Source organism: Antricoccus suffuscus, assembly GCF_003003235.1.
Taxonomy (GTDB): Bacteria; Actinomycetota; Actinomycetes; order Mycobacteriales; family Antricoccaceae; genus Antricoccus; species Antricoccus suffuscus.
The window spans coordinates 114600-171430 of record NZ_PVUE01000005.1 but is presented as its reverse complement, the minus strand read 5'-3'; the positions used below and the strand labels follow the sequence as shown (position 1 = coordinate 171430).

56 protein-coding genes (2 of these 56 cut by a window edge) are annotated in these 56831 nt (G+C 61.8%); 36 read left to right on the top strand and 20 right to left on the bottom strand.

The genetic code is table 11. The features are described 5' to 3' along the window. From CLV47_RS08375 to CLV47_RS08365, 3 genes are all read left to right on the top strand, one after another. Positions 1-1253: the 3' portion of an acetoacetate--CoA ligase gene (locus tag CLV47_RS08375; protein ID WP_106348570.1), read on the top strand. 730 nt of this gene lie to the left of the window's left edge; 1253 of the gene's 1983 nt are visible here — the last part of the coding sequence; its start codon lies off the left edge, out of view; the stop codon is at positions 1251-1253. Between the two features lie 139 nt (positions 1254-1392). Further along, positions 1393-1638, top strand: coding sequence for an AbrB/MazE/SpoVT family DNA-binding domain-containing protein (locus tag CLV47_RS08370; protein ID WP_106348637.1), 246 nt, complete (start codon positions 1393-1395; stop codon positions 1636-1638). After that, positions 1635-2000, top strand: coding sequence for a type II toxin-antitoxin system VapC family toxin (locus CLV47_RS08365; RefSeq protein WP_106348569.1), 366 nt, complete (start codon positions 1635-1637; stop codon positions 1998-2000). Before CLV47_RS08370 ends, CLV47_RS08365 begins: the two co-directional genes overlap by 4 nt. A 4-nt stretch (positions 2001-2004) precedes the next feature. Here CLV47_RS08365 and CLV47_RS08360 read toward each other — a convergent pair whose 3' ends face one another. Next, complete coding sequence (locus tag CLV47_RS08360; RefSeq protein WP_106348568.1) at positions 2005-2688, bottom strand: HAD family hydrolase; 684 nt, start codon at positions 2686-2688, stop codon at positions 2005-2007. Positions 2689-2807: 119 nt separating this feature from the next. On the opposite strand from CLV47_RS08360, the gene CLV47_RS08355 reads away from it, so the two are divergent. After that, a complete protein-coding gene (locus CLV47_RS08355; protein ID WP_106348567.1) occupies positions 2808-3731 on the top strand; it encodes a slipin family protein in 924 nt (307 codons plus the stop codon). 72 nt (positions 3732-3803) lie between these two features. Here the strand turns inward: CLV47_RS08355 and ku are convergent, their stop codons facing one another. Continuing rightward, positions 3804-4721, bottom strand: a complete 918-nt coding sequence (ku, locus tag CLV47_RS08350) for a non-homologous end joining protein Ku (RefSeq protein WP_106348566.1) — start codon at positions 4719-4721, stop codon at positions 3804-3806. 79 nt (positions 4722-4800) lie between these two features. Here ku and CLV47_RS08345 point away from each other — a divergent pair, with 79 nt between their 5' ends. Beyond that, positions 4801-7200: an ATP-dependent DNA ligase gene (locus CLV47_RS08345; protein ID WP_106348636.1), complete on the top strand. Its 2400-nt coding sequence runs from the start codon at positions 4801-4803 to the stop codon at positions 7198-7200. A 69-nt stretch (positions 7201-7269) separates the two neighbouring features. Here CLV47_RS08345 and CLV47_RS08340 read toward each other — a convergent pair whose 3' ends face one another. Then, complete coding sequence (locus tag CLV47_RS08340) at positions 7270-7947, bottom strand: TetR/AcrR family transcriptional regulator (RefSeq protein ID WP_106348565.1); 678 nt, start codon at positions 7945-7947, stop codon at positions 7270-7272. A gap of 229 nt (positions 7948-8176) precedes the next feature. On the opposite strand from CLV47_RS08340, the gene CLV47_RS08335 reads away from it, so the two are divergent. From CLV47_RS08335 to CLV47_RS08280, 12 genes are all read left to right on the top strand, one after another. Further along, positions 8177-9412: a CaiB/BaiF CoA transferase family protein gene (locus CLV47_RS08335; protein ID WP_106348564.1), complete on the top strand. Its 1236-nt coding sequence runs from the start codon at positions 8177-8179 to the stop codon at positions 9410-9412. Continuing rightward, on the top strand, positions 9409-10317 hold the full coding sequence (locus tag CLV47_RS08330) for a MaoC/PaaZ C-terminal domain-containing protein (protein WP_106348563.1): 909 nt from the start codon (positions 9409-9411) through the stop codon (positions 10315-10317). Before CLV47_RS08335 ends, CLV47_RS08330 begins: the two co-directional genes overlap by 4 nt. A 17-nt stretch (positions 10318-10334) precedes the next feature. Then, positions 10335-11444, top strand: coding sequence for a class II histone deacetylase (locus tag CLV47_RS08325; protein WP_106348635.1), 1110 nt, complete (start codon positions 10335-10337; stop codon positions 11442-11444). A gap of 50 nt (positions 11445-11494) precedes the next feature. Beyond that, positions 11495-12673: an ABC transporter substrate-binding protein gene (locus tag CLV47_RS08320; RefSeq protein ID WP_146135327.1), complete on the top strand. Its 1179-nt coding sequence runs from the start codon at positions 11495-11497 to the stop codon at positions 12671-12673. Between the two features lie 37 nt (positions 12674-12710). Continuing rightward, complete coding sequence (locus CLV47_RS08315; RefSeq protein WP_106348561.1) at positions 12711-13580, top strand: branched-chain amino acid ABC transporter permease; 870 nt, start codon at positions 12711-12713, stop codon at positions 13578-13580. Then, positions 13571-14653: a branched-chain amino acid ABC transporter permease gene (locus CLV47_RS08310; protein ID WP_106348560.1), complete on the top strand. Its 1083-nt coding sequence runs from the start codon at positions 13571-13573 to the stop codon at positions 14651-14653. The genes CLV47_RS08315 and CLV47_RS08310 overlap by 10 nt, the downstream gene beginning before the upstream one ends. Beyond that, complete coding sequence (locus tag CLV47_RS08305; RefSeq protein WP_106348634.1) at positions 14650-15381, top strand: ABC transporter ATP-binding protein; 732 nt, start codon at positions 14650-14652, stop codon at positions 15379-15381. The genes CLV47_RS08310 and CLV47_RS08305 overlap by 4 nt, the downstream gene beginning before the upstream one ends. Beyond that, entirely contained in the window at positions 15378-16112 is a 735-nt protein-coding gene (locus tag CLV47_RS08300) for an ABC transporter ATP-binding protein (RefSeq protein ID WP_106348559.1), read from the top strand. Before CLV47_RS08305 ends, CLV47_RS08300 begins: the two co-directional genes overlap by 4 nt. Before the next feature lie 32 nt (positions 16113-16144). Continuing rightward, positions 16145-16612, top strand: coding sequence for a hotdog family protein (locus tag CLV47_RS08295; protein ID WP_170111005.1), 468 nt, complete (start codon positions 16145-16147; stop codon positions 16610-16612). A gap of 1 nt (position 16613) precedes the next feature. Further along, positions 16614-18167, top strand: a complete 1554-nt coding sequence (locus CLV47_RS08290; protein ID WP_106348557.1) for a class I adenylate-forming enzyme family protein — start codon at positions 16614-16616, stop codon at positions 18165-18167. 139 nt (positions 18168-18306) lie between these two features. Beyond that, on the top strand, positions 18307-18918 hold the full coding sequence (locus tag CLV47_RS08285) for a hypothetical protein (protein WP_146135326.1): 612 nt from the start codon (positions 18307-18309) through the stop codon (positions 18916-18918). After that, the gene (locus tag CLV47_RS08280) at positions 18919-19557 is read left to right on the top strand and encodes an RES family NAD+ phosphorylase (RefSeq protein ID WP_106348555.1); all 639 of its coding nucleotides are present in this window, start codon (positions 18919-18921) and stop codon (positions 19555-19557) included. Between the two features lie 23 nt (positions 19558-19580). Here the strand turns inward: CLV47_RS08280 and CLV47_RS08275 are convergent, their stop codons facing one another. Then, the gene (locus tag CLV47_RS08275) at positions 19581-20021 is read right to left on the bottom strand and encodes a PaaI family thioesterase (protein WP_106348554.1); all 441 of its coding nucleotides are present in this window, start codon (positions 20019-20021) and stop codon (positions 19581-19583) included. 38 nt (positions 20022-20059) lie between these two features. Continuing rightward, on the bottom strand, positions 20060-20458 hold the full coding sequence (locus tag CLV47_RS08270; protein WP_106348553.1) for a nuclear transport factor 2 family protein: 399 nt from the start codon (positions 20456-20458) through the stop codon (positions 20060-20062). An 84-nt stretch (positions 20459-20542) separates the two neighbouring features. On the opposite strand from CLV47_RS08270, the gene CLV47_RS08265 reads away from it, so the two are divergent. The 4 genes from CLV47_RS08265 (at position 20543) to CLV47_RS08250 (ending at position 23705) form a co-directional block, all read left to right on the top strand. Further along, a complete protein-coding gene (locus CLV47_RS08265) occupies positions 20543-21370 on the top strand; it encodes an SDR family NAD(P)-dependent oxidoreductase (protein WP_106348552.1) in 828 nt (275 codons plus the stop codon). A gap of 19 nt (positions 21371-21389) precedes the next feature. Next, a complete protein-coding gene (locus CLV47_RS08260; RefSeq protein WP_170111004.1) occupies positions 21390-21929 on the top strand; it encodes a carboxymuconolactone decarboxylase family protein in 540 nt (179 codons plus the stop codon). Between the two features lie 71 nt (positions 21930-22000). Continuing rightward, complete coding sequence (locus CLV47_RS08255) at positions 22001-22456, top strand: SPW repeat protein (protein WP_106348550.1); 456 nt, start codon at positions 22001-22003, stop codon at positions 22454-22456. A 115-nt stretch (positions 22457-22571) separates the two neighbouring features. After that, positions 22572-23705 (top strand): serine hydrolase domain-containing protein, encoded by a 1134-nt coding sequence (locus CLV47_RS08250; protein ID WP_106348549.1) that lies wholly within the window; start codon positions 22572-22574, stop codon positions 23703-23705. A gap of 8 nt (positions 23706-23713) precedes the next feature. Here CLV47_RS08250 and wecB read toward each other — a convergent pair whose 3' ends face one another. Next, complete coding sequence (gene wecB, locus CLV47_RS08245) at positions 23714-24859, bottom strand: non-hydrolyzing UDP-N-acetylglucosamine 2-epimerase (RefSeq protein WP_146135325.1); 1146 nt, start codon at positions 24857-24859, stop codon at positions 23714-23716. Between the two features lie 263 nt (positions 24860-25122). Between wecB and CLV47_RS08240 the strand changes: the two genes are divergently transcribed. Next, positions 25123-26508 carry a UDP-glucose dehydrogenase family protein gene (locus tag CLV47_RS08240; RefSeq protein WP_337589562.1) on the top strand — a complete coding sequence of 462 codons (1386 nt, stop codon included), beginning with the start codon at positions 25123-25125 and terminating at the stop codon, positions 26506-26508. Positions 26509-26680: 172 nt separating this feature from the next. Here the strand turns inward: CLV47_RS08240 and CLV47_RS08235 are convergent, their stop codons facing one another. From CLV47_RS08235 to CLV47_RS22765, 7 genes are all read right to left on the bottom strand, one after another. Beyond that, positions 26681-27082, bottom strand: a complete 402-nt coding sequence (locus tag CLV47_RS08235) for a hypothetical protein (protein ID WP_106348547.1) — start codon at positions 27080-27082, stop codon at positions 26681-26683. A 52-nt stretch (positions 27083-27134) separates the two neighbouring features. After that, positions 27135-29525: a glycosyl hydrolase 2 galactose-binding domain-containing protein gene (locus tag CLV47_RS08230; RefSeq protein ID WP_106348546.1), complete on the bottom strand. Its 2391-nt coding sequence runs from the start codon at positions 29523-29525 to the stop codon at positions 27135-27137. A 101-nt stretch (positions 29526-29626) separates the two neighbouring features. Continuing rightward, the gene (locus CLV47_RS08225) at positions 29627-30610 is read right to left on the bottom strand and encodes a DUF1839 family protein (RefSeq protein ID WP_170111003.1); all 984 of its coding nucleotides are present in this window, start codon (positions 30608-30610) and stop codon (positions 29627-29629) included. Then, complete coding sequence (locus CLV47_RS08220) at positions 30607-31533, bottom strand: amino acid--[acyl-carrier-protein] ligase (protein WP_106348544.1); 927 nt, start codon at positions 31531-31533, stop codon at positions 30607-30609. The genes CLV47_RS08225 and CLV47_RS08220 overlap by 4 nt, the downstream gene beginning before the upstream one ends. A 2-nt stretch (positions 31534-31535) precedes the next feature. Beyond that, positions 31536-32714 (bottom strand): acyl-CoA dehydrogenase family protein, encoded by a 1179-nt coding sequence (locus CLV47_RS08215; RefSeq protein WP_106348543.1) that lies wholly within the window; start codon positions 32712-32714, stop codon positions 31536-31538. A 9-nt stretch (positions 32715-32723) separates the two neighbouring features. Beyond that, positions 32724-32978: an acyl carrier protein gene (locus tag CLV47_RS08210; RefSeq protein WP_238145287.1), complete on the bottom strand. Its 255-nt coding sequence runs from the start codon at positions 32976-32978 to the stop codon at positions 32724-32726. Positions 32979-33071: 93 nt separating this feature from the next. Continuing rightward, positions 33072-33506 (bottom strand): holo-ACP synthase, encoded by a 435-nt coding sequence (locus CLV47_RS22765; protein WP_170111002.1) that lies wholly within the window; start codon positions 33504-33506, stop codon positions 33072-33074. 176 nt (positions 33507-33682) lie between these two features. On the opposite strand from CLV47_RS22765, the gene CLV47_RS08200 reads away from it, so the two are divergent. From CLV47_RS08200 to CLV47_RS08145, 12 genes are all read left to right on the top strand, one after another. Further along, complete coding sequence (locus tag CLV47_RS08200) at positions 33683-34543, top strand: class I SAM-dependent methyltransferase (protein WP_106348541.1); 861 nt, start codon at positions 33683-33685, stop codon at positions 34541-34543. A 60-nt stretch (positions 34544-34603) separates the two neighbouring features. Continuing rightward, positions 34604-36265 (top strand): alpha/beta hydrolase family protein, encoded by a 1662-nt coding sequence (locus tag CLV47_RS08195; RefSeq protein ID WP_106348540.1) that lies wholly within the window; start codon positions 34604-34606, stop codon positions 36263-36265. A 117-nt stretch (positions 36266-36382) separates the two neighbouring features. Further along, positions 36383-36808, top strand: coding sequence for a hypothetical protein (locus CLV47_RS22475; protein ID WP_238145278.1), 426 nt, complete (start codon positions 36383-36385; stop codon positions 36806-36808). A gap of 275 nt (positions 36809-37083) precedes the next feature. Next, entirely contained in the window at positions 37084-38178 is a 1095-nt protein-coding gene (locus CLV47_RS08185) for a Gfo/Idh/MocA family protein (protein ID WP_106348539.1), read from the top strand. Positions 38179-38219: 41 nt separating this feature from the next. Further along, a complete protein-coding gene (locus tag CLV47_RS08180) occupies positions 38220-39215 on the top strand; it encodes an NAD-dependent epimerase/dehydratase family protein (protein WP_106348538.1) in 996 nt (331 codons plus the stop codon). Next, complete coding sequence (locus CLV47_RS08175; RefSeq protein WP_106348537.1) at positions 39212-40342, top strand: DegT/DnrJ/EryC1/StrS family aminotransferase; 1131 nt, start codon at positions 39212-39214, stop codon at positions 40340-40342. The genes CLV47_RS08180 and CLV47_RS08175 overlap by 4 nt, the downstream gene beginning before the upstream one ends. 10 nt (positions 40343-40352) lie before the next feature. Further along, a complete protein-coding gene (locus CLV47_RS08170; RefSeq protein ID WP_202862461.1) occupies positions 40353-41042 on the top strand; it encodes an acetyltransferase in 690 nt (229 codons plus the stop codon). 2 nt (positions 41043-41044) lie between these two features. Continuing rightward, positions 41045-42106 carry a glycosyltransferase family 2 protein gene (locus CLV47_RS22760; RefSeq protein WP_106348536.1) on the top strand — a complete coding sequence of 354 codons (1062 nt, stop codon included), beginning with the start codon at positions 41045-41047 and terminating at the stop codon, positions 42104-42106. Continuing rightward, entirely contained in the window at positions 42106-43719 is a 1614-nt protein-coding gene (locus tag CLV47_RS08160) for a lipopolysaccharide biosynthesis protein (RefSeq protein ID WP_170111001.1), read from the top strand. The genes CLV47_RS22760 and CLV47_RS08160 overlap by 1 nt, the downstream gene beginning before the upstream one ends. Before the next feature lie 16 nt (positions 43720-43735). Continuing rightward, positions 43736-44860 (top strand): glycosyltransferase family 2 protein, encoded by a 1125-nt coding sequence (locus CLV47_RS08155; RefSeq protein WP_106348534.1) that lies wholly within the window; start codon positions 43736-43738, stop codon positions 44858-44860. A 121-nt stretch (positions 44861-44981) separates the two neighbouring features. Next, the gene (locus CLV47_RS08150) at positions 44982-46133 is read left to right on the top strand and encodes a DegT/DnrJ/EryC1/StrS family aminotransferase (protein WP_106348533.1); all 1152 of its coding nucleotides are present in this window, start codon (positions 44982-44984) and stop codon (positions 46131-46133) included. 287 nt (positions 46134-46420) lie between these two features. Next, positions 46421-47407 carry a rhamnosyltransferase WsaF family glycosyltransferase gene (locus CLV47_RS08145; RefSeq protein ID WP_202862459.1) on the top strand — a complete coding sequence of 329 codons (987 nt, stop codon included), beginning with the start codon at positions 46421-46423 and terminating at the stop codon, positions 47405-47407. A 186-nt stretch (positions 47408-47593) separates the two neighbouring features. Here the strand turns inward: CLV47_RS08145 and CLV47_RS08140 are convergent, their stop codons facing one another. The 6 genes from CLV47_RS08140 to CLV47_RS08115 all read right to left on the bottom strand — a co-directional run bounded on the left by CLV47_RS08140 (position 47594) and on the right by CLV47_RS08115 (position 54599). Next, complete coding sequence (locus tag CLV47_RS08140; protein ID WP_170111000.1) at positions 47594-49024, bottom strand: DUF4082 domain-containing protein; 1431 nt, start codon at positions 49022-49024, stop codon at positions 47594-47596. 650 nt (positions 49025-49674) lie between these two features. Continuing rightward, positions 49675-50595 (bottom strand): hypothetical protein, encoded by a 921-nt coding sequence (locus CLV47_RS08135; RefSeq protein ID WP_106348530.1) that lies wholly within the window; start codon positions 50593-50595, stop codon positions 49675-49677. A 10-nt stretch (positions 50596-50605) separates the two neighbouring features. Then, the gene (locus CLV47_RS08130) at positions 50606-50869 is read right to left on the bottom strand and encodes an acyl carrier protein (RefSeq protein ID WP_106348529.1); all 264 of its coding nucleotides are present in this window, start codon (positions 50867-50869) and stop codon (positions 50606-50608) included. 29 nt (positions 50870-50898) lie between these two features. Beyond that, on the bottom strand, positions 50899-52125 hold the full coding sequence (locus tag CLV47_RS08125) for a pyridoxal-dependent decarboxylase, exosortase A system-associated (RefSeq protein ID WP_106348528.1): 1227 nt from the start codon (positions 52123-52125) through the stop codon (positions 50899-50901). Further along, positions 52122-53702, bottom strand: coding sequence for an acyl-CoA ligase (AMP-forming), exosortase A system-associated (locus tag CLV47_RS08120; protein WP_106348527.1), 1581 nt, complete (start codon positions 53700-53702; stop codon positions 52122-52124). The genes CLV47_RS08125 and CLV47_RS08120 overlap by 4 nt, the downstream gene beginning before the upstream one ends. Before the next feature lie 27 nt (positions 53703-53729). Continuing rightward, positions 53730-54599: a hypothetical protein gene (locus CLV47_RS08115; RefSeq protein ID WP_202862458.1), complete on the bottom strand. Its 870-nt coding sequence runs from the start codon at positions 54597-54599 to the stop codon at positions 53730-53732. A gap of 162 nt (positions 54600-54761) precedes the next feature. Between CLV47_RS08115 and CLV47_RS08110 the strand changes: the two genes are divergently transcribed. Together CLV47_RS08110 and CLV47_RS08105 are read left to right on the top strand one after the other, a co-directional pair. Next, positions 54762-55664: a glycosyltransferase gene (locus CLV47_RS08110; RefSeq protein ID WP_106348628.1), complete on the top strand. Its 903-nt coding sequence runs from the start codon at positions 54762-54764 to the stop codon at positions 55662-55664. Continuing rightward, a complete protein-coding gene (locus CLV47_RS08105; RefSeq protein ID WP_202862457.1) occupies positions 55657-56325 on the top strand; it encodes a polysaccharide deacetylase family protein in 669 nt (222 codons plus the stop codon). The genes CLV47_RS08110 and CLV47_RS08105 overlap by 8 nt, the downstream gene beginning before the upstream one ends. A gap of 24 nt (positions 56326-56349) precedes the next feature. Here CLV47_RS08105 and CLV47_RS08100 read toward each other — a convergent pair whose 3' ends face one another. Next, positions 56350-56831 carry the 3' portion of a glycosyltransferase gene (locus CLV47_RS08100; protein ID WP_106348526.1) on the bottom strand. It continues 451 nt past the right edge of the window, so only the last 482 of its 933 coding nucleotides appear in the window; its start codon lies off the right edge, out of view — the gene reads right to left on this strand; it ends in the stop codon at positions 56350-56352.

Sequence of the window (56831 nt, the reverse complement as noted above, 5' to 3'; positions counted from 1 at the left end):
CGTACGCCGAAGCGGTAGCGGCCGACGTTCCGTTCGAGCCGGCGGACCTGCCGTTCGACCACCCGCTGTGGATCCTGTTTTCGTCCGGTACGACGGGCCTGCCGAAGGGGATGGTGCACCCGCATGGCGGCGTCGTCGTCGAGCAGGCCAAGCTGCTCGGGCTCAACTGGGACCTCAAACGCACCGACCGTTTCATGTGGTACACCTCGCCGAGCTGGGTGATGTGGAACTGCCTGATCGGCGGCCTCTCCGCGGGCGGTTCGGTCGTCTGTTACGACGGTTCGCCGATGGCACCGGACGCTGCGTCGCTGTGGAAGGTCGTCGCCGATAACAAGGTGACGATTTTCGGCACCAGCCCGGGATTCCTCGCCGCCTCGCAGGACCAGGGAGTGCATCCGTCGGCGGACTTCGATCTCTCTGCATTGCGCATCGTCGGCAGCACCGGATCGCCGCTGCCGGACCGCGCTTATCGGTACGTCGCAAGCGAAGTCGGCGACATCCCGCTGTTCTCGATGAGCGGCGGCACCGACGTAGCGGGCTCGTTTACCAACGGCGCGCCCAACGTGCCGGTCTGGGCGGGCGAACTGTCGGTGCGTGGGCTCGGGATCGCGATGGAGTCGTGGAGTGACGACGGCCAGCCGCAGCTGAACAAAGTCGGCGAACTGGTGATCACCAAGCCGATGCCGAGCATGCCGCTGAAGTTTTGGAACGACCCCGACGGCAAGAAGTACCACGCGGCGTACTTCGACAACTTCCCCGGCGTGTGGCGGCATGGCGACTGGATCACGGTGACCGACCGGGGCAGCGTGGTCGTGCACGGACGATCGGACTCGACGCTCAACCGCAACGGCGTACGGATGGGTTCGGCCGATATCTACGCCGCGATCGAGTCCATGGACGAGGTCGCCGAGTCGCTGGTGATCGGCGCCGAAGAGGCCGACGGCGGGTATTGGATGCCGCTGTTCGTCGTACTGCAGGACGGCTACGAGCTGACCGACGAGTTGGTCGCGACGATGAAGCAGCGGATCCGTGAGCAGGCCTCGCCGCGGCATGTGCCTGACGAGATCCACGCCGTACCAGGCATTCCGCACACCCGCACCGGCAAGAAGCTGGAGGTGCCGATCAAGCGGCTGATCCAGGGTACGGCGTACGAGGAGGTCGTCAATCCGGATGTCGTCGACGTACCGGAGCTGATGGATAACTTCCGCGCGATTGCCAGCACGCGGTACGCCGAGGTCCAAACCCGCCTCTAACCGCGATCCGTCACAAAATACCCCCCGATCCGTCACGAAATCCCCGCCGGTCCGTCACAAAGTACCGGTCCGTCCGTCACAAAATCCCCGCCGATCCGCGGCACTCCCATCCATGTGCATGCGGTGGTACTTTGACATCATGAGTGGGACATATCCCGTCGTGATGGGCGATCGCGGTCGTTTGGTGCTCCCCGCGCCACTGCGCGAGAGATTGCGCCTGGAGAAAGGCTCGCCGCTCGTGCTCCTCGATACCCCGCAGGGCATCGTGATCGCGACTCGTGAACAAGCCAAGAAACTGGTCCGCGACAGTCTCGCCGGCGATAGCCTCGTCGACCAGCTGATAGCCGAACGACGTGCTGCCGCCGCCGTTGAGGATGTTGCGTGAACTTGTTCGATGCCTCGGCTCTGCTCTGTTTCCTCCAGGGCGAGGACGGTGCCGACACCGTCGAGCGGGAGTTGCTCGTCGATGGTCGCTGCAGTGCAGCGAACTGGTCGGAGGTTGCGCAGAAGACCCGCGCCGCGAGTGGTGATTGGGAACTAGCGTCGGGTCTTCTCGGTAGTTATGGCTTGGTGGTCGAGCCAGTGACGCGGGCTGATGCCGAGGAAGCGGCCCGGCGATGGCGTCGTGGAGAGGGGCTGTCGCTTGCGGACCGGCTATGTCTAGCCACCGGGACCAGACTGGGCGCGATTGTGTGGACGGCGGACAAGGCATGGGGCGAATCTGAGATCGTTCGCCAGATCAGGTGACCCGCTAGTCGAGGGAGTCGATCGTCTTGCCGGCGCGGATCGCCTGCAGGTCTGTAAGAGCGATGCCGTCGAGGCTGCGGACACGAGACCGACTCGGACTCGCCGGTACGCCGCGCCAGCCGGGCGTGACCAACGTGCGGATGCCCGCCGCTTCTGCTGCACGCGCGCCGGTTTCGGAGTCTTCGAGGGCGACGCATTCCGCGGGCTGGACGCCGAGTCGATGCGCGGCCAGCAGATAGGAGTCGGGTTCGGGTTTGCCGACCGCTACGTCGTCCCCGGCCACGACGGTCCGAAACGGCGTACCCGGGACCGCGGCGACGACCTTGCGCGCGAGGTCGCCGAACGCGTTGGTGACGAGGGCGACCTGTAGTCCGGCGTCCGTGATCGAGGCGAGGAGGTCCAGCGCGCCGGGCATCCACGGCAGTACGCCGGAGCCGCGGTCGAGCTGCTCCTCGACGCGTGCGCTCAGCGCCTCGATGACCGCGCGGTTCTCGAGTGTCACCCCGCGACCGCGCAGGGTCTCGGCGGTGGCCGGCAACGGCTGTCCTACGGCGTTGTGCGCGTCGTCTGGCGTCCAGGTGAGGCCGTACGACGCAGTCAACTCGCGCAGCGCGACGTCCCACAGTGGTTCGGTGTTGATCAGCGTGCCGTCCATATCCCACAGGACAGCACGGAGGTTCAAGGTCATCAAATCGCCAATCGGGTCGGGGTTCCGGTACGCCGCATGGCGTGGCAACCGGGCGTAGTTTAGAACCTATAGAGACACGTATCAGCCCCGTCTAGGTGGGGGAGATGCGGAGGTTTGAGATGGGTGTTGTTTACGGGCTGATCATCGTCATCGTCATTTTGGGCTTGGTGCTCATATCGGCGAGCGCCCGAGTGGTCAACCAATTCGAGCGTGGCGTGGTGTTCCGGCTGGGGCGGGTCACGTCGACGCCGCGCGGTCCGGGACTGGCGCTCATTACGCCGTTCGTGGACAAGTTGGTCAAGGTCAACATGCAGATCATCACGCTGCCGGTGCCCGCGCAAGACGGAATCACCCGCGACAACGTGACCGTGCGGGTCGACGCCGTTGTCTACTACAAAGTGGTCGATCCCGAACGGGTTGCTGTCGACGTACAGGATTATCGCTCCGCGATTGCGCAGGTCGCGCAGACGTCACTGCGCTCGATCATCGGCAAGAGCGACCTAGATGACTTGCTGTCCAATCGGGAACGGCTCAACGAGGGGCTTGAGCTGATGATCGACAGTCCCGCGCTTGGCTGGGGCGTGCACATCGACCGGGTTGAGATCAAGGACGTGGCACTGCCGGAGTCGATGAAGCGCTCGATGTCGCGGCAGGCCGAAGCCGAACGCGAACGCCGCGCCCGCGTGATCACCGCCGATGGCGAGCTTCAAGCCTCGACGAAGCTGTCGCAGGCGGCCAAGGCGATGTCCGCGACGCCCGCCGCGCTGCAGCTGCGGCTGCTGCAGACCGTCGTCGAGGTGGCGGCAGAGAAGAACTCGACCCTCGTGCTTCCCTTCCCGGTCGAGTTGTTGCGTTTTTTAGAGCACAACACTCCGGCTGAGGCTCCACGCGCCGACACGGTCAAGTCGGACGAGCCGGAAGTGTCGATGACCGACGAGGAGCCGGTCGACGTACCGGAACCGTTGTCAATCGAGCCGTCGGGCTCACCCGAGCTGGCAAGTTTCCTCAAGTCGCTCGCTTCGCCGGACCTCGGTACGTCGTAAATACCGGTTGCATCATCCGTTGCGTCCGGCAAAGTGGTCGCCGGGACGACCACTTCGCCGGACGTTAGCGGTTTATGAGGCCGAGCGCTTACGAGCGGTGGTCTTCTTCTTGGGTGCCGCTTTCTTCGCCGGCGTTTTCTTTGCCGCGGCCTTTTTGGCGGGCGCCTTCTTCGCTGGCGACGCCTTATCTGCCGCGGCGGGCTTGCGGTTCTTCTCGACGCTCTTGCGCAGGGCCTCCATGAGGTCGATGACTTCGCCGCCGTCGTCCTCTTCCGAAGTGCTCTCACCAAACGTCTTCTCGGTGTCGAGCGCGTCGCCCTGCTCGATCTTCGCCTCGATCAGCTTGCGCAGCTGGATCTGGTAGTCGTCGTGGAACTCATCCGGCTTGAAGTCGTCCGAGAACGAGTCGACGAGTGACGCGGACATCTGCAGTTCCTTCGACGAAATCCGCACGTCTTCCTCGAGTGACGGGAAGTCGACCTCGCGCACCTCGTCGGCCCAGAGCATGGTCTGCAGCATCAGTACGTCGTCGCGCACCCGCAGTGCACCGAGCCGGGTCTTCTGCCGCAGCGCGAACCGTACGATCGCCGTACGCTCGGTTTCTTCGAGAGTACGGCGCAGCAGCACGTAGGCCTTCGGCGAAGTGGAGTCCGGTTCGAGGTAGTAGCTGCGGTCAAACATGACCGGGTCGATCTGGTCGGATGGCACGAACTCGACGACCTCGATTTCGCGGCTGCGTTCTTCTGGTAGCGCGGCGAAGTCGTCATTGGTCAAGATGACGGTGGCGGTGCCGTCGTCGTACGCCTTGTCGATGTCCTTGAACGCCACCACTTCGCCGCACTTCTCGCACTTGCGTTGGTAGCGGATCCGGCCGCCGTCCTCGTTGTGCACCTGGTGCAGTGATACGTCGTGGTCCTCGGTCGCGCTGTAGAGCTTGATCGGGACATTGACGAGCCCGAAGGCAACCGATCCCTTCCATATTGCTCTCATGCCGATCGAACTCCGCTCTGTTGGGCGCCGCGTGGAGCGCCTAGTTTGCTATCTCGTCATTACCAACGAGACTAATGGTATGGCGAAGCAGTCGGAGACCGAACAGGTCGTAAAGGTCGGTGGTCAGCGGCTCAAACTCACCAATCTCGACAAGGTGATGTATCCGCAGACCGGTACGACGAAGGGCGACGTGATCGCCTACTACGCGCAGATCGCGCCCTTCCTGATCCCGCATGCCGCCGGCCGCCCCGTCACTCGCAAGCGCTGGGTGCACGGCGTAGGCACCGAGGATGACCCGGGCGAGGTTTTCTTCCAAAAGAACCTCGACAAAGGTACGCCGCCGTGGGTCGAGCGCCGCGACATCGAGCACAGCACGCGCGCCAACAGCTATCCGATCGTCGGCGACATCGCGACGTTGACGTGGCTCGCGCAGATCGCGGCGCTGGAATTGCATGTGCCGCAGTGGAAGTTCGCCTCCGATGGGTCGCGGCAAAATCCAGACCGACTGGTCTTGGACCTTGACCCGGGAGACGGCGCCGGACTCGAGGAGTGCGCCGAGGTGGCGCGCTACTGCCGCGCGATCCTCGACGATATGGGCCTACGGTCGGTGCCGGTAACCAGTGGCAGCAAGGGAATCCACCTCTATGCGCCGCTCAACGGCGCGCAGACGTCGGCGCAGGTATCGGATGTCGCGCACGAGCTCGCCCGGTCGCTGGAGTCCGACCATCCGGACCTCATCGTGAGCGACATGAAAAAGGCGTTGCGCACCGGCAAAGTCCTCGTTGACTGGAGCCAGAACAACGGCAACAAGACCACGGTCTGTCCGTACTCACTGCGTGGCCGGGTGCGCCCGACCGTCGCCGTACCTCGCGACTGGGAGGAGCTAGACGGCGAGTTGATCCAGCTGGAGTTGGACGAGGTGCTTGTCCGGATGGCCGAGCGGGACGACCCGATGGCCTTCATCGACGGCCGGCAGGGCCGCACCGGATCGGCTGTTGAGCGGGACCGCCTGACGACGTACCGCAGCATGCGTGATGCCAGCAAGACCCCGGAACCGCTGCCGGACAGCCATTCCGGCGAGACCGACGGCCGGTCGTTCGTCATCCAGGAGCACCATGCGCGGCGGCTGCACTACGACTTTCGACTCGAGCGGGACGGCGTACTCGTCTCGTGGGCGATCCCCAAGGGGCCGCCGACCGACCAGGACAAGAACCACCTCGCCGTACAGACCGAGGACCATCCGCTGGAGTACGGCACCTTTGAGGGGACGATCCCGAAGGGAGAGTACGGCGGAGGCGAGGTCAGCATCTGGGACGCGGGCACCTACGAGCTGGAAAAGTGGCGCGACGGCAAGGAAGTGATCGCGACCTTGCACGGGCGCAAGGGCGGAGGGCTGGACAAGCCGAGGCGTTACGCGCTTATCCACACCGGTGGCAAAGACGCGAAGGCCGAGAAGAACTGGCTGATCCATCTGATGAAGGATCAGAGCCCTGCGGCTGAAAGCTCCAGCGACACTGCGCCGTCGATCGAGCCGATGCTTGCTACCGCAGGAGACTTGACGGATCTCAAAGACGGCGCGAAATGGTCCTATGAGGTCAAATGGGACGGGATCCGCGCTATAGCTAGGATTTCGAACGGAGCTCTCACGTTGACCAGCCGCAGGGGTCTGGACATGACGGCGTCGTACCCCGAGCTGCAGGAGCTGACGAAGATGCTGCCGGACCGGGAGATCGTGCTCGACGGTGAAATCGTCGCGCTGGAGGACGGCCGGCCTAATTTCGGCGTACTGCAGAGCCGGATGAACCTGACGAAGAAGGCCGAGGTCGACCGCGCGGCGAAGAAGATCGCGGTGCACTTCATGGCCTTCGACCTGCTCTACTCGGACGGCACCTCACTGGTACGGCGCCCGTACGCCGAGCGGCGGGACGAGCTAGTGAGCCTGCTCGATGGCCTGGACGCCAAACACATTCACGTACCGCCGGCGTTCGAGGGTGAGGCGGAGGAGGCGCTGACGTCGAGTAAAGACCTGCGGCTCGAAGGCATCATGGCCAAGCGCAGCGACAGCATCTACCAACCCGGTCGGCGCGGCCGGACGTGGGTCAAGATCAAGCACCAGCTCACCCAGGAGGTCGTCATCGTTGGCTGGCGGCCGGGGAAGGGATCGCGCGCGCACCGGGTGGGATCGCTGCTGCTTGGGGTCAACGTCGACGGCGAGCTGACCTACGTCGGGAGGGTTGGCAGCGGCTTCACCGAGAGGGAGCTCAGCAAGACAACCGAGCGGCTAAGCGCGATTGAACGCAAGACCAGCCCGGCGGCCGGCGTACCGGATGCCGACGCCGCCGACGCGCGGTGGGTCACACCGCAGTACGTCGGAGAGGTGGTCGCCTCGGAGTGGACCGGGGACCTGCGCCTACGTCACCCGGTGTGGCGGGGCTGGCGTCCGGATAAGGACCCCGCCGACGTCGTACGCGAAGACTGACTCCGGCAGTTTTGCCCGCCAGTCTTGCGTCCGGCAAAACGGTCGCAATAACGACCACTTCGCCGGACGCTAGCGTCTCTTGGGTCGAGATCGTCTGGTCGGTTTTGTGAGATAGAGGCTCAAATAGGCCTCCTCGACTCGTTTGAGTTCGGCGATCGTCTCGGCGCAGTAAGGGTCATCGCGAAAGGCGCTGTCCAACAGGCTGGTGGCAAGCTCCGTGGTTATCTGCGCGACTCGCTGGAGTTGATCTTCGTCAACTTCTGGAGCGTGGGCCCGCAGCCCGATGAATCGGGCGTGCGACGAGCGGCGCGTTGAATCGTCGTCGATATACCGCAACTCGGGGGTGGCGAGCAACGCTCGACGGATCGCCAGGCCACCACGCTCCTCCAGCCGGAACTGCACCATCCGGTCAATGACCTCTGAATGCCATTTGATCCAGTCGTTGGTGGTCTCCAGTTCACCTGTGCGGGACTCGATGTAGGTGGAGCGCTTGTCCTCGAATCGCTCGGCAAGAGTCTGGAGGATAGCCAACTTGTCCGGGAAGTACGAGTAAACGGTCGCGACGTTGATCCCGGCAACTTCCGCGACCCGGTTGGTATTGAGACCCCCGAGGCCGTCATCGATCAAGATGTCGGTCGCGGCCTGAAGGATCTTGAGAACAGTCTTCTGCGCTCGGGGCTGTGTAGGAATGCGTCGGACCTGCCGGCGCTGATTACAGCCGGGCTCCGATGAGTCCGTGCCTGCCATGGCTATCGACTTCCGATCTTTTTGTTGACCATCTTTGGCCGCTCATGTTAGCGTCCATCTCCAAGATAAGTAATTACTTAGATTTACGGTGATCCCGCAGATCTCTACTGTGCAAGCGCTTCGCGGCAAATCCGCGCAGACGAGCGGTACTTATATACGTCGCCACCCTGGCGGATTCTCACTCTTTCACCGCGTCGCGGTGCCAATCGTTGATGAGAAACGGACACCTATGGTCATCGAATCCCTGCCCAACAAGATGCTTGACGGTCTGGTCGTAATCGACTTGACGCGCTACATCGCCGGCCCCTACTGCACGATGCTGATGGCCGACGCTGGTGCGACCGTGGTCAAGGTAGAGCCAAGCAACGGCGAAGACACCAGACATCTCGAGCCGTTCCTGGACACACCGGGCGGGGAGCAAATTTCGGCGTATTTCCTGCGGATGAACAGGGCGAAGCGCAGCGTCGCGCTTGATCTGAAACATCCCCGGGGGCTCGTGGTGCTGGAGCGACTCATCGCCTCGGCAGACGTCTTGATAGAGAACTTTCGACCCGGAGTCATGGAGCGGCTCGGGCTCGGGGCGGCACGTGTGTCAGAGCTGAACCCGCGGGTTGTCTACTGTTCGATCAGCGGGTTCGGGCACAGTGCGTCACCCAACCGTGATCGCCCCGCGTACAACGTGGTCGCGGAGTACGAGGCCGGGATTAGCGTCCCCAAAGGACCGGAGTCGATACCAGGAGCGGTCGGGCCGCCGGTCGGCGACATGTTTCCGTCTCTCCATGCGTTGAGCGGGATACTAATGGCGCTGTATCGCCGCAACACGACCGGCCACGGTGAGCGGGTCGACGTCGCCATGTACGACTCGATGCTTTCGCTCAACGAACTGAAGATCAGTTATGCCGAGCTGTATGGCAAACAGTGGGACCCGGCGGCGCACCCTTTCTACTGCCCATACGGCGTATTCCCGGTGTCAGACGGCTTCGTGTGCATTGATGTCACGACGGACCGGCAGTGGAAAGGGTACTGCGAGGCGATCGGCCAGCCCGACCTGTATCTCCTCGACGGCCTCTCTACAGGACCGGAACGAGTGGCCAGATACGAAGAGGTAATTAGAGAACCGTTGGAGAAATGGTTCGCCGGTGTCAGCCGAGACGAGGCCGTCGAGGCAATGATCGCCCGCGGCGTACCTGCTGCGGTCATCCGGCACCCAGGTGAAGTCCTCGGATCGGCACAGACGGCTGCACGAGGGATGCGGATCCGAGTGGATAGCGGGGACGGCGCGAGCGTTGACACCGCGGGCAACCCGATCAAGATCGGGACGTCGCTTGACCTGACGCAGGTGAGCGCACCGAGAGTGGGTGCCGACACCCGCTGGGTGGCGCGCGAGATCGCGCGGCTAGACGACGAGCAGGTCGATGACCTCATCAAGGAAGGAATTCTCACCAGCTCGGAGGGCACAAAATGACGATTTCGGTCAAGAACGTCGGATGCGAAGGCGCGGCAGCGTATGAGTTGCTCGAGGACCGGTGGGTGATGAACTATGCCGCATCGGTAGGCGACACCAATCCGGTGTACTTCGACAATCTCGACGGAAGGCTGCTTCCGGCGCACCCCAACTACGTTTCGCATCTCGAATGGGACGCAATCGGCGAACTGCACGACAAAATCGTCGGCTTGACCGATGCGGACCGACTCAGCGGTGTGCACTCCTTCAACGACACGCGGTTGCATCGGCCGATAGTTTCTGGCGACGAGTTGAGCAGCATCGCGCGGGTAGTCGGCGTCGAGCGGCGGCGATCCGGAGCGCGCATGACCATTGCAGTGGTCACCTCGGATGCTGCCGGTCGGCCCGTTGCAACGTCGTACACGAGCACCGTCTACCGCGGCGCCGAGGTCAGCGACGGCGACGACGTCGCTCCCGAGGTACCTGAAATGCCTGATCCGCGATGGCTGACTGAGCCGGTCCGCTCGGAGACCATCGAACTCAGTTCCATTGCACCGCACGTGTTCTCGGAGTGTGCTCGGGACTACAACCCGATACACACAGACATGGCAGTCGCCAAGAAGGCGCAGTTGCCAGGCCTCATCCTGCATGGCACCGGGACCTTCGCCTATGCACTGAGCAGCCTCACGAACTACGAGTGCGGAGGGGACCCGACACGGGTACGCCGGTTTAGGGGCCGTCTCGGCGCGATGGTTCTGTGCCCGTCTCGCGTGCGGATGGACGTATACGCACACGCCGAGCTAGACACGCAGTTTCGCTTCGAGTTGGTCACCGAGGAAGGCGCGCCGGCGATCTCCGACGGCTACTTCGCAGTAGGCGGCTTGCAGCGCAAATCGAACCAGCAGCCTGCTGCACAGGGAATGTGACCATCGAGAGGAACGATATGACCACCGGATGGGTTTGGCACGAGCGCTATGGCTGGTACGACACCGGGCGGTACGCCGGCGTAATACCGCCTGGCGGCTGGGGTGAGCCAGACATACATATGGAGAACGGCGAAACGAAGCGACGACTGGCGTCATTGGTCTCGGCCTGTGGGCTGTCCGACCAACTTCACAGCATCACGCCGCATGTTGCCTCCGACGAAGAACTGCTCGTCGTACACACCGGAAAGTATCTGAGTTATCTCAAAGAGCAGGATGCTCAGTTTCGCGGCGGAGTAGCGGATATCGGCATCGGTCGTACGACGTTCAGCAGCGGCGATCTGGAGATCGCCCGGCTCGCGGTCGGTGGCGTCATGGACGCGGCCGGGGCCGTAGCGCGCGGCGATGTGAAGAATGCATATGCCCTCACCAGACCGCCGGGCCATCACGCCCTTCCCGACACGGGTCTTGGATTCTGCGTGTTCGCCAACATCCCGCTAGCGATCCACGACATTCGCAAAAAGTACGGCGTGGAGCGCGTAGCTGTCGTCGACTGGGATGTGCATCATGGCAATGGGACTCAAGACATCTTCTGGAACGATCCGAACGTCCTGACGATCTCTATGCACCAGGATCGACTCTTTCCCAAATTTGGGCTCGTTGGCGAGCGTGGCGGCGCGGAGGCGGAGGGCTCATGCCTGAATATCCCACTGCCACCTGGATCCGGTGGCGGCGCGTACCGCAGCGCGTTCGAGCGGGTGGTCATCCCCGCCCTTGCGAAGTTCCGCCCCGAGATGATTGTCGTGGCCAGCGGCTTCGACTCGGGCAACTTCGACCCAAACGGCCGGATGATGCTCAACAGTGGTGACTACCGATGGATGACCGAGCAAGTGCTCGAATCGGCGCGGCAGTTGTGTGACGATCGCGTTCTTGTCGTACACGAGGGTGGCTACTCAGCGTTCTATGTCCCGTTCTGCGGGCTAGCAGTCATCGAGGCACTCAGTGGCATCAAGAGCCCCGCAGACGATCCCTGTCTTGAGCGGCTCGTGACCAATCCGATGCTCGAGTTGCAGCCACACCAAACCGCCTACATCGACAACGCCGTCACGACGTTGAAGTGCATTCGATAGACCCCTATGCCAAAGGCCTCGGCCTTGATCGTCTTCACGAAGGAGACACCATGCACAAAACCAAACGCGGGATCGCCATTGCCGCACTGCTTCTCGCAGGATCCGCACTGATGACCGCTTGTGGCTCGAACAGCGACTCCGACTCGAAAGAGATCACCATCGGTGCCATCTTGCCGCTGACCGGGCCGGCGGCCGACCTCGGACAGCACAGCAAAAACGGCCTCGACCTATATCAGGATGTCGTCAACAAGGATGGCGGCATAACAGTGGACGGCAACAAAAAGAAGGTCAAGATCATCTACTGCGACACGCAGTATCAGGCCGCGAAGGCGATCAGCTGCGGCCGAAAACTTGCCAGCCAGGACCACGTCACCGGCATGGTGACCGTGACGACGACCGAGACGCTTCCGCTGTATAGCTTCAATACGAAGAAGGGGTCAGAGTTCGTCATCGTCAGCAGCGCCGCGACGGACAAGATCGTGACTAGCAAGAATCCATACGCGGCACGTTACTGGTTCAACACCAAGACCTACATGCCCGGCGAAGGAAAACTGCTCGCGAAGGCGAACAAGGATAACGACCTTGGCATCAAGAAGATCGCCGTGCTCACCAGCGACGACGAGTTTGGTACGGCGTGGACCGACAACTTCAGCAAGGGAACTGAAGTTGCAGGATTTCCGAAGGCTGCCACCGCCACATTTCAGCAAGGCACGACGGATCTCTACCCACAGTTGACGCCGCTGATCTCATCCGGGGCCGATCTGCTCGCGATGCCCGTGACCTGCGACCAAGCGGCGCAGGCGGTCAAACAAGCCAAAGAACTCGGGTACGACGGCCGGTTTATGTTCATGCTCGCGTGCGACGCGGACGACCTCAAGTCGAAGGTCGCCAACCCGGCCGACATCGACGGGGCGCTGTTCGAGAGCGGCCCGTGGAATAGCCCGGAATCTCCTGACAAAACTTTCCGGGAGCAATACAAGGCGAAGTTCCCGGACATGCCCTTCGACCCCAGCGCATCAACGACCTACTCCCAAGCCGCCTGGATCGTCGAGGCAATCAAGGAGGCCGGTACGACGGATGTGAAGAAGGTGCGCGCAGCCATGCCCAAGGCGCTGAAGAAGTCGGCAAACACGGTCGGCCTGACAGACATGCAAAAGAACGGCGAAACCACCGGCGTCGTCCATCTGCGTCTGGTCAAGCCCGACGGGTCCTACCAGGAGATCGAGTAACACTTCTACCGACTTCCACTGGAAGCGAGGAGAACCGATGGGTCAAATAACACAGACATTTGCCAACGGGATCATGCTCGGAAGCATCTACAGCATCGTCGCGGTAGGACTTGCGCTGGTATTCGGCGTCATGGACATCCCGCAATTTGCGTTCGGCGCGCACGCCATGATCGGCGCGTACATCACGTGGCTGATCGCCGACGCATCCGGCAGCTATTGGATCGCCGTCGTGGTGGCGGTTATAGCGTTGGGGTTTCTCGGGGTCCTCACCCAGGTGGCGATCTTCGACCCGCTCCGCAAGGCGCCGCCGGCGACGATGTTCATTGCCGCATTCGGTTTAGTAATGGTGCTTCAGGGCTTCGCGTCTGTGATATGGGGCGCCGACGCACGCCGCGTGACGTCGGCGGCGTCCGGGAGCTTCACGTTCTTCGGCGCATCGATCACGTATCAGCGACTCATCATCGTCATTGTGAGCGCCGCGTTGTTCATTGCGATGTTCGTCTTTCTCAAACGCACGCGGACGGGAATCTCGATTCGAGCGGCTGCCGAAAGCGCTGTGGGAGCGACGGTGGTCGGCCTACGTCCGCGCGCGATCTCGCTGCTTGCGATGTCGATCGGCAGCGCGTTGGCCGGACTTGCCGGAGCACTTCTCGCCCCCGTTTCCCAAGTCACGCCAACGATGGGTGACTCGCTATCGATCAAGGCGTTCGTCGTCATCATCCTTGCGGGGATGGGGAGCATCGGAGGCGCGATCGTCGGCGGTCTTGTGCTGGGCCTCGTCGAGGCATTCGGCTCTGGATACATATCGCTCGACTGGCGTGACGGGTTTGCCGTTTTCGTACTCATTGCGATCCTCGCGTTGCGGCCTGAGGGCCTGTTCGGAAAGGAGACGAAGGCATGGCGCTAGCAAGCGAAGTCACCAAGCCCTCGCGTGGCTCACGTCGTACGCCGACGGCCGGGCAGTTGGTCCTCGGCGCGGTTGCGGTCCTGCTGATGTTGATGCCGGTCATCTTGCTGTCCGACTACTACATGCAGATCGCTACCCTGGTGCTGATCTACACCGGCCTCATGGTCGCCTTGAATGTGTGTATTGGGTACGCCGGACTTGTGTCGGTCGCCCACGGTGGAATATTCGGCGTCGGCTCGTACGCGACCGGCATTCTTATGGCCAACCACGGGTGGAACTTCTGGTACACACTGCCGGCGGCTGCCCTCGCCGGTGCGTTACTCGGACTCATCATGGGCATCCTGACTCTGCGCCTGCAGGGTCACTATTTCGTGATCGCGAGTCTCGGATTCGGACTGCTGGTCTATCTCGTCGTGCTCAACTGGTCGAGTGTGACCGGGGGTGCGCAAGGACTCGGACCGATCGCGCCGTACGACTCGTTGTTCGGAATCACCTTTGAGGACAGCGATTCCCAGTACTACTTGATCCTTGCGTTTGCCTTCGTCTTCACCGGATTGATGTTCGCGATCCGTCGTTCCAAGTTGGGGAGCAGGCTGGAGGCGATACGTCAGAACCAGCGGCTCGCATCTGCGGTCGGCATCGATCCTTCTCGCACCCGCCTCGTCGCATTGGTCGTCAGTGCGGCGATCGCCGGGGTGGCGGGCTCGCTCTACAGTCCGTATGTCGGATTCCTAGATCCTTCGGTCAGTAATCTCGATGTGAGCTTCAAAATCGCGCTCGCGTTAGTCATTGCGGGCGTGGGGACCGGTCTCGGGCCGCTCGTCGGCGCGGCCGTCTACATCGTTCTTCCAGAGATGCTGCGTGGTGTCGAACAGTATTCGTTGATTGCGCTCGGCGTCGTGCTGCTTGTCGTCGTGCGGTTCGCTCCACACGGACTCGTCGGAACCGCGAGTGACTTGTACGACCGGCTGATAGCCGCCGGCCACCGTCCGCCGCCGGATCCGAGTCCGCCCGATCAGGAGTCGCCGGGCGATCTGTCGCGCACCGGCGCGCTGTCGGGAGGTAAGCGATGACCGATGTGTTGACGGTGCGCGGACTCACGCGCCACTTTGGCGGTGTCCGTGCCGTGGACGACGTGTCGTTCACCGTTGCCGAGGGAGAGATATTTGGGATTATCGGTCCGAACGGGGCCGGAAAGTCGACGCTGTTCAGTCTGATCGCGGGATCTGACCGGGCGAGCACGGGCACAGTAGAGGCCTTCGGTCGACGCATCGACGGGCTGACGCCGTTCCGTAGGTCGCGGCTGGGACTGGGGCGCACATTCCAGAACAGTCAGATTTTCGGCGAGTCCAGCATCGCAGACAACCTGGTGATCGCGGGAATCGCTCATGAGCGCCGGTTGGGGAAGCGAACGGTCAAGGACCAAGCGGCGATTGTGCTCAAGCTGGTCGGGTTGAGCGACGACGGTTCCAGACAGACGATGTCGTTGCCGCTGTTCGATCAACAGCGCCTTTCGATCGCTATGGCGCTGATGGGTGCGCCCAGCATCCTGCTGCTCGACGAGCCGAGCGGCGGGCTCGTCGAACAGGAGGTTGTAGCGCTGGGGCGCCTGCTCGACGAGATCCGCGACACGGGCGTCACCGTCGTGGTCATCGATCACAAGATGCGACTCATGACCACGCTGTGCGATCGGATTCTCGCCATGGCGACCGGAGAGGTGCTGTTCGAAGGCGCGCCTGAAGAAGTCGTCAACGATCCAGGCGTCCGCACCGCTTATCTCGGCACGAAGGAGGACCGATGATCCTGTCGGCAGAAGACGTCTACGGAGGCTACGGAACTCGTCGGGTGCTCCACGGCATCAGCATCCAGGTTGACGCCGGTCAATGTGTCGCGGTGGTCGGGGCGAACGGCGTAGGAAAGTCGACATTGCTGCGCTCGATCGCCGGGCAGGTACCACTCTTGAGCGGTCGCGTCATGCTCGACGGTGAAGACGTGTCAGGTCAGGCGTCGTCGAAACTGGTGCGCAAGGGTCTGGTGCTGTGCCCGGAGGGACGGCACCTCTTCTCCGGACTGACGGTGCGCGAAAACCTCATTATGGGCGTGACGCCACTCAAGGTAAACGCGGCCGACACTGAATTTCGGATCGCCGCTGCGGCAGAGATGTTTCCAGTAATCCGGGAGCGCGCTCGGCAAGCCGCGGGCACGCTGAGCGGCGGGGAACAGCAAATGGTCGCGATCGCACGCGCGCTCGTCGCTCGTCCCCGGGTGATGATCCTTGACGAGCCGACGCTCGGTCTGTCGCCGATCATGACCGACACGGTTATCGCCGCGATCCAGCAGATCGTCGCGGACGGTACCGCCGTACTTCTGGCCGAGCAGAACGTCCGGGCCTCGTTAGCCATCAGCGATTTCGGCTATGTCATCGAGGGCGGCCGAGTAGTGGTCTCCGGGACGGGAGCGGACCTTCTCGATGATGCTGCCGTGGTCGCGGCCTACCTCGGCATCGAAGCGGAGATCGCGGCGCCTGAATAGTCCTCATGTCCGACGTACTGAAAGGCACATCAATGACCCACCCCTCTGACACAGCGGACATATTCACCGCCGGTGACGAGCTCTTCTGCAGCGAGTGGTTTGAGATTGACCGCGATCACCTACGGCAGTTCGCATATTCGACCTACCTCACCGCGGACGACGTGGATCTCACGATCAGCAATAACAATCCGCTCGGTCCAGATCTCATCGACGGCTTCATGCTGCTGAGCCTGTTATTGCATTTCGAGTTCAAGTTCGCGCCACGTGGAGTCGACGGCTCCTACGGCTTCAATTACGGTCTGAACAGCGTCCGATTCACGTCACCGGTCATGATCGGCGAGAGGATCCGGGTGCGGTCGACGGTCGCATCACTGGTTCCGCGCGGCGATGACCGGCTATTGACCACCGACAACGTGATCGAGGTCGAAGGACGGCAGAAACCGGCCATGGTTGCGCAGTGGCTCGTATTGAAATGCGCTCCGACCGAAGATAGTCGCTAGCGTGGCGACACCACGCTTCGACAAGATCAGTGACTACCTGCGCTACTGGGCGTCAAAGGCGCCAGGCAGGACGGCGTACCGCCATGGAGAAGATGTCGCGACGTACAGCCGTCTCAACGCCGAAGTCGACCGGTTTGCGCGTGCACTGCTCGCGGCCGGGGTCGGGGCAGGCGACCGGGTGGCCGTCCGGTCGACCCCACGACCGGAGTTTTGGATCTCGTTCCTGGCCACGACCTCGATCGGTGCCGTGTGGCTGGGCATCAACCCTCGCTACAAGGAGCGCGAACTCGACCACGTCATATCGGACAGCAAACCGCGGATCGTGTTCGCGCAGGTTAGTGCGGATGACCGGACCGCGGACGACGAGCTCACGCGGGTTCTTGTTGACGGCGGCGCACCGCCGCCGGTGACCTTCGGCGACGAACCAACGGAGCTCGCCGAGTTTCTCGCTGCGGGCGGGGAGGTCTCCTCGGTCGAGCTGAAGCGTGCTCAAAACGCGGTCGAGCCCGACCGGGCGGCGCTAATCGTGTACACCTCGGGAAGCACAGGGGTACCTAAAGGAGCGATGCTCTCCAACGTCGGGCTGTGCCGCAGTTTCGAGATTCAGGCCCGACATCACGGAGACGACGTCATGGCCGTGATTGCTAACCTACCGATCAATCACATCGGCGGAGTTGGTGATCTGTGCTGTACGCCGTTCATCAACGGAGGGTCGATTGTTTTCCAGGAGACATTCGACCCGGCCGCGATTCTCCGGGCGGTAGAGCGCGACGGTGTCACGACCTTGATGCAAGTGCCGACGATGTTGAAGATGATCGCGGAGCACCCGGCATTCGACGCGACCGATTTGACGACGCTGAAGAGCGTCCATTGGGGCGGCGGGCCGTTGCCGCTATCCATCATCGAGGCGTATCGGTCGCGTGGACTGCGCGTCGGCACGACATATGGGCTCACGGAGATTACCGGGTCGGTGACGTATTCGAAGGAATCGGCATCGAGCATCCAACTGTCCGAAAGTGTGGGTCACCCTGTCGACGAGGTAGACCTTAGGTTGGAAGCCGAAGACGGCTCGGCGGCCACGACCGGGAAAGAGGGTGAGATCCTCGTCCGGCACCCCGGCCAATTCATCGGCTACTTCAACCGGCCCGACGCGACATCCGCGGCGATGAGCGACGACGGCTACCTCCGTACGGGAGACGTCGGCGTACTGGAACCCGACGGCTCACTCAGGCTCGTCGGTCGCATGCACGAGATGTACAAGTCCGGCGGATACAACGTGTACCCGCGCGAGGTCGAGTTGGTACTGGAATCGCACCCCGAGGTACGTCTCTCCGCCGTAGTGGCGCGCCCCGATCCCGTGTACGACGAAGTTGGCGTGGCGTTCGTAGAGATCGGCCAGTTTGACGAGGAACCTGAGATTGAGCTGCGTAGATGGTGCCGAGCGCGTCTTGCCAACTTCAAGATCCCCAAAGAGTTCCGAATCGTAGAAGCACTCCCGTTACTGCCCATCGGCAAGGTCGACAAAGTCGCGTTGCGAGAGCAGGCGCGCGGCTAGGGCGGTGTGATGCGGCTGGCGTCCGGACAAAGACGCCGCCGACGTCGTACGCGAGGACTAGCGATTGCGAGGTTCCCTCGCAGTTACTCCCACCCGTTGGTGATCCGCACGCACTAGCACAGCGTGATAAAATGTGCGCATGAGAGGTAGTGAAAAGTCGGCAACGCTAGATACGGCGACTGTGCTGCGACTTCGCGACGCGGATATCACGGAGTCTGAGTTGGCGGAGGCTCTCGATCGAGTACTCGGCGCAACGACTGCGGTTGGCCGTATCCGCACAGCGCCGACGCTGTCAGCAGGCGAGCAGTCAATCCTCGATGCCCACGGTGGCATCGTTCCGGCGAGCGATGAGGCGATTCGCTCGGGTGAACATGACGTGATCGCGCGCTTGGCGTTAGTCGATGCACGAACGCTCACTACGGAACAGGTCGCCAAACGGTTGAAAACCGACCCTAGCCGGGTGCGGCACCGGCTGCGGGCGAGATCGTTGTATGCGTTGCCCAGCACCGGGCGGACTCGGCGCTTCCCAATCTGGCAATTCACCGATGGGGGGGTGGTGCCCGGGTTGAGGGAGGTCCTTGCCGCGCTGCCGGAGGATATGCACCCGTTCGAGGTCGAGGACTTCTTCTCGAGCCGGTCTAGCGAACTGGTGCTCAACGGTGAGGAACTTTCACCCCTATTGTGGCTTCACGCGAACGGCGATCCCGCACGAGTCGTGACCTACGCGATGAGTATGGCCGAAGGGTTGTAAGTGGCGAAGTTGCCCGCGCCGCCTTCGGTCGATGAACTACGGCAGAACGAGCCGAAATTCTATCAACTTGAAGGCGTACTGTGGCGCATCCATTTTCTCACTGCCGCACATCCGTCAGTGTGGGACGGCTTTCGTTACTTTGGCCCGCTTCCGAGTGGGCGATTCGACCCGCAGCCCGCGGGCGCCGCCGCGATCAGTTCCGAGGGTGTTGCATATGTAGCGCGCGACATCGCAACCGCTCTCGCGGAGGTCTTTCAGGTTGGCGGATCGATGTCGCGACGGCGGACCATCAATACCGTCCGGCGTTCGCCGTACCTGACGGGTTTCACCGTTACTCGTCCGATGACACTCCTCGACCTCACGGAGGTATGGCCGGTATCAATCGGGGCGTCCCACGCGATCAATACCGGCAGAAAGGACGTGACCCGGGCATGGGCGCGAGCCTTCCGGGAAGCGTGGCCCGACAGCGATGGTTTGTATTACTCCTCGTCGATGACAGGACGTCCATGCGCAACGTTGTTCAATCCCGCGCGTTCAGCGTTACCTGTGGCGCCAGATCTCAGCCGTGGCCTCCGGGACGATGCGCTTTACCGAACAATTAGGGCCGCCGCGCTGGAGATCGGATACGACGTCATTTGACCGCCCGCCCGGCAGAATAAGGCTTAGGAGCGCGGCTGCAGGACTGCCTGCGATTGCGTCACCTGGGAGAGCAGCTTGCCGTCCTGGTTGGTGATCTCGGTGCGTACGACGATCACGGTGCGTCCGGCTTGCAGCGGGATCGCGGTGGCGTACGCCGTTTCACCCTCGCGCAGCCCGCGGATGAAGACGGTCGAGGACGAGGTGGTCGTCGTACCGGCGCCTTCGGGCAGGTTCAGCATCGCGCAGATCGCGCCGACCGAGTCGCCGAAGGTCATGAACGCGCCGCCGTGCATGATGCCGCCGGAGGTGCAGATCTGCGGCGACCATTCCAGATGCGCGCGCACTCGTTCGGGCGTAGCTTCGTCCATCACCATGCCGAGGGACTCGGCCCACGGCTGCCGCTTGACGAAGTCCTGCGGGTCCTTGTCGGCGATCGACTGGATCGTGGTTTGTGCCTCGGCCATTCGTGTCTCCTGAACTGTGTGTATGCCGGATAAGCGGGTTACTTCGGATCTATGCCGAGCTCTTTCATCGCGGCCGGGAGCGCGGCGCCCATACCCTCCACGACGGACTTGAGACCGGACTGCGGGCGGATCATCACGCGTAGGTCGTCGATCAGGCCGTCGGCGTTGACGTGGATGAAGTCCGCGCCTTCGAGCTCGCGGTCGCCGACGCGTGCCTCGAAGACCAGGACGCTGTCCGGAGAGCCGGGATCGCCGATCTCGCGGGTGTAGCGGAAGTCTTCGAACACGCGGTTGACCGCACGGAGGATCGCCGAGACGACGGGTTTGCCTTCGTACGGTTTGTAGACGGCCGGGCTACGAAAGACGATGTCATCGGCGAGCAGCGCTTCGATCTTCTCGTGGTCCTGGGACTCGACGGCCTTCTTGAAATCCTGCATAGTGACTCCCTGGATCGGCGTACGCGTTGATACCCGAGCCTACGCAAAGAGGGACGTGCGCAACATGAGGGAAGTGGATTGTTGATGGACAGTACGTCGTTTGACGGCCGCGTCGTGGTGGTGTCCGGTGCCGGGTCGCGCGGTGATGGCATCGGCAACGGCCGCGGGTCGGCCATCCTGATGGCGCGCTCCGGCGCCCGGGTCGCGTTGCTCGACCAGCGTCGCGACTGGGCCGAGCAGACCCAGCAGATGATCAGCGACGAGGGCGGCACGAGCATGGTGGTCGAGGCCGACGCCGCCGACAACGACTCCGCGCGGGCCGCGATCGATCAGGTGCTGGCCGAGTGGGGCTCGATCTACGGCCTGGTCAACGTCGTCGGGATCGGCGGGGCACCGGGTACGGCGCTCGACGTGGACCCGGACGCCTGGGACCTCGGGATGCAGATCAATGTCAAGTCGATGATGCTGATGGCGAAGTACTGCCTGCCCAGCATGCTGGAGAACGGTTCGGGGTCAATCGTCAACCTATCCTCGGTCGCGGGGCTCAAGGGCGGCATCCCGCACTTGCTGTACCCGACGTCCAAGGCGGCCGTCATCGGTCTCACCCATGCGATGGCCAGCCACCACGGGCGGCAGGGCGTCCGCGTCAACTGCGTCGCCCCCGGCATGGTCTACACCCCCATGGTGTCGGCGCGTGGCATGACCGACGATGCCCGCGCCGCGCGTCAGGAACGTTCGATCCTCGGCACCGAGGGCAGCGGCTGGGATGTCGCCGAGGCCGTGCATTATCTGATGAGTGACGCCGCCAAGTGGGTGACCGGCGTCGTACTCCCCGTTGATGCCGGGGCGTCAGTCGGTACGCCGAACTACCCGACCCTTCCCGCAGACAAAGGTCCGTTCAAGAATCACTGACACGAAGATGGAGAACTACATGACCGAATCGCCTCGCGTCCTCCCAGTCCCGCCGGAGGAACGCACCGAGCAGCAGCAGCAGCTGATGAAGGACGCCGGCAAGGAATACCGCGTATTTAGCACGATGATCCGCCATCCCGAGGTGTTCGGCGCCTACCTGCCGCTCGGGTCGCGGCTGCTCGGCAAGTCGATGCTGACCGGTCGTGAGCGGGAGATCCTGATCCTGCGCGCGGCGTACGGCGCCCGCGCGGACTACGAATGGGGCCACCACGCCCGGATCGGCAGCAAGGCAGGGATCGAGGACGAGGTGATCGCGCAGTTGGGCACCGAAACGCCGGCGCTCGACCCGAGCGATGCGCTGCTGGTGACCGCCGCGGACGAGTTGCTCACGGACCACCGGATCGGCGAGCAGACGTGGACTGCGCTGGCCGAACGGTTCGACGAGAAGCAGATTATCGAGATCTGCATGCTGGTCGGTTCCTACGTGATGCTCGGCGGCGCGCTCAATTCGATGCAGGTGCAATTGGAGGACGGATTCCCCATCGCTCCCTGGCTTTAGCGACGTTCAACCGCGGGAAATGGGGGCAAAATAGAAGTGTCAAGTTCTTCTCCCCTAGGAGGTGGGCCACAATGACCACCGAACCGCAAGTAACACCCCAGACAACCGCGTCGATGGCGCGCCATCCGGACATGCTCGAACTGCGTGAACGCTATGGCCGCGCGGCCGAAGAGCCGATCACGAAAGGCGCCGAAGGCCTGACCTTCCTCGCTGCCGGGTACGTCGCAATATCGGCCTGGGTCGTCGGATTCAGCGGCAGCGCGCCGTCACTGACGATCAACAACCTGATCGTCGGCGTCGCCACAATGGTCGTCGTACTCGGCCTCGTCGCCGCGTATGAGCGCACCCATGGCATGTCCTGGGTTGTTCCCCTGCTCGGCGTCTGGCTGATTATCTCGCCGTGGGTGATCAACGGTGTGACGACGTCGACCGGGATGATCCTCAGCAACGTGATCGCTGGGGCGTGCATCGTGGTATTCGGCGGCGGTATCAGCGTGATGAGCAGGTACGCCCTGAAGCATCGCTGATCGTCGGTCTGACACAACTCCGCCGGCGAGCTCAACACCTGTTGGGTTCGCCGGCGGAGTTGTACTGTCATCGAGAGGTGCGCCGTGGAGCGTGCTCTAGCGGAGGGGTTGTCGGATGGCAGATATCATTGGGGACTGCGATGCTCGGTTCGAGCCGGTGCGTGGGGTTGTCGGCGATTTAATCGACAAAGGCGAGGACGTCGGTACGTCGGTCACGGTGCTGATTGAGGGCAAACCGGTCATCGACATCTGGGGCGGCTGGGTCGATGAACAGAAGTCCGCGCCGTGGGGCCGGGACACGATCACCAACGTGTGGTCGACAACGAAGACGATGACGGCGCTGTGCGCGCTGATGCTGATCGACCGAGGCCAGCTCGACCCGGACGCCCCGGTCGCGAAATACTGGCCGGAGTTCGCGCAAAACGGCAAGGACAACGTGCTGGTGCGGCACCTGATGTCGCACACGTCCGGGGTGTCGGGATGGGACCAGCCGGTCGAGGTCGCGGACATCTATGACTGGGACAAGTCGACCGGAATGCTTGCGGCGCAGGGACCCTGGTGGGAGCCGGGTACGGCATCGGGGTACCACGCAATCGACTTCGGGCACCTTATTGGTGAGGTCATCCGTCGGGTCACCGGCAAGAAGCTCGGCGAGTTCTTCGCCGACGAGGTCGCCGGGCCGCTCGGCGCGGACTTCTTCATCGGGCTGCCGGATTCGGAGTTTTCTCGGGTATCCAACGTGATCCCGCCCCCGCCATTGCCGATCCCCGAGGGGATCCCGATGGACAGTGTCATGATGAAGACGTTCAGCGGACCGGCGCCGGACGCGTCGGACTCGTGGACTCCCGAGTGGCGCCGCGCAGATATCGGGGGAGCGAACGGTCACGGCAATGCCCGCTCGGTTGCGCGAGCCCAGTCGGTGATAGTCAATGGCGGCGAGGTGGACGGCGTACGGCTGCTGTCCAAGGACACGATCGACCTGATCTTCAAGGAGCAGTCCAACGGCGTCGACCAGGTCCTCGGCGTACCGATCCGGTTCGGCATCGGTTACGGCCTCGAGGTCTCCGAGCAGCCCTACATTCCCGTGGGTCGGGTATGTTTCTGGGGAGGCTGGGGCGGTTCGGTGATCATCAATGATCTTGAGCGCAACTTGACGATCAGCTACATGATGAACAAGATGTCGCCTGGCCTCGTCGGCAGCGTCTCCAGCGAAGCAATCGTGAAGGCCGTCTACGCCGCCCTCGATTAATCTGTCCGCTACTCCACTACGAAGTCCGGTAGCCGTTCCCCGACGTCGAGCATCTGCGCGATCGCAGCGGCTGCGCGGGGAGCGCCTTTGCCGTCACCATAAGGGTTCACAGCGTTCGCCATCTCCTTATATGCCGCCTCATCCCGCAGCAACTCAAGTACCGATTCGACGATCAGCGGCCCGTCGGTCCCGACGAGCCGCACGGTCCCGGCGGTCACGGCCTCGGGGCGTTCGGTGGTGTCACGCATGACCAGCACCGGCTTGCCGAGGCTGGGTGCCTCCTCCTGCACCCCGCCCGAGTCGGTGAGAATGACCGTCGAGGCGGCGATCAGCCGCGCGAACTCGCCGTACGCCATCGGCTCGGTCAGTACGACGTTGTCCAGCTCGCCCAGGATGGGCACGACCACGTCGCGCACGATGGGGTTACGGTGCATCGGCAGCACGATCGCGAGGTCGGGTTCGGCGCGGGCGATCTGCGCGACGGCGTTCATGGTCTCGCGCATCTTCGCGCCCCACGACTCGCGGCGGTGGGTGGTGATCAGCAGGATCCGCCGGCCGCTCGACACGATCTTTTCGATCGCGGGGTCGGATAAATCGATCTGTTGGTCGACGGTCCAGTGCAGGGCATCGATCACAGTGTTGCCGATGACCGGCACGATGGACTCGTCAATGTTCTCGGCGAGCAGGTTCGCTTTGGAGATCGCGGTCGGCGCGAGGTGCAGGGCGGCGATGGGGGACGTGAGGCGCCGGTTCATCTCTTCCGGGAACGGGGAGCGCATGTTTCCGGTGCGCAGGCCCGCCTCGAGATGGACAACGGGGATCTGTTCGTAAAATGCAGCCAGCGCACCGGCGAACGCGGTCGTCGTGTCGCCCTGTACGACGACCGCGTCCGGGCGGGACTGAACGAGCATCTCGTTGATGCGCTCCAACGCCCGAGTGGTGATCTGAGTGAGGGTGGCGCCGGGCTGCATCAGGTCGAGGTCGTGGTCGGGGGTGATGTTGAAGATGGCGTTGACTTGGTCGAGCATTTCGCGGTGCTGCCCGGTGACCGCGACGATCGGCTCGATGTCATCCTGACGGGCGAGGGCCTCGACCAGTGGCGCCATCTTGATCGCCTCGGGACGGGTCCCGTAGATCGTCATCACACGCAACATCTTCGCTCCTCTAAGTCACATCAACCGATAGCCGCGTCATGGACGCCGTACCCAGGCTCACCTGGCCCAAAGCCTCGCGGCGTAACCATATCGCTTGTGCTCGTGCCGCCGAGAAGCCGGCGGAAACTGGTGCCAGCCGCCTTTCGGCGGGACGTGACGACAGGGCCGGACGGTGCGCGCACAGTCGCGCTGACGCGATGCTCCGAGTTAGTCGCGCCTCGATTTTCGTGATGCGATGGCATTCCGCGGCGTAATGCGGCAGAATGCAAGGCAGCCATTCTCAATGTTCGGGGGGACATGAAATGAGGCTTTCTGTAATAGGTTGCGGTTATCTGGGGGCAGTGCACGCAGCGTCCATGGCAAAACTGGGCCACGAAGTCGTTGGTATCGACATCGATCAGAATCGGATCGATACCTTAAGCGCAGGCCAGGCGCCATTTTACGAACCGGGTCTGCCCGAGGTGCTCAACGAAGCGCTCGCATCCGGTCGACTCAGGTTCAGCACCGACATGGCCAGCGCGCGTGATGCGGACGTGCATTTCTTATGTGTCGGTACGCCGCAAAAGGCGGGCGAATACGCCGCGGACCTGACTTACGTGGACAGCGCGATCGATGCGCTTATCCCATACCTTGGCGAGGGCGCGCTAGTCGTCGGTAAGTCGACGGTGCCGGTAGGCACGGCGGCGCGGTTGGATATTGCCATTCGAGAAGCACAGCCGTCGGCGATGCTCGCTTGGAATCCGGAGTTCCTGCGCGAAGGTTTCGCGGTAAAGGACACGCTGCACCCAGACCGGCTCGTCTACGGACTGCCAGTTGGATATGCCCACACCATCGCGAAGGCGATGCTAGACGAGGTCTATGCGGCCACGATCAAGGACGGGACACCCGTAGTGCAGACCGACTTCGTGACAGCCGAACTCGTCAAGGTAGCCGCGAACTCGTTCCTCGCCACCAAGATCTCCTTCATCAACGCGATGGCGGAATTGTGCGAGATCACTGGCGGTGACGTCACGCAGCTCGCTGATGCTATTGGACACGACAAGCGCATCGGTCGGCGGTTCCTCAACGCCGGAGTCGGGTTCGGCGGTGGATGCCTTCCGAAGGACATCCGCGCGTTCATGGCAAGAGCAGCGGAGCTCGGCGCGTCCGAGCCACTGTCATTCCTTCGGGAAGTCGATGCGATCAACGAACGGCGTCGCCATCGGATGGTTGAGCTGACAATCGAAGAGTGCGGCGGTTCTATTCGTGGAAAGCGAATCGCAGTGCTGGGTGCTGCGTTCAAGCCGGATAGTGACGATGTACGTAACTCTCCCGCTCTCGACATTGCCGCGGCGCTGCAGGCCGGCGGCGCGACAGTCATTGTCACTGATCCACAGGCGTTGGATAATGCTGCTCGGGTCCAGCCAACGTTGACTTACGCGAAGCCGATTTACGAAGCAGTGCTGAACGCGGATGCGGTGTTGTTGCTGACCGAATGGTCCGAGTATCGAGAGCTGGATCCCGATTCCCTCGCTCAGCTCGTGCGAAATCGCTGCATTCTCGACGGCCGGAATGTGCTGGATCCAGCGGTGTGGCGGGCCGCAGGGTGGAGTTATCGGGCACTTGGACGTGCGAGTGCGAATGGCGCTTTATCGCTCGCGACCGTTTAGAGCTGGACGCGAACGTTTAGAGCTACGAGCGTGAAGACGCGATAGGCCAGCGCGCGGGTGCCGCAGCCAACGGGATATTTTTGGGTTGCTTCCGCAACAAACGTCCGATGATGCCCCGGTGACTGTATTCAACCGTGCCGAAGTGCCGTGCACCACGATCTACGCAATAGCGCTAGCCGATGAGTACGCCGACCCACGACAACCGGATCTGTTCAAAGAGGCAGGGGTAAAGTAGCGAAATAAACAGCTTGGTTACCGGCAACACTAGGAATACCGCGGCACAAAGCCCGATTAGAGCCCAGCGCCGGACACGTAGGCGGGTTGAATCGACATACCGCTCCCAGACGATGTACAGCGCGTAAAAGAAGCCGACAAGACCTAGTAGGTCGGTGGCTGTCAGTCCATTCCTAGGGGTGAAGGTGATCAAAACCGGACCTTCGAGCCGATTGTTAGCAACCAGCCAGATGCCGCTCGCGAGCGCCAGAAAAACAGCAGCTATTGGTGATCGCGTGATTCTGCTGGCGATTGCCGCAATCACCAGCACCGCTAACGAAATCAGAGGTACTAAGAGCATTCCGTGACTTTCTTGCGGTCCAAGACGCCCTCAGTACGGGCGCGAAGCGGAGTCACGCTGTAAAGCGTTTGGTCGCAGCCGAGTTGAGCGCCCTAATGTATCCGGTCGGCTTGCTGGGCGCGGCTTCGGTAGGGTGCAGGGCGATATCGCGTCTTTGGCCGGGAAGTAGGTGAAACCACGAGTCATCGGGGTTCCAGCCCGGTACGTCCAGTGAGACCCACTGGGCGAATCGGCGCGATTCGACTTCTACATGCCAATCTTCAGATCCGGATTGTGCCAGTGAAGAAGTCAAGCCCAAGTCTGGCTCTCGGTCGCGCGCAGGCCCGCCCGGCAGGTGCACGGCGCTCGACACCGGATCGCTGTCCGCGTTTAGGAGCGTGACGCCGATGACGTCGTACGCAATTGGTCCGAATTTGTGCGCCCACGTGAGATCGCGAAACCCGGTGAACATGGAATCAATTGTGACCGTGAGGCCGTCGCGTCGACCTATGTTGATCGGTATCTCAGCACTGTCTACGCACAACTCGCCGTTCGTAAATAACTCTGCACGGAGAACCCCGTTGAATGTCTGGCCGGTGTCATTTACGAGGTGTGCGGCCAGGCCGTTGAGCCCCTCGTCGGTAAGTGCTACAGCGACCGGTGCCATAAGCCGTCGCAGTACGTGCCACGGAGCCTTAGGTTGCCCGAGGGCGTCGACAATGCCTAACCCAGCGCCCGCGACGAGATCGCGGAGATGGAAGATGATGGCGCCGGCCATCGGAGATGACGTGCGGCGCCACTCCGACATTGTCGCGGTGAAGAGCTCGGCCACGGTCGCTCGTCCGAGTTCAAGCGCTCGATCTGCGTCGTAGTAGCGGATCTGGTCGGGATCGACGCCGAACAACAACCGCGTGTAGTGGTTGCGCACGTCCTCGAAGTCCCACGACGCACCCGCGTCCCGATAGACGGAACGCTTCCATTCGGGATGGTGGCCGGCGGAGCTCGGTCCGCCGTACACCTCGTCGATTGTCCGCGGCTCGGACGGTGTCGCGAAGGCAAGGCACTCTGCGGCGAAACGAACCCCCGATCGACGCGCATCGTCGAGCTCACGCAGATAGGCACCCACACCGTAGTAGTGCGCCACTCCCGTGTCTGGTCGGGTCGGGATGTCGCCACCGGTCGGGCTGGATGGGAGATAGGGCACCTGAGGCAGCCGCTTATGAAGCGCCTCGGGGATGAGCGCGTCGAGGGCGGTGATGGTGTCGATACCGCCACGGCCGGCGTACGTCGCCTGTTGCTCGATCTCGCTGCCGCCACTGATTACAGTGACACAGGGTCGTCCTTGTAGTCGGGTCAGCTGCTGGTCGATCTCGGTGGTGAAGGAGCCGGCCCAGTCGGGATCGTCTGGTGGGTCGTAGAACGCGAGCATGCAGTCCTGCCACAGGAGTAGGCCGAGTTCGTCACAGAGATCGAGAAAGGCGTCGTCCTCGTAGATGGTTTCGCCGCTGACTCGGACAACATTAAGGTTGGCGTCGCGCAGTTGCAATAGACCGCGACGCTGATCTCCATGCGTGGCAGTGAAACTTATCGGGTCCATCGGTGTCCAGCAAGCGCCGCGGGCGAAGATGGGAGTGCCGTTGACGATCAGCGTCAAGCCGTCATCGTGGCGGTCCGCTTCGATGGTCCGGAATCCCACTCGACCGAGGTCGATTCGTGAGCCGTCGATCTCAAGTGCAACTGAATACAGCGGTTGCTCGCCGTGTGTGTGCGGCCACCAGTGCTCGACCTCAGGCAGCGCAATTTCCCCAGAAACTTGCCAGAGTCGACCGTCGTCGCTGTCGAGCAAGTGTAGGTCCAACTGCACACTGTGATCGCCGACGACAAGGTGTGCTGGACCATCCGCGAGCACGCCGCGCAGTGTGAGGTCGACGGTGACCGATCCGCCCGGTCCGTCGGGGTGACATCGGGCGTGCAGGTCTCGCTCCACCAGGTCGATCTTCGCGCGTTCGCTGAGTCGTAGGTCGCGCCACGGTCCGACGGGTGGAGGAGTGTGCGGCCAGCCTTCCAGCCGGCCGAGCAGAGTCGTCCTGATCCAGCGCAGCCCGCGATGTTGGAGTCGCGCGACTTTCCATCGTGGGCGCGGCTTTCGCTTAGACAGCAAAGGATGGAGCGCCGCGCACCGGATAAGTAGTTCGTTGCCATCAGCGAGTTCCTCGATATCTAGGCGATGAGTCTGGAACATGTTTTCGGAGTGCAGTAGATGCTCGTCGTTGAGCCACACGTCCGCGATGGTCGCAAGCCCGCCGAACTCGAGGACCCATGGACCGGGGCCGTGCGGGCGCGAGAGCTGGGCGCGAAACCACCAGTCCTCGTCGTCGTAGTCGCGATCGCGAAATGGTCTGCCAGCCGCTCTCAACGCGGCCGCAGCCGTGCCCGGTACTTCGATTGGGATCCAAGTGACCATCGGAAGGATGCGCAACGATGGCGGGTCAAGCGCGGAGCCAGACCGGACAGCGGCACACTCCCACGTGGTGCCATCTGTTGAATTTGGCGTCGTCATTTCATCTAGGCGTATCGCGCGGTCAAGATCGTCGTTGCATCATCCCAGTCCGTGGCCAACTGACTGAAGATCCCATCCAAATCGATGTTCCTTCCTCGCGCGAGTCGGGCCAGCCCGAACTCGAGCGCCTTGCAGCGGTCGGCAATCGAGCGGTACGCCGCGGCGGCCTTGGGCAGGTCGCCCGGTCCGCTTGGCTCACGCGCGGCAAGCCACTCGACGAAGGATGCGGCGAGCTCGGCGCTCGCGCCGCATTGCCTGCACGTCCCGAAGGCGTATGCGTGGAAACCTTCGATCCCATGGGAGCGAAGCCAATCGATATCGGACTCCAGTCGCGAATGGAATCGGTACATCGGGTTGGTGGTTGGCAACCTGCTTAGGTGCGTGCGCAGCAGCTCGACGGTCGACCTGAGTTGCTGTTCTGGATCCTTGCGGCGTAGTCGATCGAGCCGAATTATCTCGACGTATGGCGGCAACCCTTCGGGGTTGGCATGCTGGCCTAGTCTGAAGACCCCATCGAAGTCATCTCCAGACAACTCGAAATATCCCGCATTGTGGAAATAGCCCAGTCGGCGCGCGTCGACGTCGAGCATCTGTGCCACGATCGTCGACTTGACATGCGCTATCTGGTAGGAGACTCCGCGGGTGTCAGGGAGAAACCACGAATCGACCTCGACGGTGAGCAGCCTCCCCCGCGCGAGTTCTTCCGCGACGTGCTCGATGATCGGGCGCCATGCATTCATCTCGAATACGTCGATCCCGTAGGCCGCACGCAAGTCTTCCGGTGGAAACTTGAAAAACGTCCACTGACCGACCTCGAAGTCGGTGCTGATCGGAAAAGCCGCGCAGGCGAGCGGGTCGAGGCCTAGGGCGTGCAGGAGCTCGATCCACACGTCGACGTAGCAGTTCGTCTCGGTCCAGACCCGGTCGCTGCGATGCAGCGGATCCTGTTGATATGAGGCGGCGTCGATCGGCAGCAGGGAGAGTGTCATGGCCATAACCTGCTTCGCACGCCCGAGGGCCAGCGGTCTGGGTTTAGACCATGAGTCTTCAGCAGCGCCAGTGCTATTCGTTCAAGACCGAAGCCGATGCACGCCGAATGGGCCGGTTCGCCGTCCGAGGTGGTGATGGAGAACGGGCGCCCGAAATGGTCCAGATGGCAGTTCGCTGAGGCAATCGCGGTCGGTGACTGGTCCGAGGTGATCGGGCAGACGATCTCGAACTTCAGCGCGGTTTCTTTCTGATTCGCCGCGAGCATCCGGCCCACCCGACCGAAAAAGGGGTCATTGGCGATCACCCGGTCCACCGGGAGCTTCAGACTTCCCAGCAGATCTTGGCCACGGTCCAGCCAACTGTCCCGGTGTTCGGTGGCGCCGTCGGGTTCACCGACGTACACGTACTCGTACTGCCGGAAGCTTTGCATCCGCGCCGGGTCGACGCTCGGTTCGTGCCGGAAGCAGTACCCCTGCAGCTCGAATGTGCGCCCGCCCGTCGGCATGACCCCCGTCAAACTTGGGTAGAGCGGGTGGCACGCCGCCGAGCAAAGCACCACTTCGGAAGGCGTCAGCGCCTGCGTCCAGTCGCCACCCTCATCGGCGACCTGTAAAAGCGCCGCATGGTCACGATCTGAGCCGACGAAGGTGTCGACAGAGCCGATTAAGTCCGGAAAAGAGCGGAGGTAGTCAGTCAGCTCGAACACGCTGCGTGGCATCAGCGGCGGGAAGTACAGCATCGGCTCGGCGCGTCCTTCGCCTGCGGCGGACGCTGCCGCTTCGACGCCGCGCACGATGTTTTCGAACGTACGAGAGCGGTGATAGAGACCGTCCACTGCGGAGCGGGCCAAAATTCCAGCATTAACTAACTCATCGCGGAATATCAGCTGCGCAGTTGGAGTATCGGTCGCGTTCGCGGCCATGACTATGACTCCCGGGCGACGAGCAGCAACTGCGCGTTGTTGGCGTTGATCCGGTCGTTGTTGACCATGAGCTGCGCGCCGTACGCGTCTCGCAGGAGCCGACCGAGCGTGAACGGGCTGTGGTTGGCGTAGCCGGCCATCCCGCAGATCAGCAAAGCGCGCTGCACGATGTCGACGACGAGCGTGGATGCGGAGACCTTCAGTGCATTCATCGAGACGGCGAATCCGATCGACGTGGTCTGGTCCGGATCGTCGGCGACCTCGGCGTAGCGAGTGCGCGTGCCGATTACAACGTGGTGCAGTTGACTGAGTACGTTGGTCAGCTCGGCTAGCCGTAGCGCATTTGGCGGCACCGTGCCCGGTGTCTTGCGGGCTGCCGCCTGTACGAACTTACGGGCCTTGTCACTCGCCGCGGTCGCGATCCCGAGCCAAAGTGAGGACCAGAGGATGTGCGAGACCGGAAGCATGGTCTGGCTGGAGATGTCACCGTACGGGTCATCGACGATGTCCGTGCGCGGACCGGTGGCCCGGAGGATAAAACCGAGGCTGCAGGTGCCGCGGAATCCGAGCGCGTCCCAACTCGACTTCTCTTCGAGTTGGAGGTTTTCCCGGCGACAGACCACCAGGACCTGGTCGTTGGGCGGGCTTTCGGGGTCACGGCGGGCCGTGGCCAACACGGCATCGGCGTACTGGCCGTAGGAGATCACCGGTGCCTGCTTCGTGAGCTCGAACTGTCCGTTCTGACCCAGCACCGCGCAGGTGCTACTGCGCACGTCGCCACCAATCCCGACTTCGGTCGTCGCGGAGGCGAGCAGTAAACCGCGGTCGGCCACGTCTCTGATGAAGTCGAGCAGTTGCGGCGAACGCGCATGCCTGACGAGGCAGGCGACCTGGATTTGATGCATGGCGTAGACCATCGCGGCCGACGAGCAGTGCCGCCCGAGTTCGGTGACTGCGGAGGCCACTTCCTTCAAGGTGCAGCCGAGCCCGCCCAGTTCAACGGGAATCAGGGCGCGCAGCAGCCCGGCATCGCGCATCGCATCGATTGCCTCTTGCGGGAATCGGGATCGCGCGTCGACATCCTCGGCGGCCGGCGCGGCCACCTCGACGCCGATGCGTTGCGCTGCAGCCACAATAGGCTGAATCGCCTGTGTCCCTTGCTCTTCCGAGATCACGGACATTGCCGCCGCCTACACGCGCGACGGGGTTGCGGCCCCGAGTTGGGTGAGCGCGGCGGTGATGGCCGTGATGGATTCGAATGTGCTCTTGCGGAGCATGGAGTCCGGAAACTCCACATCGAACGTGTCTTCAAGCGCGAGCATGACATTAACGCTCGCGTGCGACGTCAACCCCGCCCGGTATAGATCTGCGTCGGCCGATAACGTGTCGACGTCGATGGGCAGCCGCCCGTGTGCAGAAAGCACTGATCGGACGTCCGCGTCCATTGGGTCCATGAGAAATCCCCCGATTTCCTCTTCAATTGTCTCCTGGTCTCCCCAGGAGCAGTACCTGCATAAGCCAGTCCTCAGGACTTGGGTTTACCCAGGCCACCGTATACCTATGACCGTCGCGACGGCGTGAGTTGAGCCGTGACTTATTGATAGCGAAAATTGGCTGAACCCGCCTTCGGCCGCGAGTTCTCTGGCAGCATTTGTCAGATTCAGCTCGCACCACCCGCCCGGTTGACGTTGGACCTCGATGTCACGCCAATTTGGGATCCGGTCGGTGGGTCGGAGGACCTTCAGCGCTGCCTCTTTCGCGGCGAATCGCGCAGTGGCCCCGGGCGCTAGTAGTTTCGGCGCGGCATCGACTGGGCCGCAACTCTCGATTTCATGCGGAGTGAAGAGGCGGGAAAGATATCGTGCCCCATACATCCGGATCGACCGCTCGATTTCGTCGATGGCTTGGATGTCGGTGCCGACTCGGATGTCGAAGCCCAACGGCGCCGATCCAAGTCGGCAACTTTCACTCATGAGGCGAACACTAGAACCGTTTTCCTGACTCCGCCAAACCTGGCGTGTCAAGACTTCAGATTGACCAGGTGGCCCCGCGCGCGGCCGCCGAAACGGCGTAACATTCGGCGTGTCCCGTCGTGCTCGCTGTGACGTTTGCGCGGGTACTCGAACCGACGCCATTCCGGGGGGTTGGTATGACGAATGATCCGACATTGCCACGGGCAATTGCCCGAGACGTCAACAGTTCCGTTTGGACGCGCGATTCGGCTGTCTACGCCAAGCTTGACTCCTGGACCGATCCCGGTGAGCGGCTCGTCGTGCACTCGATCGCCGATGAGGTCAGGGGGAGGCCGCTACTCGATGTTGGTGTCGGCGCCGGCCGATCGGCGTGGCTCGTTGGTCTGCTGAGCGGGGACTACGTGGCGGTCGACTACACCCCGGAGATGGTGGAGTTGGCCCATCGGAATCTGCCGAACAAGCGGATCCAGCTTGCCGATGCCCGGAGTCTGGTTGATTTTCGGGATGACCACTTCGCGTTGGTCTTCTTTAGCCACGCGGGCCTCGACTCCCTGGATCACGATGGTCGTAATCAGGCGTTGCGTGAATTCTTTCGCGTGCTCCTGCCCGGTGGCTTGCTGGTTTACTCGACACTCAACCGGAGCGGGAATTTCTACAAGTGTGGACCTGGGCCCGTCGGCAAGGATGGACATCGGCCGGGACCGTACCAGGCGGCGCGTTTTGTTGCGCGGCTAGCGCAACGGCCGATCGAACATCTACGTGGTTTTGCGAATGTCCGTCGACTACGACCGAAGTTTGAGGATCACGGGAGTTGGGCGATCGACACGATGCCGACACATGAGTGGGACCTGGTCGTGCACTATGTGACAGCGATCGAAGCTCGTCGCGAAGTCGTCGATAACGGTTTCGATTTTGTCCGCGCGGTTACTCGTGAGGGTGAGACGATGGAGATTGATCATGCCGAGACATCCACGCCGTGGTTTCACGTAGTGGCCCGCAAGCCGATGTCAGGCGATTCGCTGCGGCCGTTGGAGTGAGGTGTGGATAGCCCAGGATGGTTCGGACCACCTGATCGTGCCCTGTTCGGGTGGCTTTGCGTGCCAGACACCGAAGAGGCGTCTTTGGGCGTGTTGCTTTGCGCATCGGTCGGCGAAGAAGAACATAACGCCCATGAGACCTTTCGGGAATTGGCCTATGCCCTCGCGACTCAGGGCATTGCTTCCTTGAGATTCGACTACCACGGCACGGGCGACTCGATGGGCAGTTGGACCGACCCCGGACGGGTGGAGGCATGGATAGGCAGCGTTCAGACGGCACATGAGTCACTCCGAGAAATCGGCGTAAGCAAGGTCGCGGCTGTGGGAATGCGCTTTGGTGCGTCACTGGTCACGGCCGCTACACAACGCGGGCTGATCGACCTCGATGCCCTGGTGCTGTGGGATCCATGCGGCGGTAAGAGCCTGCTGCGTGAGGGACAGGCGCGCCGTCCGAGCCAGCGTGAGCCGGCCGCCGGGGCTGCTGACACGCCGGGCTACCTGTACTCGCCGGATACCAGCCGCGACATGCGCGAGCTGTCAGTGGCAAGTCTTCCGCCCGGGGACATTGCCTCGCGCCTGCTGGTACTCACCCGAGATGATCGACCAACGCCGCGCGCGTTGCGCAGGCGGCTCGACGGAGGTGACACCGAATGGGGCCCAGCTGTCGGTCAAGAGGACCTGCTCGACCTGCCGATGACAGATAACGCGGTGCCTATGGAGTCGCTCGGTCGGATTGTGCTTTGGCTGCAGGAGATCGCCCGCCATCCACCGCAGCATCTCCGAGCGAGGCTCACACAAAAGCTGACCCTGTCAGCGGACGAGGAAGGTCGGCTGCTCACCGAGAGAGTGGTTTCGCTAGGCCGCATCGGGTTGTTTGGCGTCGTTACCGAGCCAGCAAGATTGCGTCGCGCACCGACCGTCGTACTGATTAACGTCGCTAATGATCGCCATGTTGGGCCGGGCCGCAGGTGGGTTGATTACGCGCGATTGTGGGCAGTGCAAGGGTTCCGCGTACTGCGTATGGACCAGAGTGGAGCGGGCGACAGTCCGTGTCACGAGGGTCAGCGGTTTGGTGTCCTTTATGCGCGCGAGTGGTTGGGCGACATGCCCGAAGCGTTGCGCTCGGAAGAGTTGGCGGGGTCGCCGGTGGTGCTGATCTCGCTATGTTCGGGTGCCTACAGTGCCATGGAAACGGCCTTCCAAGAGCACGTTGCTGCCATCTACGCGATTAATGTGATCCTGCATGCGACCGTGACGAGTAAAGCGTCCGATTTACACGATTCGCGTCGAGTCGCCGCGCGGCCGCCGATCGCCCCAATACTGCGGCTCTATGCGGCGCGACCGCGGCTGGCAGCCTTATTGTGGCGCATGTATCGGCAGGTAACCGTCTGGAATGCGCCTATGGCCGCCGTTTCTGCGCTTACTCGGAAGGGAACGGATGTAATCCTCGTTGTGAGCCCGAACGATGGCCGCCATTTCACGGAGAGCGCTTACTGGACGGCATTCCACACGTGGCGAATGAGACGGTCTGGCAGGTACCGGATGCTCAGATCTGCCGAGATTGATCATCCGTTGATGACACAGGAAGGGCAGAACTGCGCGATGTCTGCAATTAGTGCAGACCTCCTTAGCCGGTTCCCCGTTCGTCCGGAAGGGGTACCCGAGCAGGATGCTCCGGATAGTTATCGGAAGCAGCTAGGGCTGGGTCGACAACTCACGTAGGCCCGAGTCCGTTGTCCGGTATTCGCGTCCGCACTCGCAACGTAACTCCGTCGGTAGTCGTTCGCCACAAACACACACCCAACCAACGAGCCTGCCAGGATTTCCGACGACGAAGCCATGGTCTGGGACGTCTTTAACAACGACTGTCCCGGCTCCCACGAATGCGTGATCGCCAATAGTAGTGCCGCACACGACTACTACGCCGGCGCCGAGCGTGACACCGCGCCGCACCGTTGTCGAAAGCAGCGATTCGGGACCACGTTTTATGTGTGCTCTTGGTTTCAGGTCGTTGGTAAACACCACGCCCGGCCCGAGGAATACGTCGTCTTCGATCGTCACGCCGTCGAAAACCAGTACTTGGTTCTTGACCGTAACGCGATCGCCGACCACAGCCCGTCCTTCGACGAACGCTCCGTCACAAATATTGCAGTCGGCTCCAACGCGCGCACCCCGCAAGACGTGCGCGAATGCCCAGATTCGCGTACCGGGACCGACATCGTCGCTCTCGCAAAGGCCGTTTGGGTGCACATACACAGCTTCTAATGAATTCGCGATTGAATTCATTTTCATTTCGTCGCCCCTGTCTGACCGTGGTCGACCGTCGATAGCAGACGGTCTAGATCCCGCAGTGGAACCACGGTACTGGACAACACGACAGGTCCGCGGGCGGCAGGCCCACGGCGTTTTTACGTTGAATGCAGGTGAGGTGGTGTATTTATCTTTCCTGACCTGCAGACAGGATCGCCCTTGGCTTGTACAGTGAGGTCATTAACGGGGGATCGGTCCGGGGGCGGACCGAGTGAGTAGAAAGTTGAATAATGTCTCAGGCTGTGGGGGCCGCCGTAATTGGCGCGGGCTATTGGGGTCCAAATCTAGTTAGAAATTTCCGTGGCAGTTCCGATTGGGATCTTGTCGCTGTGTGCGATCTCGACGAGGATCGCGCCAAGCGCGTCGTCGGGGCGCGCTCAACTATCGACATCGAGACTTCGCTCGAAGCCGTACTGGCGCGCGATGACGTCGATGCCGTTGCGATCGCCACACCGGCGCATACGCACGCGCCGATCGCGCTTGCAGCGCTGGCGGCCGGCAAGCATGTACTCGTAGAGAAGCCGCTCGCGGACACGATGGAGTCGGCTATCGCGATGGTCAACGCAGCGCGTGAAGCGGGACTCGTATTGATGACCGATCACACCTACTGCTACACGCCGGCGGTCAAATATATCCGCGATGTAGTGGCAAGTGGCGAGCTCGGCGACATTTTGTACATCGACTCGGTACGCATTAACCTTGGTCTGATCCAGCCCGACGTCGACGTCTTCTGGGACCTTGCACCGCACGATCTGTCGATCCTGGATTTCATTCTTCCGGGCGGGCTTCGTCCTGAGGCAGTGTCGGCCAACGGCTCTGACCCACTTGGCGCGGGCAAGGCGTGTGTCGGGTACCTGACGATGCCGCTCGCATCGGGTGGGATCGCCCACGTCAACGTCAACTGGCTGTCGCCAACCAAGATCCGCCAGATGGTCGTCGGCGGAAGCCGCCGCACACTGGTCTGGGACGACCTCAACCCGCAGCAGCGGATATCTATCCACGACCGCGGTGTCGATCTGACGACCCAGGCTATTGACGGACTGGACCCCGAAGCCCGCAAGGCGACGTCGGTTTCCTACCGGCTCGGCGACATCACCGTTCCGGCGCTTCCGGAGCGTGAGGCGCTCTCCAACATGGTCGCGGAGTTCGCTGATTCGATTCGTGGCAAGCGCGCCCCGGTGACGGATGGCGACGCCGGCGTACGCGTACTCTCGGTGCTCAACGCGGTCGGTGAGAGCCTCGCTGCCGGCGGTGCACCAATTCGTCCGCAGGACGAGGCAGATGAATTCGACAAGCTTGCCGTGGGGCTGCCTGTCGCGGGATGATTCAACCAACTACATAAATGTCATAAATCGGGGGATTTAAGATGACAGAAATACCGGGAGCAAATGTTCTCGTCACCGGCGGTGCGGGCACCATCGGTTCAACAATCGTCGACCAACTGCTTGAGGCGGGTGCCGCGAAGGTAACCGTCCTCGATAATTTCGTGCGTGGTCGCCGCGAAAACCTGAGCGATGTGCTCGACGATCCACGACTGCAACTTGTTGTCGGCGATTTACGGGACGTCGATCTGGTCCACGACGTAACGAAAGGGTCCGATCTCGTTTTTCACGAGGCGGCCATTCGCATCACGCAGTGCGCCGAAGAGCCACGACTGGCGCTACAAGTCCTCGTGGATGGGACGTTTACCGTCCTTGAGGCTGCCGCGCAGCACAAGGTGGAGAAGATTATCACCGCGTCGTCAGCGTCGGTCTACGGCCTGGCCGAAGAGTTCCCGACGACCGAACGGCACCATCACCACAACAACGACACGTTTTACGGTGCGGCCAAGTCCTTTAACGAAGGGATGATCCGTAGTTTCCGTGCGATGTACGGGCTCAACTATGTCGCCCTTCGCTACTTTAATGTTTACGGTCCTCGGATGGATATCCACGGTCTGTACACAGAGGTGCTAATTCGGTGGATGGAGCGGATCGCCGCCGGTGAGCCGCCGCTGATCTTCGGCGATGGGCTGCAGACCATGGACTTTGTCCACACGGTCGATATCGCGCGGGCCAATCTGCTTGCCGCGACGTCGGATATCAACGAGGGCGTGTACAACGTGGCCAGCGGCACCGAGACGAGTCTCGCCGATTTGGCGCGTGCACTGCTCGCGGCGATGGACTCCGATCTGGCCCTCGAGCACGGTCCCGAGCGTGCGGTCAACGGTGTCACGCGCAGGCTGGCGAGCACGCAGGCGGCAATGACCGATCTGGGCTTCCAAGCCGAGATCGACCTAGCGTCGGGGCTGCGCGGTCTTGTTGACTGGTGGCGTGCGGAACAAGTTGAAGCGAACTCCGCCGAAGCGGGTGCGTCTGCATGAGCCGTATCAATGTGATGCAGCCATACCTTGGAGATGAGGAGATCGCCGCAGTTGCCGCCGCGATCACGTCTGGCTGGGTGGCGCAGGGTCCGCGGGTCGCCGAGTTCGAAACGTCATTCGCGGCGAAACAAGAGGCCGGCTATGCGGTCGCCGTCTCAAGTTGCACATCCGCGCTGCATCTGGCGCTGATCGCCGCGGGCGTCGGTAACGGTGATGACGTCGTACTGCCATCGTTCTCATTTATCGCGACCGCTAACGCGGCCGTCTATGTCGGGGCCCGGCCGGTATTTGCCGACGTCGATATCGCGACCGGCAATGTCACGGCGGCGACGATCGAGGCGGCTCTGACACCCGCGACGCGTGCGGTCATCGTCGTCGATCAGGGCGGGGTGCCGGTCGACCTCGACCCCATCAGGGCACTGTGCGATCCGCGCGAGATCGTTGTTGTCGAAGATGCCGCGTGCGGCTCAGGTTCGACGTACAAGGGCCGCCCGGTGGGCGCCGGCGCGGAGGTCGCGGCATGGTCATTCCATCCGCGCAAGATCATTACCACCGGCGAGGGCGGCATGATTACGACCTCGCGGGAGGAGTGGGCGACGCGGGTACGCCGGCTCCGCGAGCACGCGATGAGCCTGTCCGCAGCGGACCGCCACGCCAACACGTTGGCCGCGGCCGAGCAGTACTTGGAGGTTGGTTACAACTTCCGGATGACGGATCTGCAAGCAGCGGTGGGTGTGGTGCAGCTTGGGCGTCTCGACGAACTCGTGGCGCGTCGCCGCGAGATCGCCGCGGGCTACGCCAAGGCGATTGACGAGATCCCCGGGCTACGGATCGTTGCCGATCCCGAATGGGGAACGACCAACTATCAGTCTTGCTGGGTTGAGGTCACCGAAGAGTATCCGCACGACCGTGATGGCTTGCTCGTTGCCTTGGCGGAGGCCGATATCTCTGCCCGCCGCGGCATCATGGCCGCGCACCGCGAACCGGCGTACGCCGGGCGCGACACCGGTGACGCGTCGCTATCCGTCACCGAATACCTCACGGACCACACGTTGATTTTGCCGGTATTTCATCAGATGTCCGAGTCGGAGCAGTCCCGTGTCATCGATGTCCTGCGACAGACTTAGGTGATCGGCAATGGCAATCGAGCGGCTATTTCTTGTTGCGGCATCGGGACTCGCGCGGGAGGTTCTTAGCGCTATACGGGCCTCCGACACGCATAAGGTAATTGGCTTCCTCGACGACAACCCTGAGTTGCGTGGCACGTCTATCGATGGCGTGCCGGTCGTTGGTCCAATTACGGACGCGGCGGATCACCCCGAAGCGAAATTCCTCCTGTGCGCCGGTTCCGGGATCGTACGGCGCAGCATCGCGCACAACCTGAGCGCGTTGGGGATTCACCGGGACCGGTATGCGACGGTCGTTCATCCGAGTGCAATCATCCCGTCGGACTGCACCGTCGGGGCCGGTACGATCCTGCTCGCGCACGTCGTGATGACGACCGCGGTGTCGGTAGGCGAGCACGTCGTGGCAATGCCCAACGCGACACTGACCCACGACAATGTCATTGAGGACTTCGCAACGCTATGCGCCGGAGTGACCCTCGGAGGCAGCGTTCGGGTGAACGAGGCCGCGTATCTAGGAATGAACACCTCCGTACGGCAGGGTCTGTGTGTTGGCGCCGAGGCAGTCGTAGGTATGGGATCGGTCGTGCTCGGTGACGTGGTTGACGGTTTGACTGTCGCGGGTAACCCCGCGAGACCGTTACGCCGTGTCTCAGAGAACAGGACACTGGCAAGCCCTGTGCTCTCGGAACGAGGGCGATAGACATGGTCAGACGTTTTCGGCCCAGGGAGATCGCTAGTACGCCTACGGTCACAGTTGTCATCCCGTGCTACAACTACGGGCACTATCTGCCCGAGGTCGTGTCCGGCGTGCTTGAGCAGCCGGGTGTCGAGGTTGATGTGATCATCGTGGACGACGCATCCCCGGATGGGTCAGGCGAGGTCGCGAGAGACCTGGCAGCATCGGACCCCCGAGTGCGCCTAATCGCGCATTCGACAAACAAGGGTCACATCGCCACATACAATGACGGGTTAGGACAGGCGACCGGGAAGTATGTCGTGTTGTTGTCGGCAGATGACCTTCTAACTCCGGGATCGCTCTCGAGATCAGTGGCGCTGCTTGAATCCCGTCCCGATGTCTCATTTGTATACGGCTATACCCACGACTTTGAGGCCGAGACACCAGAGCCACGGCAAACAACCACGAGTTGGTCGGTGTGGTCCGGGGATGAGTGGATAGGCCGCCTGTGCCGGCGCGGTCACAACGTGATCACTAATCCAGAGGTTGTCATGCGTACGGAGGTCTTCGCCCGGATTGGGGGGTATGACCCGTCGTTACCGCATGCGGCAGATCTCTATATGTGGCTGGCGGCCGCGGGATGCGGGAACGTTGGGCGTGTGAACGGGGCAGATCAAGCGTTTTATCGCGTGCACGGCGCCAACATGCACCTCACTGACTACGCGGGTCTGATGACCGATCTGCGCGAACGGCGGGCAGTTTACGATCGCTTCCTGACTACAGAGGTAGCAAGGCACTCGCAACGCGCGAGGTGGCGGCGGTCGTCTAGCAGAACACTTGCGCGCGAAGCGGTGCGCCTTGGTTGTAATTCGTATGACGGGCACGGTCCTTCAGAGGAGTACTCGTTGGAGGATTATGCGCGATTCGCAGTCGAGACATGGTCAGGGATCGAGCGCACTATGCTCTGGCGTGCCTATCTGCGACGCGTCAATGGTCCGGTCCCATCCTGGCGTCGCTCGAGCGCACTAGCGGTGTGGAGGGTGCGAAACGCCCTCAGATGGCGTCGTTGGCGGAGGTTTGGCACCTGATGAGCGGTCCCGACGACGGACTGGCCGCCGGGGTCCGACGAGGTCTGGGCTGGGGGTCAATCAGCGCCATTACGTTACGCATGGGCAGCCTTGTCCTAGGCATTGTTCTTGCTCGACTGTTGTCTCCCGCGGAATTCGGAGTTTACGCGGTCGCGTTGACCGTCCAATCGGTCCTCATGACGCTGGCAGACCTTGGAATGAGCGTGGACCTAGTCCGCGCCAAGGATCCAGAGCGCCGGGCACCAACAGTGGCAACACTGAGCCTGTTGGCCGGAATCGTGCTTGCGCTAACGATGAGTCTGACGTCGGTCCCCGTTGCCACGATGTTCGGGTCCGCGAGCGCCGCACCCATCATTATTGTTCTGTCCCTGACCCTGGTAATGGGCGGAGCTGGCGTCGTACCTTTCGCAAAACTTCAGCGAGAATTCAAACAGAAGCAACTTTTCGCGACCAGCGCGGCGGACTTTATCGTCGGCACGGCAGTTACGGTTGGTCTCGTCGTTGTCGGACTGGGGCCTATGTCGCTGGCGGTAGGACGGATTGCCGCGCAAGGCGTCGCCACAACGCTTCAGTTCGTACTCGCGAAAGTGCGCCCGCGTTTCGGTTTCGATCGTGAGATCGCCCGCCCGGCGCTGCGATTCGGGCTTCCGCTTGCGGCTGCCAACCTGTTGTCGTGGGCGCTTCTTAATATCGATAACGTAGTGATTGCTCGCGTCGCTGGTGAAACTGCGCTGGGTTTCTATGTCCTCGCGTTTAATATCTCCAGTTGGCCGATGACGGTAATCGGGCAGACCGTGCGCGGAGTCTCGCTTGCAGCATTTTCACGGCTCGCCGAGCGACGCGAAACCGCGAGCGCCGCTCGCGGAGGACCTCAGGAGACTGCGGAGCGAGATAAGGACCTTGCCTTCGGAGTCGCGGTAACGTGGGCTGCCGCAGTGCCTGCAGGCGCCTTATTGGTTGCATTGGCCTACTCAGTCGTTGATCTTTTGTATGGGCACCGGTGGGCACCCTCGGCCGCGGTGCTCGCGGCGCTCGGCGTGTTCGGTGCCTCGCGGGTCCTGTTCGACCTTATTGCGACCTATCTGATGGCTCGCGGCGCATCCGGGCCGGTGCTGTGGGTTCAGATTCTCTGGATTTGCGCGCTCACACCAGCCATGATTGTCGGCACACACTTGTTCGGAATCGTTGGCGGCGGTTGGGCACATGTTGTGGTCGGCGTGGCAGTAATCTTCCCCGCTTACCTTCTGGTGCTACACCGGCGCGGCACCGATATCGGGGCACTTTTGGGCGCGCTATGGCCGCCGATCCTCGCGGCCGTGCCCGCGGCCTTCGTCGCGTATTTCGTTGCGTCGAAGTTCGACGCGGCATTTCTCCAACTGATCGTGGCCGGACCGGTGGGGCTCGCGCTTTACGTGGGGATTCTAGTGCCGTGGCTATTGCGGCTACGTTCTCGCTGGGTCCGTTCGCGCGTTGACCCAGACTTAGCGCAGACCACAGCCTCGACTCCCGATCCCGCGGTAATAATGACAGGAGCGACAGTCGAAGGTAGCGCGACAGGTGCGTTGTCCAACGCCAACGCGACTGAGACTCCACGGATAGGAAGCCCGCTATGAACTGGTCCGATATCCCATGAGCGCATCAACGTGGAACTTAACCGAGATGAATGGCATATCGAAACGGCTCCGGATAAGTCCGAAGCCACCTGTCGCCGGTGACGTCCCAGCTTTCGTGTCTGTTGTCATTCCCTGCTACAACTACGATCGGTTCCTTCCGGACGCAGTCAACAGCGCGCTCACCCAGACCGGGGTCTCGGTTGAGGTCATCATCGTTGACGATGCATCAACCGACGGCAGCCTCTCGATAGCGAGGGCCCTCGAACGGCGCGAACAGCGCGTCAAGGTTTTCTCGAACGAGCAGAACTCAGGTCCCGTTATGACTTTTAACCGCGGCCTGCAGGCCGCGACCGGTGAGTTCTTGGTTCGGCTTGACGCCGACGACCTGTTAACCCCGGGGTCCCTCAAACGGTCCGTCGCCGTCGCGCGCGCATTCCCGAGTGTGGGGCTCGTTTATGGCCATCCAGTTCACTTTTCTGGTGACGTACCACGCACGGCCAGCACGAAGGTCTCTACCTGGACGGTTTGGCCCGGGCGGGAGTGGTTGTCAGCGCGCTGCGCGTCGGGTGTCAACGTGATTACCTCGCCGGAGGTGCTGATGCGGGCTTCTGTTGTCGACCACGTCGGTGGTCAACAACAGCAACTTGCGCATACGCATGACATGGAAATGTGGTTTCGGATTGCCGCGTTCGCCGATATTGCGCATGTCGAAGGCGTAGATCAGGCGTGGCATCGTGAGCATGGGGCGAGCCTTTCCGAACGGGCCGACACGATGATGATCCTGGAGGAGCGCCTCGCAGCGTTCGACGTCCTTTTCAGCGGAGTCGCTGCGGGGGTTGCGGGATCCGCCGCGATGCACAGGAGCGCCAGGCAAGAACTGGCGGCCGAGGCGTTACGCCGGACTTGCCGCGCACTTGACCGCGGCCGGATCACAGACGGCGAGATGGACGAGTACATCGCGTTCGCGCGGCGTGCATCCAGCGACGTCGAAGGCACTCGGGCCTGGGGCAAACTAGAGCGCCGGCGTGCGAAGCCGCCCAGCAAGTATCACCCCTTCAGTGTCGGACGGGGCATAATGCGCCGAATCGTGGACCGACGTCGATATCGACACTGGACAAAATGGGGTGTCTATCGGGATTAGCGTGAGTTTGTAGATTAGGCAGTTCGCCGCGGTGGGTTAAGGTGCCGTGGTCAGGAGTTTTGTCGTGTCGAATCGCCTGAGCGTTCGGATATCGTTGGACAAAGTAGGGGGAAGTAGAAGCATGAGTGAGTCAAATATTCCATTGGTCGATCTGGGTATCGCGCATCGGCGAGTCGCCGAGCAGGTAGCGGCCGGGTTCGCTGAGGTTCTCGAAAACACGTCGTTCATCCTCGGGCCACAGGTGAAGAGATTCGAGGAGGATTTCGCGCGCTACAGCGATTCAAGCTATTGCGTCGGGGTGGGCAATGGGACAGACGCGATTGAACTTGCCCTGCGAGCATGCGAGATCGGTCCTGGTGACGAGGTAATAATCCCGGCGAACACCTTTGTCGCGACCGCAGAAGCGGTCGAGCGCGCGGGTGCCAAGGTGGTATTGGCCGACATCACCGATGACTATCTGATTGATCCCGCATCGGTGGCGGGCCGGATCACGCCGGCGACGAGAGCGGTGGTCGGCGTACATCTCTTCGGCCAAATGGCGCCGATGACGGCTCTGCGTGAAGTTGTCGGGCCTGACGTAATTTTGATCGAAGATGCGGCCCAGTCGCAAGGCGCGAGGCAGAACGGGCAACGTTCAGGATCATTTGGGCAGGCTGCGGCCACGAGCTTTTATCCCGGAAAGAATCTTGGGGCATATGGCGATGCGGGCGCGGTGCTCACCTCCGATCAGGCGGTTGCAGAGCGACTCCAGGCAGTCCGTAACCACGGTGGAATCCGGAAGTATGAACATGAGCATTTCGGGTTCAACTCGCGGCTCGACAGCCTTCAAGCGGTTGTGCTTTCCGCAAAGTTGGCGGTGCTCGATGACTGGAACGACGAACGCCGCGCCGCAGCTGCCTTCTATACCGAGCTTTTGGCCGACGTACAGGGAGTTGACCTTCCGGTCACGGCACCGGGTAATGAGCATGTCTGGCATTTGTATGTCGTCGCGGTCGACGATCGGGACCGCGTCCTCGCCGAGTTGAACGGAGCCGGAATCGGCGCGGGCATTCACTATCCGGCCCCTGTTCACTCGGTTCCGGCGTTCGCTCATCTCGGCTACAGCACTGGCGATTTTCCGGTCTCAGAACGCGCATCCGGACGGATCGTCTCACTACCGCTATTTCCTGGTATTACGGAGGAGCAACAACTGCGTGTCGCCGACGCTGTACGAGTCGCGGTCGTGAAGGTCAGTGCGCTCGAGCCGGCAGCCTCTAATCAACGTGGCCGTTAGGAACAACGATGTCGACCTCGCGTGCCTTTCATATGCTCGCAGTAGGAAGCCGCACGCTTCGACAGCAAGGTGCGCGGGCGGCTGCACAGAGGGCCGCCCGCTTCGCCTATCAGACGTTAGGGGCATCTGAACTTGAGGTTCCGCTTGACGTCAGGGACATAGCAGATTCAACACGGTTGCGGCTAGCTGCTCCTGATGTCCGTCCTGCCCGTGGAAGCCGCCTGCGGATCGGGTGGATATGTACGCCGCCAAGCCTCGGATCGGGCGGTCACACGACCATGTTTCGCATGATCCAGGCGCTTGAGGAAGCCGGCCACGCGACCGTACTCTTTCTGCACGACCGATTTGGCGGCGACGTGCGTCACCACGAACGTATCGTCCGTGAAGGGTGGCCCGACGTCCGATCGGAGGTCGTAGACGTCGCTGGAGGAATCCGAGGCGTTGATGCATGCATTGCGACGGGTTGGCCATCAGCGCATGTCCTGGCTAGCGCAGGAACCCAGGCGATGCGTCGGCTCTACTTCGTCCAAGACTATGAACCGTATTTTTACGCTCGAGGTTCCGAATATGCCTTGGCAGAAGATACGTACAGATTCGGATTTCGATGCATAGCGTTGGGTCGAATGGTAGGAGACCTCCTCCGCTCGGAAGTGGGAGTCGATGCGGATGTTACCGAATTTGGATGTGATACAAACGTGTATCGGCATCTGGGACCGCAATCGCGTTCAGGTGTCGTCTTCTATACCCGTCCAGTAAATGCGCGCCGCGGCTATTTACTCGGCACGTTGGCATTGGAGAAATTTCATCAGCGTCATCCGGAGCAGGAGATTCACGTATACGGGCAGAAAACGGTCGATTTGCCGTTTCCTGTGACGAATCATGGGCGACTCACCCCTGCCCAATTGAATGAACTCTACAACAAAACAATTGCCGGAATAGCGATGTCGTTTACGAATATCTCGCTTGTAGCCGAAGAAATGCTCGCAGCCGGCACGATTCCAGTCGTAAACGACTCGCCTTACGCGCGCGCGGATCTACCAAGTGAGTTCGCGTCGTGGGCGAAGCCGACGCCGGGAGCCATCGCAGACGCACTTTGCGCACTGGTCGAAGCCGAGGCAATTGAGGCGCGTGCGTTGCAGGCGGCATCCAGTGTCAGAGGCGACATGTGGCGACCGGCGCAGGCCGATGTGGTCAGAATTGTCGAGGATGAAGTTTATGGACCGCCCAGTCCGGAATTACAAAGTATTGCCGATAGTGGGGGCAATAACAGGTGAGGAATTCTAGGGATAAGACATTTCTAAAATAGCTGCAGTTATTTTGAGTCCGAATTTGGCGTCGAGAACCAGTAATCAGACGCGCATGGTAGTGATCGAGGCGACATCTCCAGCAATTTGGGGCTGGAGACGCCGCCTCGCGTGCAATGTTCGACGCCTAATTTGATGGTTGGGAATCGATGAATCTTAAGGGTTGAGGATCTTGCCATCATCCCAACTGTTGTTGGACCAAACGTTCCCACTACCGCCTGCGGGGAACGATGTCGCGGCTCCAAATGCGCCGCACTTTCCGTTATTTCCGCGTTGGAACACGTTATTGGTCACTACGATTCCGGTCGGGTTGCTGCCGTAGGGTTTGCTGGGGTTGAGACCAGCGGCAAGACAATAGCCTCCGGGCGAGGCAACAAACAGATTATTGTCGTACGTAATGTTGCTGAGCGGTGCGAAGTCTCCGAACGAAGCAGCCGGACCCGTGCATCCGCCCCCGTTGCTATTGTCTTGGACGTCACAAGCGATGGTGTTGTGCTGAACGAGAACGTTCGACCCGCCGTTGCTCACGTAGCCATTGACATGCCAGTCCGAACCGGGCGCCATGTACTGGCTGTGCAACCATGAATCAGATATCGAGCAGTTTGAACCGCACAATACCGAGACGCGTGCGCCGTGCACATTTACGCGCTTCATCGTGATGTTGCTGTACCCGACAGCTGGGGTCTCTGAGGTACCGCCGTCGACTTCGGAGTCCGTAATCGATACGGAGGCCGAGTCGCTATCCGAGTCAATGTGTTTTGTGGTGCTGCGTGAGATCTGGACATTAGGAGCGGCGATCACTAGATCACAACTGATTGCCTTCGCATCAATAACCGTATTTGGCGTCGTGATCGTGCATGGTCCGCTGTAAGGGGTCAGCGCGACGCCTGCAGGAACACCCGTATTCGAAGGGCCGGGGAAACTGGTAGTCGCCGGTGGCGGCGGATCGGTTCCCGGTGCCGGGTCGGTCACGACTGGATCCACGGGAGTGGTAGTCGCAGGCGGGGTAGCAGCTTCACCGGCCTTGAAAACAACGTCAACGTAGTAGCTGGAATCCATCCAGGTTTGGTTCGGCATCCCGGCGCCGTACGTGTAGACACCGCTGTATGCAGTCAGGCTGCCAGAGGTAATGGTCTTACCGGGTGAGAGGACGCCGGTGTCATCGGCGTATTGGCCGTTCGGCGCGTTGTACGAGACCGTGTACTTCTGACCCTTCGCTACGGCGACTGGCGAGGACAGCGACGCTGTTTGCCAGCCACTTGCCGTCTCGCCGTTGAAGGTGACTGATGCGATCTGCTTACCATCTGAATTCCAGAGTTTCCCGGTATGAGTGCCCGTGTTCTGGGCAGATTTGTAGAACTGGATTCCGGATACTGTCCCGTTCTCGCTGCTCGCAAAAACAGTTCCTAGTTCGACCGAGGACGTATCGCTGTCTGCCGGGTTCTTCGGCGTCGGGTTGCCTTGCCAGATGGTTTGATTGGTTGGCGACTCTGCGTACGCATCGCTACTTTGGTGCGATGTGGCCATTGCAGCGCTGCCGACGAGTGCCAACCCCATCGCGCCGGTAAGTAGGCGAACGAGCGCCATTCGTCGCCTGGTGGGCGTGTGGGAACGACGTGAATTAACACGCATAATGAGTTACTCCTATTTGGTAGGTGCCATCCACACCGATGGCGACGGTCGGCGCGCGTGTGCCCGATAGTGCGCAAGGAAAGACCGCCACGACGTCCGGGATTTGGGGGCGACCGGGATCTACGAATCACCGGGTGGACATCGACTCAGGAAGTCTATGAGGACTTCCGCTGCGAGCACAACGTGAATCGTCAAACACCGCAGATTTGGCCGAGAGGCCTTGATTGTGGACGCCCGACTATGTAGGTGTGGACCAAAGTGCGGAGAGATCGGGGACCCGTGGTTTTTGCAGGCCGCCCGTTTCGCGCCACAGGTGCGATGGCCTCGACTTTCTCGTGGTTCCAAATTGAACTGATCGCATTCTTGCTTTGCCTTGCGTCGCCTGTGCGCGCGCCCGGAAGGCCCCAAAATCGTGCTTGCGGCCGGCCAAATATAGCGAATGTGCTAATCGTCACTGAAATAGATCCGCTCTAGTCTTTGAGCAATCCGATCCCGTCGCCTTATGGAAGCGGTCGAGGCGTCGCGCTACCGTCGCTCGGGTTACGTCTTGCCGCTTCCCGTCGCCAGTCCGCGCTGAGGCACACAGACATGCGGGTTAATTCGCCTTACGGGGCCTGTAGCGGACTCCCATCGTCCCATTTGTTATTCGACCACACGTTTCCCGTGCCGTTCGCCAGAAATGAGGTAGCGGGACCGTACGATCCGCATTTTCCGGTGGACCCGCGCGCGAAAATGTTGTTTCTGACAACTATTCTGGTCGGATTACTTCCGAACGATTTGGCTGGGTTGTATCCAGCGGAAAGGCAGTAGCCCCCAGGGGTGGCTACGAGCAGGTTCCCGTCATAGGTAATGTCTTTTAACGGCGCGAAGTCGCCGAACGAAGCGGCAGGTCCGGTACATCCGCCACCCGCGCTGTTGTCCTGCACGTCGCATGCGATTGTGTTGTGCTTGACAAGGACGTTAGATCCGCCATTACTTACGTAACCATTGACGTGCCAGGGAACGTCAGACGGCATGTACTGTTTGTGTAACCAGGAATCTTGCACAAGGCAGTTGGAACCGCACAGGACTGAAACGCGCGCGCCGTGCACATTGACTCGTTTCAGAGTGAGATTATTGAACCCGATTGCGGCGCCGTTCCAGGTGCCGCCATCTATCTCGGAGTCTTCGATGGTGATCGAAATATTATCGCCGTCGGCATCGATCCGATTGGTCTTGCTCCGGGTGACTTTCACGCCCGAAGTCGCAATCAGCAGGTCATCGCATGTAACCTGCTTTGCGTCAATCACCGTATCTGGTTTGGTGATCGTGCACGGTCCGCTGTAATCCGCGAGTTTTGTCCCGGAAGGCACCCCGGTGTTCGACGGTCCAGGAAAGCCCTCGTGCACACCGGAGTTGTCGGTCTCGGCGCTGGTCGAATGCGACGTGGTGTCACCTGATCGCGCGATTACCACGATGGCGACTGCGGCGATAACGATCACCGCGGCGGCCGTGGAAGCAACCGCTAACGTGCGGCGGGTGCGCATCTAGCTGAACTTACTTATGGCTGTCGTCGACGAATTGCGCGAGAGTTCCGACGGTCTCGAAGACCTCGCCGGTGAAGTCGGCGTCGTCGATTTCAAAGTCGAAGTGTGACTCGAGCGCGGCGGCCAGTTCGACGACAGCGAGCGAGTCGAGTTCGGGCATGCTGCCGAAGAGGGGCGTTGAGGCCTCAAGCGTGTCCGCGCGGTCTTCGATGCCGAGAACTTGGACGATTACTGCCTTGACGCCGTCTAATGTGGATGTACTGGTGCTTTCCATTGTGTGTTCCCCTTTGGATGTTGCTGTGTTCAAACGAGTATTTCGGCGGGCGCTGGGTGGCCCAGAAACGCGGTCGGACTTGCCGTGAGCCCGTATGCGCCGGCCTGAAACAGCGCGACGAGGTCACCGACTTCGGACCGTGGCAGGTCGACGTTGTCGCCGAGAAGGTCGAGAGGGGTGCAGAGGCATCCGACGACCGTGACCGACTCATCAACCGGTACATCGATCTTGTTGGCGACGGCGAGTGGGTAATTGCGGCGGATCACCTGGCCAAAGTTGCCCGACGCGGCCAGCTGATGGTGCATGCCGCCGTCGACGACGACATAGTTCCGTCCACGCGACACCTTGCGATCGACGATCCGAGTGATGTAGACACCACACTCGCCAACAATGTATCGCCCGAGCTCCATTACGACACGGGCGTCGGGCAGGTTCGGGCGGATCTCATCCGTGAGCAGCGCAGATAGATTATCGCCGATCGCTTCGAGATCGAGCGGCTGATCCTTATCGAAGTACGGAATGCCGAAACCGCCGCCGAGATTTAGATAGCGGATTGGCGATAGTGACTTGTCCGCGAGCGCTAAGACCAATTCGACCGTCTTCCGCTGCGCTTCGGCCAAAATGTCGGCGTGCAGATTCTGCGACCCGGCGAATACATGGAACCCAAGAAGCTCGACGTCGGCAGACGCCAAGTCCGTCAATAAGGCGGGCACCTGCTCGACATCCACCCCAAACTGCTGCGGGCCACCACCCATACGCATCCCGGACCCTTTGACCTGGAAGTCCGGGTTGACTCGGATGGCGACCCTCGGTCGCAGTCCAAGCCGGTCGCCAGCGCTCACCACCCGGGCAGCCTCCGACGCGGACTCTAATTCGATCGTGACACCCGCGGCTACAGCCTGACTCAGTTCCTGATCGGTCTTCCCGGGACCGGCGAAACTGATGTGTGAAGCGGTGAGCGGGGTATCCAACGCCGTCTGCATCTCCAATGCGGACGCGACATCGATCGAATCAACGAGTCCGGAGATGTGCTGAACGACCGCCGGCATCGGATTCGCCTTCATCGCGTAACTCAGCTCGATACCGGCGGGCAGCGTCGCGCGCAGAAGCTCTACTCGCGTCGTGAGGAGACCCCGGTCGTAAGCGAAGAATGGCGTGCTGCCGACGCGCTCAGCGAGTCGCTCGACTGGGATACCGCCCACGGTCAGTTGACCGTTCTGAGAGCCAAAGGCGGCGATAACGGGTTTGGGCGTCATGCACCGACCTCTTCGCGTAGTAGCTTGCGGTCGAACTTACCGTTAGGAGTGCGTGGGATCGCGCTGCGGGTGACGACGCTAGAGGGCACCATGAAGAGTGGTAGTCGATGCCGCATCGCGGCAATCAGCGCGGCTTCGTCAAGTGGATCGGAACCGGACGGACTGACCACGAGAAGTATCTTCTGACCCAGTGTGGCGTCATCGACTCCAAGCGCTACCACGTCACGTACCAAGCCAGTGCTGTAAGCCGCCTCCTCGACCTCGGTCGGGCTGACCCGGTACCCCGAGGTCTTAATCATTTCGTCCTTGCGCCCAACGAAGTACAGAAAGCCATCGTTGTCCGTCACAACAGCATCACCGGAGAAGACCGCGACCTCGGGCGAACGCCAGTCTTGGTTCCGGCCGGGCACGGGTCGGAACCGTTCAGCCGTACGCTCCGGATCATTCCAATAGCCCAGCGCGACCAGCGCGCCGCGGTGCACCAGTTCACCCTCCTCACCGAAGTCGCATGGCGAGCCATCCGGTCGGACGACCATGACCTCGGCGTTCGGGATCGCTTTGCCGATCGAATCAGGTCTGCGATCGATCTCCGCGGGGTCCAGGTAGGTCGACCTAAATGCTTCGGTGAGTCCATACATGAGGTACGGCGTCGCCGCAGGAAACTGGTCGCGTAACTTGTCGAGGGTCGTTCGGGGCATACGTCCACCGGTGTTTGCGAAGTAGCGCAGATTCTCGGTTGCGGCCGGGGGCCACTCCTGCGCGGCGATCTGAATCCACAGCGGCGGGACACAGGTCAGTCCGGTAACCGAATGCTTTTCGCATAGTCGCACGACATCACGTGGCAGCAGGTAGTTCATCAGTATCACGTGGGCGCCGGCACTGAATGCCGTCGTCAACTGGCTGAAACCGGCATCAAAGCTCAAGGGCAGCGCGGCCAGGATGACGTCGTCAGCGGTGTTGCCCAGGTACTGACTCACACTCTCGGCGCCGACGATCAGATTGCGATGGCTCAGAACGACGCCCTTGGGCCGGCCTGTGCTCCCGGACGTGTAAAGGATGGCGGCGATATCGAGATCGATCGCCGAGCGAAGTTGCGACGACGATCCGTCGTTGTCGAACACGACACTCCATTGGTGCACATCGACATCCCCGAGGTCGGGTGCATCTTTGGGCGTGATGCCCGTCGCGACCAATATGACGCTGCTCAGCGCATCGCATTCCTTCAGGTCATCAGCGAGCAGCGCGAGACGCTCGGGCGTGGTGACCAGCACTCGGACATCGCAGTCGTTGAGGATGTGCACGACCTGCGCGGGCTTGAGTAGTGGATTGACCGGCACGAATACGGCACTGGCCGCGGACGATCCGAAGATCGAGGTCACCGTCTCGATGCGTTTGTCGAGAAACACTCCGACCCGGTCGCCAGATCGCAGGCCAAGCCGGGCGAGACCGGCCGCCACTTGTTGAGTCTGCGCCCAAAGTTCCGCATAGGTGAACGTCGTGTCCTTGAACGTGAGCGCAGGCGCGTCGCCGTTTGACGTCGCGCGATGTTCTATCAGGTGATGAAGGTTGGTCTGCATTGTTGATTCCCGGTGTCTCGTTGTGGCTTACCAGGCCACGCAGGTCAGTTCGCTGTAGAGGTAATCGATCTGATCTGGCTGGAGGTGGCTACTGCGAAACATCTTTGGACGTGCCGACCGCAACAGCCGCGAACCGAGTGGCTGGTCTCCGACGATGCGAAGCTCGGCAAGCGTGACGGGTATTCCGTGCCGCACGAGTAGGTGCCCATAGACATTCCTCGCAACAGTGCGAAACAGGTTCGGGTTGCCGACGTAGAGGATCGAGGCAAACAGCGGGAGGTTCTTTCTCCGGTCCCGTCGGAAGATCACGTAGCACGATTCGCTTCCACGCTGCACCACAAGATGGTTCGCCGCCGGTGTGTGCGCGTGGTCGCGGTAAATCGTGAGGTCGTTCCCGGTCAGCACGCGAGCGATTTTCGTGGGATTGGTCGTAATGCGCGTCCGAGACGAGCCGACCCGCGGCAGGTTGGGAACCAGCGCGGTCGTTGTGTCGAGTTCTTGGAACTTGAGCCGTTTGTTTAGCGGGACCACATTTCCACTAGGTGAGAGGTCGGTGAAGTGGTAACCGACCTGTGCCAGCAGCGCTCGTACCAGCCGCAGGCCGTGTCCCCGGTGCGCTTCGAGCACGCACCACGCGGCGAGATTGCAGAACCGTTCGGTCGCGCCGGCGATCTGCCGCGCCGAGTAGAACGCGAGATATACGCCGACGATTTTGCCGTCGCGTGTCTGCAGCATGAATCCGTGGTTAGGGGCGTCGGACATCCACGCGGGATTGACGGCGCGCACCCATGCCTCGGGGGCGACGTGGTGGTTCAAGTTATCGTGCAGGAAGTGCCCGATTGGCACCAAGTCGGCGACCGTGATAGCGCTCAACTCGACCGAGACTTTAGTGGACATATTGATTAGCCCCGAAAACGCACACAAACTCATAACAGGTATTCACCCGGCACCGCCCCCTTCGCATACGATAGCAAAGAACTAGCGTCCGACCAGGGGGGAATGCGTGACGTTTGACAATCGCAACGGGATTGAGGCGACACGTCGACGGGGTGAGTGGCGATGACGGGCGTCGTGATCGCAGCACACAACGAGGCGTCGGTCATCGGTCGCTGTCTGGATAACTTACTGGCCGATTCATTGCCGGATGAGTTCGAGATCGTGGTCGTGGCCAACGGTTGCGACGATGCGACCGCCACAATCGCGGCAGCCCGAAATACGGTCCGGGTCATTGAGTTAGCGGAGCCAAGCAAACCGGCGGCGCTCAATGCCGGAGATGCGGCTATCGACGCTTTTCCGCGGATTTACCTCGATGCCGACATCGTCCTCACGACAGCGGGCGCCCGTGCGCTCCGAGATGCACTGCTCTGCCCGCCCAAAGCGACCCGTCCGGCAGGTTGTCCAACGCTCGCGGCCGTCCCGCGCCGCACACTCGATCTACGCGCGCGTCCGCTAATGGTCCGTGCATATTTCGCAATAAACAGTAGGCTGCCAGTCTTTAGGCACGGGCTGTTCGGCCGCGGCGCAATCGCGGTGTCGCGGGCCGGGCGGGCGCGGTTCGAGCGCTTCCCGGACATGGTCGCCGATGACTTATTCCTGGATTCCGTGTTCGACCAAGGCGAGAAGTCCGAAGTCGATCAAATTGAAACAGTCGTAGCCGCGCCACTGCGCACGCGCGACTTAGTGCGGCGCTTAGTAAGGGTACGACGCGGCAACGCGGCAATGCGAGCTGCGGCAAGGGAAGGCCAGGTTACGGTGCCGGTACGCAACGCTGACCGGTTCTCCTGGTTGCGCGACGTGATCGTGCCAGAGCCAAGGCTCGCCCCAGCCGCCGTGGTCTACGTCGCGATCACTGTCTGGGCGGCATTTCTGGCACGGCGGAACGCCGGCGCCGCGGAGCCCTGGGGACAAGACAACTCAACGCGTCCTGCGACACCCATCGTCCGGGGTGACAGTTGTGCCTGACACCAAGATCATCAACATCTGTTTCCACGGAATCGGGACGCCCGGCCGGGAACTTGAGGAGGGCGAGTCGGCGTACTGGATAACCGAGGAGAAGTTCCACTGGATCCTCGATGAGATCGCCGGCTGGCCAAACGTGCGTCTGAGCTTCGACGACGGAAACACCTCCGACATCGAGTTCGGGCTCCCGGCACTGCGTCAACGGGACCTCACGGCAACGTTCTTCGTATTGGCCGGGCGCCTGGAGACGGCCGGCAGTCTCGACCCCGACGGTGTCGTTGAGCTAAGAAAACATGGGATGTCAATCGGCTCGCACGGCATGGATCATCGACCGTGGCGAGGGATGGATCCTGCGACGCGGGACCGCGAGCTTGTCGAGGCCCGCGCTCGTTTAGCCGAGATAAGTGGCGAAGCAGTTAGAGCGGCGGCATTACCACTTGGCAGATACGACCGACGGTTATTGGGTGATCTGCGTCGACTCGGCTACGAGACCGTACACACCAGCGACCGGAAGGTTGCGCGGGCCGGCCAGTGGATGCAACCGCGGTTCAGCGTTCGCAGCGATGACACGCCCGCTTCGCTTCGCGCGAGCGCGCTCAGACCGGCAACACCACGGCAACGTGCCCGCTCCGCTGCCGTCGGACTTGTCAAACGGTTGCGGTAGAGGGATATAGCTCTTGTTGGCCCGCTAACGCGATGCCCGAATCGAATGGGGTCCGGGCGTCTCACGCATGCGTGACGGATTGACGAGCGCGCGCACGGCGGCTCGGCTCGTGGCTTTGCCCTGGAGCGCCCGACTTGATTCTCGGAGAAGCGTTGCCGCCCAGAACGGTATGGTTGGCAGGGTGCCGCGATGGCGACGGAACAGTCGCACTCGGTTCATCATCAGCAGCGACCACAATTCCGGTGACGCGCCAGAGCCGCCCTCAAGGTGAGTGGCTTGCGCGGATGGCACAAATCTCGTGGCGAAGCCAGCGTCGCCGGCACGTAAGTCGAAGTCGGTCTCCTCGGAATATAGGAAGTACGACTCGTCCCATGGTCCACAGGCTTTCCAGCATTCGGCGCTGATGAGCTGCGTGGAGCCCTCCGCCCAGTCGATCGGACCTTCGACGTCGTAAACGGCCGGATCACTCGCTACTTCGCCGAGCAGCGGGTAGCGGCCAGCTCGGC

Excerpts from the sequence above, each read along its gene's own strand:
- CLV47_RS08125 (WP_106348528.1), bottom strand. The coding sequence starts at position 52,125 with ATGACGCCCAAACCCGTTATCGCCGCCTTTGGCTCTCAGAACGGTCAA.
- CLV47_RS08130 (WP_106348529.1), bottom strand. The coding sequence starts at position 50,869 with ATGGAAAGCACCAGTACATCCACATTAGACGGCGTCAAGGCAGTAATC.
- CLV47_RS08220 (WP_106348544.1), bottom strand. The coding sequence starts at position 31,533 with ATGGCCGCGAACGCGACCGATACTCCAACTGCGCAGCTGATATTCCGC.
- CLV47_RS08230 (WP_106348546.1), bottom strand. The coding sequence starts at position 29,525 with ATGGTCACTTGGATCCCAATCGAAGTACCGGGCACGGCTGCGGCCGCG.
- CLV47_RS08140 (WP_170111000.1), bottom strand. The coding sequence starts at position 49,024 with ATGGCGCTCGTTCGCCTACTTACCGGCGCGATGGGGTTGGCACTCGTC.
- CLV47_RS08110 (WP_106348628.1), top strand. The coding sequence starts at position 54,762 with ATGACGGGCGTCGTGATCGCAGCACACAACGAGGCGTCGGTCATCGGT.
- CLV47_RS08260 (WP_170111004.1), top strand. The coding sequence starts at position 21,390 with ATGACCGAATCGCCTCGCGTCCTCCCAGTCCCGCCGGAGGAACGCACC.
- CLV47_RS08275 (WP_106348554.1), bottom strand. The coding sequence starts at position 20,021 with ATGGCCGAGGCACAAACCACGATCCAGTCGATCGCCGACAAGGACCCG.
- CLV47_RS08150 (WP_106348533.1), top strand. The coding sequence starts at position 44,982 with ATGAGTGAGTCAAATATTCCATTGGTCGATCTGGGTATCGCGCATCGG.
- wecB (WP_146135325.1), bottom strand. The coding sequence starts at position 24,859 with ATGTTGCGTGTGATGACGATCTACGGGACCCGTCCCGAGGCGATCAAG.
- CLV47_RS08180 (WP_106348538.1), top strand. The coding sequence starts at position 38,220 with ATGACAGAAATACCGGGAGCAAATGTTCTCGTCACCGGCGGTGCGGGC.
- CLV47_RS08285 (WP_146135326.1), top strand. The coding sequence starts at position 18,307 with ATGAGAGGTAGTGAAAAGTCGGCAACGCTAGATACGGCGACTGTGCTG.
- CLV47_RS08355 (WP_106348567.1), top strand. The coding sequence starts at position 2,808 with ATGGGTGTTGTTTACGGGCTGATCATCGTCATCGTCATTTTGGGCTTG.
- CLV47_RS08320 (WP_146135327.1), top strand. The coding sequence starts at position 11,495 with ATGCACAAAACCAAACGCGGGATCGCCATTGCCGCACTGCTTCTCGCA.
- CLV47_RS08335 (WP_106348564.1), top strand. The coding sequence starts at position 8,177 with ATGGTCATCGAATCCCTGCCCAACAAGATGCTTGACGGTCTGGTCGTA.
- CLV47_RS08340 (WP_106348565.1), bottom strand. The coding sequence starts at position 7,947 with ATGGCAGGCACGGACTCATCGGAGCCCGGCTGTAATCAGCGCCGGCAG.
- CLV47_RS08330 (WP_106348563.1), top strand. The coding sequence starts at position 9,409 with ATGACGATTTCGGTCAAGAACGTCGGATGCGAAGGCGCGGCAGCGTAT.
- CLV47_RS22475 (WP_238145278.1), top strand. The coding sequence starts at position 36,383 with ATGGTCTGGGACGTCTTTAACAACGACTGTCCCGGCTCCCACGAATGC.
- CLV47_RS08210 (WP_238145287.1), bottom strand. The coding sequence starts at position 32,978 with ATGGACGCGGACGTCCGATCAGTGCTTTCTGCACACGGGCGGCTGCCC.
- ku (WP_106348566.1), bottom strand. The coding sequence starts at position 4,721 with ATGAGAGCAATATGGAAGGGATCGGTTGCCTTCGGGCTCGTCAATGTC.
- CLV47_RS08315 (WP_106348561.1), top strand. The coding sequence starts at position 12,711 with ATGGGTCAAATAACACAGACATTTGCCAACGGGATCATGCTCGGAAGC.
- CLV47_RS08370 (WP_106348637.1), top strand. The coding sequence starts at position 1,393 with ATGAGTGGGACATATCCCGTCGTGATGGGCGATCGCGGTCGTTTGGTG.
- CLV47_RS08200 (WP_106348541.1), top strand. The coding sequence starts at position 33,683 with ATGACGAATGATCCGACATTGCCACGGGCAATTGCCCGAGACGTCAAC.
- CLV47_RS08305 (WP_106348634.1), top strand. The coding sequence starts at position 14,650 with ATGACCGATGTGTTGACGGTGCGCGGACTCACGCGCCACTTTGGCGGT.
- CLV47_RS08240 (WP_337589562.1), top strand. The coding sequence starts at position 25,123 with ATGCAAGGCAGCCATTCTCAATGTTCGGGGGGACATGAAATGAGGCTT.
- CLV47_RS22760 (WP_106348536.1), top strand. The coding sequence starts at position 41,045 with ATGGTCAGACGTTTTCGGCCCAGGGAGATCGCTAGTACGCCTACGGTC.
- CLV47_RS08325 (WP_106348635.1), top strand. The coding sequence starts at position 10,335 with ATGACCACCGGATGGGTTTGGCACGAGCGCTATGGCTGGTACGACACC.
- CLV47_RS08295 (WP_170111005.1), top strand. The coding sequence starts at position 16,145 with ATGACCCACCCCTCTGACACAGCGGACATATTCACCGCCGGTGACGAG.
- CLV47_RS08255 (WP_106348550.1), top strand. The coding sequence starts at position 22,001 with ATGACCACCGAACCGCAAGTAACACCCCAGACAACCGCGTCGATGGCG.
- CLV47_RS08265 (WP_106348552.1), top strand. The coding sequence starts at position 20,543 with ATGGACAGTACGTCGTTTGACGGCCGCGTCGTGGTGGTGTCCGGTGCC.
- CLV47_RS08135 (WP_106348530.1), bottom strand. The coding sequence starts at position 50,595 with ATGCGCACCCGCCGCACGTTAGCGGTTGCTTCCACGGCCGCCGCGGTG.
- CLV47_RS08300 (WP_106348559.1), top strand. The coding sequence starts at position 15,378 with ATGATCCTGTCGGCAGAAGACGTCTACGGAGGCTACGGAACTCGTCGG.
- CLV47_RS08270 (WP_106348553.1), bottom strand. The coding sequence starts at position 20,458 with ATGCAGGATTTCAAGAAGGCCGTCGAGTCCCAGGACCACGAGAAGATC.
- CLV47_RS08145 (WP_202862459.1), top strand. The coding sequence starts at position 46,421 with ATGATCCAGGCGCTTGAGGAAGCCGGCCACGCGACCGTACTCTTTCTG.
- CLV47_RS08235 (WP_106348547.1), bottom strand. The coding sequence starts at position 27,082 with ATGCTCTTAGTACCTCTGATTTCGTTAGCGGTGCTGGTGATTGCGGCA.
- CLV47_RS08360 (WP_106348568.1), bottom strand. The coding sequence starts at position 2,688 with ATGACCTTGAACCTCCGTGCTGTCCTGTGGGATATGGACGGCACGCTG.
- CLV47_RS08155 (WP_106348534.1), top strand. The coding sequence starts at position 43,736 with ATGAGCGCATCAACGTGGAACTTAACCGAGATGAATGGCATATCGAAA.
- CLV47_RS08160 (WP_170111001.1), top strand. The coding sequence starts at position 42,106 with ATGAGCGGTCCCGACGACGGACTGGCCGCCGGGGTCCGACGAGGTCTG.
- CLV47_RS08115 (WP_202862458.1), bottom strand. The coding sequence starts at position 54,599 with ATGTCCACTAAAGTCTCGGTCGAGTTGAGCGCTATCACGGTCGCCGAC.
- CLV47_RS08170 (WP_202862461.1), top strand. The coding sequence starts at position 40,353 with ATGGCAATCGAGCGGCTATTTCTTGTTGCGGCATCGGGACTCGCGCGG.
- CLV47_RS08185 (WP_106348539.1), top strand. The coding sequence starts at position 37,084 with ATGTCTCAGGCTGTGGGGGCCGCCGTAATTGGCGCGGGCTATTGGGGT.
- CLV47_RS08120 (WP_106348527.1), bottom strand. The coding sequence starts at position 53,702 with ATGCAGACCAACCTTCATCACCTGATAGAACATCGCGCGACGTCAAAC.
- CLV47_RS22765 (WP_170111002.1), bottom strand. The coding sequence starts at position 33,506 with ATGAGTGAAAGTTGCCGACTTGGATCGGCGCCGTTGGGCTTCGACATC.
- CLV47_RS08215 (WP_106348543.1), bottom strand. The coding sequence starts at position 32,714 with ATGTCCGTGATCTCGGAAGAGCAAGGGACACAGGCGATTCAGCCTATT.
- CLV47_RS08310 (WP_106348560.1), top strand. The coding sequence starts at position 13,571 with ATGGCGCTAGCAAGCGAAGTCACCAAGCCCTCGCGTGGCTCACGTCGT.
- CLV47_RS08345 (WP_106348636.1), top strand. The coding sequence starts at position 4,801 with ATGGCGAAGCAGTCGGAGACCGAACAGGTCGTAAAGGTCGGTGGTCAG.
- CLV47_RS08225 (WP_170111003.1), bottom strand. The coding sequence starts at position 30,610 with ATGACACTCTCCCTGCTGCCGATCGACGCCGCCTCATATCAACAGGAT.
- CLV47_RS08250 (WP_106348549.1), top strand. The coding sequence starts at position 22,572 with ATGGCAGATATCATTGGGGACTGCGATGCTCGGTTCGAGCCGGTGCGT.
- CLV47_RS08175 (WP_106348537.1), top strand. The coding sequence starts at position 39,212 with ATGAGCCGTATCAATGTGATGCAGCCATACCTTGGAGATGAGGAGATC.